This is a genomic window from Azospirillum isscasi (assembly GCF_030849505.1).
Classification (GTDB): Bacteria; Pseudomonadota; Alphaproteobacteria; order Azospirillales; family Azospirillaceae; genus Azospirillum; species Azospirillum isscasi.
Map to the genome: position 1 here is coordinate 1 of NZ_JAUJFI010000026.1, position 45,006 is coordinate 45,006.

General features: G+C 68.1%; 47 protein-coding genes and 4 tRNA genes. 26 read left to right on the forward strand and 25 right to left on the reverse strand.

From position 1 onward, the window contains the following. Nucleotides 1-330 precede the first annotated feature (330 nt). The 3 genes from QSG27_RS07775 to QSG27_RS07785 all read right to left on the reverse strand — a co-directional run bounded on the left by QSG27_RS07775 (nt 331) and on the right by QSG27_RS07785 (nt 2,806). Nucleotides 331-1,689, reverse strand: a complete 1,359-nt coding sequence (locus tag QSG27_RS07775) for a TolC family outer membrane protein (protein ID WP_306704846.1) — start codon at nt 1,687-1,689, stop codon at nt 331-333. Between the two features lie 35 nt (nt 1,690-1,724). Then, nucleotides 1,725-2,051, reverse strand: a complete 327-nt coding sequence (locus tag QSG27_RS07780; RefSeq protein WP_137138516.1) for a rhodanese-like domain-containing protein — start codon at nt 2,049-2,051, stop codon at nt 1,725-1,727. Nucleotides 2,052-2,149: 98 nt separating this feature from the next. Further along, on the reverse strand, nt 2,150-2,806 hold the full coding sequence (locus QSG27_RS07785) for a protein-L-isoaspartate O-methyltransferase family protein (RefSeq protein WP_306704849.1): 657 nt from the start codon (nt 2,804-2,806) through the stop codon (nt 2,150-2,152). 215 nt (nt 2,807-3,021) lie between these two features. Between QSG27_RS07785 and QSG27_RS07790 the strand changes: the two genes are divergently transcribed. The 3 genes from QSG27_RS07790 to QSG27_RS07800 all read left to right on the forward strand — a co-directional run bounded on the left by QSG27_RS07790 (nt 3,022) and on the right by QSG27_RS07800 (nt 3,815). Continuing rightward, nucleotides 3,022-3,095 (forward strand) — tRNA-Cys (locus tag QSG27_RS07790). 219 nt (nt 3,096-3,314) lie between these two features. After that, a tRNA-Asn gene (locus QSG27_RS07795) sits at nt 3,315-3,390 on the forward strand. 209 nt (nt 3,391-3,599) lie between these two features. Beyond that, nucleotides 3,600-3,815: a hypothetical protein gene (locus QSG27_RS07800; protein ID WP_306704851.1), complete on the forward strand. Its 216-nt coding sequence runs from the start codon at nt 3,600-3,602 to the stop codon at nt 3,813-3,815. A gap of 41 nt (nt 3,816-3,856) precedes the next feature. Here the strand turns inward: QSG27_RS07800 and QSG27_RS07805 are convergent, their stop codons facing one another. Next, nucleotides 3,857-4,096, reverse strand: coding sequence for a hypothetical protein (locus QSG27_RS07805; RefSeq protein WP_306704852.1), 240 nt, complete (start codon nt 4,094-4,096; stop codon nt 3,857-3,859). Nucleotides 4,097-4,244: 148 nt separating this feature from the next. Beyond that, nucleotides 4,245-4,421 carry a hypothetical protein gene (locus QSG27_RS07810; protein WP_306704854.1) on the reverse strand — a complete coding sequence of 59 codons (177 nt, stop codon included), beginning with the start codon at nt 4,419-4,421 and terminating at the stop codon, nt 4,245-4,247. 190 nt (nt 4,422-4,611) lie between these two features. Here QSG27_RS07810 and QSG27_RS07815 point away from each other — a divergent pair, with 190 nt between their 5' ends. The 8 genes from QSG27_RS07815 (at nt 4,612) to QSG27_RS07850 (ending at nt 11,047) form a co-directional block, all read left to right on the forward strand. Further along, complete coding sequence (locus QSG27_RS07815; RefSeq protein WP_306704856.1) at nt 4,612-5,610, forward strand: S1C family serine protease; 999 nt, start codon at nt 4,612-4,614, stop codon at nt 5,608-5,610. Nucleotides 5,611-5,660: 50 nt separating this feature from the next. Then, nucleotides 5,661-6,269, forward strand: a complete 609-nt coding sequence (locus tag QSG27_RS07820) for an NUDIX domain-containing protein (RefSeq protein WP_306704859.1) — start codon at nt 5,661-5,663, stop codon at nt 6,267-6,269. 111 nt (nt 6,270-6,380) lie between these two features. Continuing rightward, a complete protein-coding gene (locus QSG27_RS07825) occupies nt 6,381-7,385 on the forward strand; it encodes a cysteine synthase A (RefSeq protein WP_306704861.1) in 1,005 nt (334 codons plus the stop codon). Between the two features lie 16 nt (nt 7,386-7,401). After that, entirely contained in the window at nt 7,402-8,109 is a 708-nt protein-coding gene (locus QSG27_RS07830; RefSeq protein ID WP_306704863.1) for an alanyl-tRNA editing protein, read from the forward strand. Nucleotides 8,110-8,124: 15 nt separating this feature from the next. Beyond that, nucleotides 8,125-9,012, forward strand: coding sequence for a 3-mercaptopyruvate sulfurtransferase (gene sseA, locus QSG27_RS07835; RefSeq protein WP_306704864.1), 888 nt, complete (start codon nt 8,125-8,127; stop codon nt 9,010-9,012). After that, nucleotides 9,009-9,443 (forward strand): GNAT family acetyltransferase, encoded by a 435-nt coding sequence (locus QSG27_RS07840; RefSeq protein WP_306704866.1) that lies wholly within the window; start codon nt 9,009-9,011, stop codon nt 9,441-9,443. Before sseA ends, QSG27_RS07840 begins: the two co-directional genes overlap by 4 nt. Further along, nucleotides 9,419-10,060, forward strand: coding sequence for a GNAT family N-acetyltransferase (locus QSG27_RS07845; protein ID WP_306704868.1), 642 nt, complete (start codon nt 9,419-9,421; stop codon nt 10,058-10,060). The genes QSG27_RS07840 and QSG27_RS07845 overlap by 25 nt, the downstream gene beginning before the upstream one ends. Nucleotides 10,061-10,102: 42 nt before the next feature. Further along, on the forward strand, nt 10,103-11,047 hold the full coding sequence (locus QSG27_RS07850; protein WP_306704870.1) for a DMT family transporter: 945 nt from the start codon (nt 10,103-10,105) through the stop codon (nt 11,045-11,047). Here QSG27_RS07850 and QSG27_RS07855 read toward each other — a convergent pair. From QSG27_RS07855 to QSG27_RS07875, 5 genes are all read right to left on the reverse strand, one after another. After that, nucleotides 10,983-12,068: a pyridoxal phosphate-dependent aminotransferase gene (locus QSG27_RS07855; RefSeq protein ID WP_306704872.1), complete on the reverse strand. Its 1,086-nt coding sequence runs from the start codon at nt 12,066-12,068 to the stop codon at nt 10,983-10,985. The two genes, QSG27_RS07850 and QSG27_RS07855, sit on opposite strands and share 65 nt — an antisense overlap. Nucleotides 12,069-12,209: 141 nt before the next feature. Further along, nucleotides 12,210-12,986 carry an amino acid ABC transporter ATP-binding protein gene (locus QSG27_RS07860; RefSeq protein ID WP_407653186.1) on the reverse strand — a complete coding sequence of 259 codons (777 nt, stop codon included), beginning with the start codon at nt 12,984-12,986 and terminating at the stop codon, nt 12,210-12,212. Between the two features lie 22 nt (nt 12,987-13,008). Then, nucleotides 13,009-14,112: an amino acid ABC transporter permease gene (locus QSG27_RS07865; RefSeq protein ID WP_306704876.1), complete on the reverse strand. Its 1,104-nt coding sequence runs from the start codon at nt 14,110-14,112 to the stop codon at nt 13,009-13,011. A 5-nt stretch (nt 14,113-14,117) separates the two neighbouring features. Continuing rightward, complete coding sequence (locus QSG27_RS07870) at nt 14,118-15,317, reverse strand: amino acid ABC transporter permease (RefSeq protein ID WP_306704878.1); 1,200 nt, start codon at nt 15,315-15,317, stop codon at nt 14,118-14,120. A 201-nt stretch (nt 15,318-15,518) separates the two neighbouring features. Next, nucleotides 15,519-16,541, reverse strand: a complete 1,023-nt coding sequence (locus QSG27_RS07875; RefSeq protein ID WP_306704879.1) for an amino acid ABC transporter substrate-binding protein — start codon at nt 16,539-16,541, stop codon at nt 15,519-15,521. 240 nt (nt 16,542-16,781) lie between these two features. Between QSG27_RS07875 and metC the strand changes: the two genes are divergently transcribed. Both metC and hisI read left to right on the forward strand, forming a co-directional pair. After that, a complete protein-coding gene (gene metC / locus QSG27_RS07880; protein ID WP_306704881.1) occupies nt 16,782-17,960 on the forward strand; it encodes a cystathionine beta-lyase in 1,179 nt (392 codons plus the stop codon). Between the two features lie 25 nt (nt 17,961-17,985). Then, a complete protein-coding gene (gene hisI, locus QSG27_RS07885; RefSeq protein ID WP_306704883.1) occupies nt 17,986-18,396 on the forward strand; it encodes a phosphoribosyl-AMP cyclohydrolase in 411 nt (136 codons plus the stop codon). Nucleotides 18,397-18,729: 333 nt separating this feature from the next. Here the strand turns inward: hisI and QSG27_RS07890 are convergent, their stop codons facing one another. The 4 genes from QSG27_RS07890 to QSG27_RS07905 all read right to left on the reverse strand — a co-directional run bounded on the left by QSG27_RS07890 (nt 18,730) and on the right by QSG27_RS07905 (nt 19,973). Next, complete coding sequence (locus QSG27_RS07890) at nt 18,730-18,972, reverse strand: DUF6460 domain-containing protein (protein ID WP_306704886.1); 243 nt, start codon at nt 18,970-18,972, stop codon at nt 18,730-18,732. A gap of 490 nt (nt 18,973-19,462) precedes the next feature. Then, nucleotides 19,463-19,539 (reverse strand) — tRNA-Arg (locus QSG27_RS07895). 10 nt (nt 19,540-19,549) lie between these two features. Continuing rightward, nucleotides 19,550-19,846 (reverse strand): ETC complex I subunit, encoded by a 297-nt coding sequence (locus tag QSG27_RS07900; protein ID WP_306704888.1) that lies wholly within the window; start codon nt 19,844-19,846, stop codon nt 19,550-19,552. Nucleotides 19,847-19,895: 49 nt separating this feature from the next. Beyond that, nucleotides 19,896-19,973 (reverse strand) — tRNA-Pro (locus QSG27_RS07905). A gap of 79 nt (nt 19,974-20,052) precedes the next feature. On the opposite strand from QSG27_RS07905, the gene QSG27_RS07910 reads away from it, so the two are divergent. Then, the gene (locus QSG27_RS07910) at nt 20,053-20,601 is read left to right on the forward strand and encodes a hypothetical protein (RefSeq protein WP_306704889.1); all 549 of its coding nucleotides are present in this window, start codon (nt 20,053-20,055) and stop codon (nt 20,599-20,601) included. A gap of 13 nt (nt 20,602-20,614) precedes the next feature. Here the strand turns inward: QSG27_RS07910 and QSG27_RS07915 are convergent, their stop codons facing one another. The 4 genes from QSG27_RS07915 to QSG27_RS07930 form a co-directional block, all read right to left on the reverse strand. Then, on the reverse strand, nt 20,615-21,055 hold the full coding sequence (locus tag QSG27_RS07915; protein WP_306704891.1) for a DUF192 domain-containing protein: 441 nt from the start codon (nt 21,053-21,055) through the stop codon (nt 20,615-20,617). A gap of 112 nt (nt 21,056-21,167) precedes the next feature. Beyond that, the gene (locus QSG27_RS07920; RefSeq protein WP_306704893.1) at nt 21,168-21,722 is read right to left on the reverse strand and encodes a hypothetical protein; all 555 of its coding nucleotides are present in this window, start codon (nt 21,720-21,722) and stop codon (nt 21,168-21,170) included. Beyond that, nucleotides 21,719-22,276, reverse strand: coding sequence for a hypothetical protein (locus QSG27_RS07925; RefSeq protein ID WP_306704896.1), 558 nt, complete (start codon nt 22,274-22,276; stop codon nt 21,719-21,721). The genes QSG27_RS07920 and QSG27_RS07925 overlap by 4 nt, the downstream gene beginning before the upstream one ends. A gap of 161 nt (nt 22,277-22,437) precedes the next feature. After that, nucleotides 22,438-23,589, reverse strand: a complete 1,152-nt coding sequence (locus QSG27_RS07930) for an acetoin utilization protein AcuC (protein WP_306704897.1) — start codon at nt 23,587-23,589, stop codon at nt 22,438-22,440. A gap of 127 nt (nt 23,590-23,716) precedes the next feature. Between QSG27_RS07930 and QSG27_RS07935 the strand changes: the two genes are divergently transcribed. After that, nucleotides 23,717-24,475 carry a DUF1194 domain-containing protein gene (locus QSG27_RS07935; RefSeq protein WP_306704898.1) on the forward strand — a complete coding sequence of 253 codons (759 nt, stop codon included), beginning with the start codon at nt 23,717-23,719 and terminating at the stop codon, nt 24,473-24,475. Between the two features lie 105 nt (nt 24,476-24,580). Next, entirely contained in the window at nt 24,581-25,405 is an 825-nt protein-coding gene (locus tag QSG27_RS07940) for a universal stress protein (RefSeq protein ID WP_306704899.1), read from the forward strand. 43 nt (nt 25,406-25,448) lie between these two features. Here the strand turns inward: QSG27_RS07940 and QSG27_RS07945 are convergent, their stop codons facing one another. From QSG27_RS07945 to QSG27_RS07960, 4 genes are all read right to left on the reverse strand, one after another. After that, nucleotides 25,449-26,909, reverse strand: a complete 1,461-nt coding sequence (locus tag QSG27_RS07945; protein ID WP_306704900.1) for a sodium:proton antiporter — start codon at nt 26,907-26,909, stop codon at nt 25,449-25,451. A gap of 114 nt (nt 26,910-27,023) precedes the next feature. Beyond that, the gene (locus tag QSG27_RS07950) at nt 27,024-27,416 is read right to left on the reverse strand and encodes a DUF1850 domain-containing protein (protein WP_306704902.1); all 393 of its coding nucleotides are present in this window, start codon (nt 27,414-27,416) and stop codon (nt 27,024-27,026) included. Between the two features lie 10 nt (nt 27,417-27,426). After that, nucleotides 27,427-29,553: a TRAP transporter permease gene (locus QSG27_RS07955; RefSeq protein ID WP_306704904.1), complete on the reverse strand. Its 2,127-nt coding sequence runs from the start codon at nt 29,551-29,553 to the stop codon at nt 27,427-27,429. A 31-nt stretch (nt 29,554-29,584) separates the two neighbouring features. Further along, nucleotides 29,585-30,523, reverse strand: a complete 939-nt coding sequence (locus tag QSG27_RS07960; protein ID WP_306704906.1) for a TAXI family TRAP transporter solute-binding subunit — start codon at nt 30,521-30,523, stop codon at nt 29,585-29,587. Nucleotides 30,524-30,842: 319 nt separating this feature from the next. Between QSG27_RS07960 and QSG27_RS07965 the strand changes: the two genes are divergently transcribed. The 8 genes from QSG27_RS07965 to QSG27_RS08000 all read left to right on the forward strand — a co-directional run bounded on the left by QSG27_RS07965 (nt 30,843) and on the right by QSG27_RS08000 (nt 39,544). Continuing rightward, on the forward strand, nt 30,843-31,340 hold the full coding sequence (locus tag QSG27_RS07965) for a (2Fe-2S)-binding protein (RefSeq protein WP_306704908.1): 498 nt from the start codon (nt 30,843-30,845) through the stop codon (nt 31,338-31,340). Between the two features lie 51 nt (nt 31,341-31,391). Then, complete coding sequence (locus QSG27_RS07970) at nt 31,392-33,782, forward strand: xanthine dehydrogenase family protein molybdopterin-binding subunit (RefSeq protein WP_306704910.1); 2,391 nt, start codon at nt 31,392-31,394, stop codon at nt 33,780-33,782. A 13-nt stretch (nt 33,783-33,795) separates the two neighbouring features. After that, nucleotides 33,796-34,590 (forward strand): FAD binding domain-containing protein, encoded by a 795-nt coding sequence (locus tag QSG27_RS07975; RefSeq protein WP_306704913.1) that lies wholly within the window; start codon nt 33,796-33,798, stop codon nt 34,588-34,590. Nucleotides 34,591-34,762: 172 nt separating this feature from the next. Next, a complete protein-coding gene (locus QSG27_RS07980) occupies nt 34,763-35,686 on the forward strand; it encodes an AAA family ATPase (RefSeq protein WP_306704915.1) in 924 nt (307 codons plus the stop codon). Between the two features lie 2 nt (nt 35,687-35,688). After that, complete coding sequence (locus QSG27_RS07985) at nt 35,689-36,888, forward strand: vWA domain-containing protein (protein ID WP_306704917.1); 1,200 nt, start codon at nt 35,689-35,691, stop codon at nt 36,886-36,888. Continuing rightward, on the forward strand, nt 36,885-37,199 hold the full coding sequence (locus tag QSG27_RS07990; RefSeq protein ID WP_306704918.1) for an XdhC family protein: 315 nt from the start codon (nt 36,885-36,887) through the stop codon (nt 37,197-37,199). The genes QSG27_RS07985 and QSG27_RS07990 overlap by 4 nt, the downstream gene beginning before the upstream one ends. Beyond that, complete coding sequence (locus tag QSG27_RS07995; RefSeq protein ID WP_306704920.1) at nt 37,196-37,918, forward strand: XdhC family protein; 723 nt, start codon at nt 37,196-37,198, stop codon at nt 37,916-37,918. Before QSG27_RS07990 ends, QSG27_RS07995 begins: the two co-directional genes overlap by 4 nt. Nucleotides 37,919-37,933: 15 nt before the next feature. Continuing rightward, nucleotides 37,934-39,544: a molybdopterin-binding/glycosyltransferase family 2 protein gene (locus QSG27_RS08000; RefSeq protein ID WP_306704922.1), complete on the forward strand. Its 1,611-nt coding sequence runs from the start codon at nt 37,934-37,936 to the stop codon at nt 39,542-39,544. A gap of 4 nt (nt 39,545-39,548) precedes the next feature. Here QSG27_RS08000 and QSG27_RS08005 read toward each other — a convergent pair whose 3' ends face one another. Next, the gene (locus tag QSG27_RS08005) at nt 39,549-40,316 is read right to left on the reverse strand and encodes a type 1 glutamine amidotransferase (RefSeq protein ID WP_306704924.1); all 768 of its coding nucleotides are present in this window, start codon (nt 40,314-40,316) and stop codon (nt 39,549-39,551) included. A gap of 117 nt (nt 40,317-40,433) precedes the next feature. Here QSG27_RS08005 and QSG27_RS08010 point away from each other — a divergent pair, with 117 nt between their 5' ends. Next, nucleotides 40,434-41,972 carry a bifunctional metallophosphatase/5'-nucleotidase gene (locus QSG27_RS08010; protein WP_306704926.1) on the forward strand — a complete coding sequence of 513 codons (1,539 nt, stop codon included), beginning with the start codon at nt 40,434-40,436 and terminating at the stop codon, nt 41,970-41,972. Nucleotides 41,973-42,047: 75 nt separating this feature from the next. Here the strand turns inward: QSG27_RS08010 and QSG27_RS08015 are convergent, their stop codons facing one another. After that, on the reverse strand, nt 42,048-42,602 hold the full coding sequence (locus tag QSG27_RS08015) for a phasin family protein (RefSeq protein ID WP_306704928.1): 555 nt from the start codon (nt 42,600-42,602) through the stop codon (nt 42,048-42,050). Between the two features lie 366 nt (nt 42,603-42,968). Between QSG27_RS08015 and ald the strand changes: the two genes are divergently transcribed. Further along, on the forward strand, nt 42,969-44,087 hold the full coding sequence (gene ald / locus QSG27_RS08020) for an alanine dehydrogenase (RefSeq protein WP_306704930.1): 1,119 nt from the start codon (nt 42,969-42,971) through the stop codon (nt 44,085-44,087). 96 nt (nt 44,088-44,183) lie between these two features. Here ald and QSG27_RS08025 read toward each other — a convergent pair whose 3' ends face one another. Then, nucleotides 44,184-44,861 carry an L-2-amino-thiazoline-4-carboxylic acid hydrolase gene (locus QSG27_RS08025; protein WP_306704931.1) on the reverse strand — a complete coding sequence of 226 codons (678 nt, stop codon included), beginning with the start codon at nt 44,859-44,861 and terminating at the stop codon, nt 44,184-44,186. Nucleotides 44,862-45,006 lie beyond the last annotated feature (145 nt).

Consider the following 45,006-nt stretch of genomic DNA (forward strand, 5'->3'; position numbering starts at 1 on the left):
GCGTGGCGGTCATCGTGAAGCGCCGCCCGGCGGGGGGGGCGGAGGAGGTGGCGGCGGCGGTGGAGGTGGGGGTGGCGGCGGCGGGGGCGCCGCTTCCGCCTTCGCGGGTTCGCCGTCCTCCGAGATGATGCGGCGGATGGAGGCGAGGATCTCCTCCATCGACGGTTCTTGCTGGCCTTTATCGCTCATCGTGGCAAACCCGGGGACGTCATCCTGACGCGGACACTAGGGCAGGACTGGGTAAAAAGCCACCAGACAAAAACGGCCCGCCGAGGCGGGCCGTTTCGATCATCCGGGAACGATCACCCTGGAGGGATCACCCGAGACCGGTCACTCCGGCACGCCGGTTCCGATCCACTTGTTCCGCACCTGCTTGTAGTGCGTGTCCGCGTCGTAATACTGGACCGGCAGGTTGAGCTGCCGCGCGGTCAACTGGCCGATGGCGCCGAGGACGGTGAAGGCCTGGACCATCTCCGTCCGCTGCGCACGGACGAGGTTGACGCGGGCGTTGAGGAGTTCCTGCTCCTGGTTCAGCACGTCGAGCACGGTGCGCGACCCGACCTGGGCTTCCTGGCGCACGCCTTCCAGCGCGATCTCGGCGGCCCGGATCTGGGAGTTGTAGGACTCGATGCTGGCCCGCGCGGCCTGCAGGCCCTGCCACGCGCTGATCGCCGCCTCGACCGCCTGACGGCGGGTGTCGTCGATCTGCAGGCGGGCCTGATTCGCGGTGTGCTTCGCCTCGCGGGTCAGCGCTTCCGGCAGGCCGGCCTGATAGAGCGGGATGGTGAGCTGGGCGGTGAGCTGGGCTCCGTCCTGCCGCTTGATGTCGATGCCGGACGAACGGCCCGCGTCGATGGTGCGGGTGGCCTGGGCCGACAGGTTGGCCGACGGCAACAGACGGCCGAACTGCTGGTCCACCGCCTCGCGCTGCGCCGCTTCGGTGTAGGAGGCGGAGAGCACCGACGGGTTGTTGGACCGGGCCATCTCGACCACCTCGTCCAGAGTCGCCGGCAGCTTGAACTTCGGCTTGGGGGCCTTCAGCTTGCCGGGCATCGAGCCGACGACGCGCTCGTAGGTCGCGCGCGACGCCTGGAGCGTGCCTTCCGCCGAAATGCGGGCGGCGATGGAGGCGGCCAGGCGCGATTCGGACTGGCTGACGTCGGTGCGGGTGTACTCGCCGACGCGGAAGCGGTCGCGGGCGGCGTCGAGCTGGCGGCGCAGCACCTGCTCGTTGTTGGCCTGAAGTTCCAGCACCGCCTGGTTCTGCACAACGTCCAGATAGGCCGCCGCGGCGTTCAGCAGGATCTGCTGCTCGTTGGCGAGCACGGTGGCGCGCTGGGCTTCGACGGTGCGTTCGGCGCGGCGGACGGCCGGGCCGACGGTCGCGTCGTAGATCGGCTGGGTGGCGGAGAGGCCGACGCTCTTGGCGTTGTTCTCCGATCCCGTCTCACCGCCTTGAAAGGTGCTGTTGGTGGCGTTGCGGGTGATGCCCGCCGTCGCCCGCACCGTCGGACGGTAGCCGGACAGGGCCTGCGGAACGCCTTCGTCCACGGCGCGCTGGCGGGCGCGCTGGGCGGCGAGCGCCGGGTTGTTGGAATAGGCCTGCGCTAGCGCGTCTTCGAGGGATTGGGCCGACGCGGTGTCGATGCTCCCGACGAAGGCGACCCCCAGCGTGAGGGCGGTCGCCATCAAGTGGCGCGCGAAACGGCTTCGCACAGTCATGTTCAATAGACCTTCATGTTCGGGTCGATTCGGCGCGCCCAGGCATCCACCCCGCCATTCAGGTTGGTGGCGCGGGAAAATCCCTGAGAACGCAACCACATGGTCACCTGCGCGCTGCGCCCGCCATGGTGGCAGACGACCACGATGTCGCGGTCCCGCGGCAACTCCCCGACGCGGGCGGGCAGCGCCCCCATCGGAATGTGGAGGCTGTCGGGAAGGGCGCAGATGGCCACCTCCCCCGGTTCCCGTACGTCAAGCACCAGCGGATCGCCGCCGGATGTCCGGATGCGGTCCAGGTCCTCGACTTCCATTTCGAACGGTGCCGGCATGCCTTGATTCTCCGCTGCGGGCCGCAGAACCGCGGCCGGTGAAAGGCAAGGTGACAGGCTTGGGGGGCAGGTAAAACCGGGGCCGAGGCCCCGGTGCGTCAGAATACGAACTTCGGCTTCGCCTCGAAACCGGGCAGCGGGCGCGGGTGCGCCTCGAACAGGATGCGGCCGGAGGTGACGCCGCCGCTGCGCTGGTACAGCTTCACCTCGCCCACCCCGCGCTCGCCCAGGACGGCGGCGACCAGACGGCCGCCTTCGGCGAGCTGCCCGAGGATGCCCTCCGGCACGTCCGACACCAGCCCTTCGATCACGATCACGTCGTAGGGGGCCTGGGCCGGGTAGCCTTCGGTCAGCGGCGCGGTGATGACCACGGCGTTGTCCGCGCCGACCCCGGCCAGGGCCTCGGTCGCGCGCTGGGCCAGCTCGGCGTCGGATTCGATGCCGACGACGGTCGCCCCGAGGCGGGCCAGCACGGCGGTCGAGTAGCCGGAGCCGCTGCCGATGTCGAGCACGACGTCGGTCTCGCCGATGCCCGCCTCCTGGAGCATGCGGGCGAAGACCATCGGCTCCATCAGGTAGCGGCCTTTGCCGATGGCGAGATCCTCGTCCACATAGGCGATGCCGCGCGCCGCCTTCGGCACGAACTGTTCACGGGGAACGGCCAGCATGGCATCGACCAGGCGCTGGTCGGTCACCTTGTTCGGTCGGATCTGCCCTTCGACCATGTTGAGACGGGCGGCGGCGTATTCGGACATGGCGGTCGCTTAATCTGGTGGACGGAGCGCGGCGCCAAGCCGTGATACGCGGCCTCGCTGCCTTGTCGCGTATATATCTTCAAAGTCTCACGAACACAACGCCGCACCGGTTCGTTGAAATTCGTCACCAAGGCGCTTGACCACCCTATCGAAGCGCAGTATACGTCCGCTCCCACGCCGCGGCGCTCTCGTTAGGGGGTGCCGGACGCAAGGATGGCGCGGTGGCAGAGTGGTGATGCAGCGGACTGCAAATCCGTGTACGTGGGTTCGATTCCCGCCCGTGCCTCCATCCTTGATCCGGCTGGAAACCAGCCAGAACAGTGAGTTGCATCGCATCGTGCCAAGTCGGGGCGGTGCGTTTCGGCGTTTCCGGCCCATGAACCGCCTCGCCGCCCTGCCCCGCCGCACCGGTCGAATTTTTGTCATCAAAAGGCTTGGCAAGCGCCGGAACGTCGGCTATATAGCCGCCCACGCCGCACGTTGCACCTCGCAAGGTCGGCCAGACTGATCCCGGTTAGCTCAGTCGGTAGAGCAGCGGACTGTTAATCCGCGTGTCGCTGGTTCGAGTCCAGCACCGGGAGCCACTTCGAAGAAGGCCGAGTCCCCTTAGGGAGCTCGGCCTTTTTTCATATCGGGGTCCCGTACCGGGCGCCCGCTCCACCGCTTCCGGCATCACCCGAAGGATTGAGCCTTCCGACCGAAGGTCCGATGCCGCCGCCCCGCTCCCGGCGTTACAATTCCTACACATCTCTTGCGAGTCGGGATTGCGCCTGTTCAGCGGCGGAGGCGACCCATGACCACCCAGCCCATACCCGATCGAGACGAGCCGGCAGGGTCCGACGGGCCGCGATGGGACGGCGGCTGGATCGGCGCCGTGGCGGTCATCGCCCTTTCCATGGCGCTGGCCGTCGCCCTGCTCGGCATCGACTGGCACCGGATGCTGGTCCATGGGAGCGCGGTGCTGCCGGAAAACCAGCGCTCCATGGTGGTCGCACCGATGCCCCGCTGACCGCTGGCAGCGGACCGCGGACCCGCCTTCTCCGGTGTCCGCTATCGGGTTTCGGGGTCGTCGTAGATCAGGCGGTTGTCCGCCGCCTCGCCGGCAGGGTCGCCGATGTCGCGTTTCCATTCGCCGCACCAGTCGGTGGACAAGGTGATGGGAAAGCGCCCTTCCGTGTCGCGCGGGGTCACCTGCGGCGGATAGCGGCGGCAGACACCCTTCGGTCCCCTCTGTCGGATGCCCTGCCCTTCCCAGAACAGGCAGGTGTAGCAATTGTCGATTCGCTTCATCGTGGGGACGCACTCCTTCCGTCAACGGCGGCGTCCCGGGGCGGCGGACCGGCCCGGGAGCGGCGGCAGTGTCGGTCAGGCGCCCCCTCCGCGTCGATGAAGAAATGCGCGTCCGGCGTGGCATCCCGGGCGGACCGCCCGCGGCGAATCACTCGTGGCGCGGCTTGCCTTTGCGCAGGTCGTCGGCGTGCTGGACGTAGAAGGCCTTGATCTCCGCATCCAGTTCGAGCTTCCGCCGCTCGCCGGACGAGCCGGCGGGCGCGTCCGCAAGCCGCTGGAACTCCGCCACGGCCTGTTCGAGTTCGCGTTCGCTGTTGATGGGCATCGTTGCCGTCCCTCGTGGTGTCGCTGACGCGGGTAACGCTGCCCGGCGGGGAGAGGTTTCACGGCACGGACTCATCATCTCCTGCCGAATCGGGAAAGCACTTGATGGCGGGGCGCCGGCGCTCATGTTTAGTCAGGGGATCGAGCGATGCGGCATCCGGCCCGACTCGGCTCCGGCAAGGGAGGGAAGCATGACGGGTCGCTGGCGCCGCATCCCCTGGACCATGGCCTTCCTCGCCCTTCTCATCCCCGTTGCCGCGGCGCGTGCGGATCAGCTCGACGCCGCCAGGCTGGCGGGCGCCCTGGTCCGCATCTCCGCCACCGTCCTTCCCGACAGCCAGAGCGCCCGCTCGCTCGGCACGGAGCGCGAGGGCACCGGCGTCGTTATCGACGGGTCCGGCCTGATCCTCACCATCGGCTACACGATCCTGGAAGCGTCCCAGCTTCAGGTCACCGCCGGCGACGGGCGCGGCTATCCCGCGGAGTTCGTGGCCTACGACCAGGCCAGCGGATTCGGCCTGCTGCGCGCCGGCATGGGCTTCAGCGCCGCCCCCGTCCGGCTCGGCGATTCCGACGCGCTTCAGGAGGGCGAGCGCGCCATGGTGCTCACCCGGCACGGCACCGCCGGCGTGCAGCCGGTGCTGATCGCCGCGAAGCGCGAGTTCGCCGGCTATTGGGAGTATCTGCTGGACGAGGCGATCTTCACCACGCCGCCGGTCGCCGGCTTCAACGGCGCCGCCCTGATCGACCGCAAGGGTGAGCTGGTCGGCATCGGTTCCCTGATCGTGCGGGACGCGATGCCGGCCCATGGCGGGATTCCCGGCAACATGTTCGTCCCGGTCTCCGCCCTGAAGCCGATCCTGGCCGACCTGCTGGCCTTCGGGCGGCGGCAGGAGCCCGCCCGTCCCTGGCTGGGAGTCACCTTGCGGGAGGAGCAGGGGCGCCTGCTGGTCGAGCGGGTCACCCCGCAGGGCCCCGCCGCCACCGCGGGCATACGGCCGGGGGACATGATCGTCGGGGTCGGCGGGCAGCGGCTGAAGGGGCTGGCGGATTTCTACCGGAAGGTCTGGGACCTCGGCCCCGCCGGCGTCACCGTGCCGCTGGAACTGCTGCGCGGCCCGAAGCTGGAGCCGGTCACCGTCCCGTCCGTCGACCGTTACAGCACGCTGAAGCTGAACCCGACCTTCTGATGCGCTACATCCTTGGACCGTGCACGCCCCGCAAGCCAAGGAGTCCCGCCGTGGATCACCCGGATATCGAGGTCCAGGAGAAGAAGACCGCCTACGACGGCTATCTGAAGATCGACGTCTACCGTTTGCGCCACAAGAAGTTCGACGGCTCCTGGACCGGCGTGCTGCCGCCGCGGGAGGTCTGCGTGCGTGGGCAGGCCGTGGGCGTGCTGCTCTACGACCCGGACCGGGACAGCGTGGTTCTGATCGAGCAGTTCCGGGTGGGGGCGGCCTCCGCGGGCGGGCCGGCGTGGCTGACGGAGATCGTCGCCGGTTTGCTGGACGAGGGCGAGACGCCCGAGGACGTGGCGCGGCGCGAGGCCGTGGAAGAGGCCGGCTGCACGATCCGTGAGATCGAGACGATCTGCGACTACTACCCCAGCCCCGGCGCCTATGACGAGCATGTCACCGTCTTCTGCGGGCGCGTGGACAGCCAGGGGCTTGCCGCCACCGGCGGTCTGGAGGAAGAGCATGAGGACATCCGCATTTGCGTCGTGCCGTCCGACGAGGCAATCCGGATGCTGGACGAGAACCGGCTGAACAACTCCATCGCCATCATCGCGCTGGGCTGGCTCGCACGGAACCGCGAGCGGCTGCGGACCCAATGGAATGGGAAATAGAAACAACAGGATTCATTCGTTCAATGCTGCATTTCACAAGCCCGTCTTGAATTCCCTGGCCCCGAACCCGATAGTGTTGCCCGCTTCATCACTCGCTTCGGGAGACACTCCGTGGACATCCGCACCGGCTTCATCGGCTCCATCGGCAACACGCCGCTGATTCGGCTTGAAGGGCCGTCCAAGGCCACGGGATGCGAGATCCTGGGCAAGGCGGAGTTCCTCAACCCCGGCGGGTCGGTGAAGGACCGCGCGGCCCTGGCCATCGTCCGCGACGCCGAGCGACGGGGGCTGCTGCGCCCCGGCGGCACCATCGTGGAGGGCACGGCGGGCAACACCGGCATCGGGCTGGCGCTGGTCGGCAACGCGCTCGGCTACCGCACCGTGATCGTGATGCCGGAGACGCAGAGCCAGGAGAAGAAGGACATGCTGCGCCTGATCGGCGCCGACCTTCGTCTGGTGCCGGCGGTGCCCTATTCCAACCCCGACAATTACGTCCGCTACTCGGGCCGCCTCGCCGAGGAGCTGGCCAGGACCGAGCCGAACGGCGCCGTCTGGGCCAACCAGTTCGACAATGTGGCGAATCGCGAGGGCCACCGCCTGACCACCGGCCCGGAAATCTGGAACCAGACCGAGGGGCGGATCGACGCCTTCACCTGCTCGGTGGGCAGCGGCGGCACGCTGGCCGGCGTCGGGCTGGCGCTGAAGGAGCGCGACCCGAACGTCCGCATCGTGCTGGCCGACCCGATGGGTGCCGCGCTCTACCACCACTACGCCCATGGGGAACTGAAGGCCGAGGGCAGCTCGATCACCGAAGGCATCGGCCAGGGCCGGATCACCGCGAATCTGGAAGGCGCGCCGGTCGATCAGGCGTTGCAGATCACCGACGAGGAGGCCCTGCCGGTCATCTTCGACCTGATCAGGACGCAGGGGCTGGTGCTGGGCGGCTCGTCCGGCATCAACGTGGCGGCGGCCATGCGCATCGCCAGGGAGATGGGTCCCGGCCACACCATCGTGACGATTCTCTGCGACGGAGGGCAGCGCTACCAATCGAAACTCTTCAATCCGGAGTTCCTGCGTGAGAAGAATCTGCCTGTGCCCGACTGGCTGGATTCGTAAACGCACCCGAGGTTCCATGGAGCTGATCTTCCGCGAGGACGCCTACGCCGCCTCCTGCACCGCCACCGTGACCGCCGTGGACGAGCGGGGCATCCGGCTGGACCGGACGGTCTTCTACCCCAACGGCGGCGGCCAGCCCGGCGACACCGGCCTGCTGCGCGTCGCCGGCACCGTGCTGCGGATCGTGGACACGGTGAAGGGCGAGGGACCGGACGACGTGGTCCATGTGCCCGAACCCGGCGCACCCCTGCCCGCCCCCGGCACGCCGGTGGAGGCCGAGATCGACTGGGACCGCCGGCACCGCCACATGCGCATGCACACGGCGCTGCACCTCGTCTGCGCGGTCCTGCCCGGCGCGTCGATCACCGGCGCCCAGGTGGGGGCGGAGCGCAGCCGCGTGGACTTCAACGTCCCGACCGAAGGGCTGGACAAGGAAGCCATCGCGGCGGCGCTGAACCGGCTGGTCGCCGCGGACACGCCCGTCGGTTCCCTGTGGATCACCGACGCGGAGCTGGACGCCAACCCCGACCTGATCCGCACCCTGACGGTGAAGCCGCCGCGCGGCCATGGCCGCGTCCGGCTGGTGGACATCGCCGGGGTGGACCGCCAGCCTTGCGGCGGCACCCATGTGAAGCGGCTGGGCGAGATCGGCGGGCTGGACGTCGTGAAGATCGAAAACAAGGGCAAGCAGAACCGGCGCGTGATCGTCGCGCTCCGGGATTGAAGGGGAGGACAGTCCATGACCGAATCGCACACCACGCTCACCCTCCCCGGCCCGGTCGTTCCGACGGGGTGGCTGGCGGAGCGCCTGAACCAGCCGGGCCTGCGCGTCCTCGACGCCTCCTGGTTCATGCCCGGTTCCGGCCGCGACCCGCGCGCGGAGTTCCTGGAGACGCACATTCCCGGCGCCGTTCCCATCGACATCGACGACGTGGCGCAGCCCGACACCCACCCGCTGCCGCACATGGTGCCGGACGAGGCGACCTTCGCCGCCAAGGTGGGTGCGCTGGGCGTCGGCAACGGCGACACGGTGGTCGTCTACGACAGCGCCGGCATGGCCACCGCCGCGGCGCGCGTCTGGTGGATGTTCCGCCTGTTCGGGCACAACCGCGTCGCCGTGCTGGATGGCGGCCTGCCCAAGTGGATCGCGGAAGGGCTTCCCCTGGAGAGCGGCCCGGCCAATCCGGCCCCGGCAGCGTTCGCGGCGGCGCTGCGGCCCGGCCTGCTGCGCCGAGCCGACGAGGTGCTCGCCAACATCGAGTCGCGGGCGGATCAGGTGGTGGACGCCCGCGGCGCCAACCGCTACGAGGGCGCCGTCGCCGAGCCCTGGCCGGGCCGCCGCAGCGGGCGCATCCCCGGCAGCCTCAACCTGCCCTACACGGACCTGATCGACGCGGAGAGCAAGACCCTGCTGCCGCCCGAGGCCGTCGCGGAACGGGCGAAGGACGCCGGCCTCGACCTGGAGCGGCCCGTCGTCGCCTCCTGCGGCAGCGGCGTGACCGCCTGCGTTCTCGCGCTGGGGCTGGCCGCCGCCGGCAAGGAGGACGTGGCCGTCTATGACGGGTCCTGGGCGGAATGGGGGCTGCGCCCCGATCTGCCTCTGGAAACCGGGCCGGTGACGCGGTGAGCGTTCCCCTGGACATCCGTCCCTACGAGGCGGCGGACCGCGACGACGTGGTGGCGCTGTGGACGGCCTGCAACCTCGTGGTGCCGTGGAACGACCCGGTGTCCGACATCACGCTCGCCGTGTCGAAGCCGAACGCCACGATCCTGATCGGCAGCGAAGGGGGGCGGACCGTCGCGTCGGTCATGGTCGGGCATGACGGACACCGGGGCTGGTTCTATTATCTCGCGGTCGATCCCTCCTGCCGCGGGCGCGGCCATGGCCGGGCGATGATCGCCGCGGCGGAGGGGTGGCTGGTGGAGGCAGGTATGCCCAAGGCGCAACTCATGGTCCGCGCGACGAACCAAGCCGTGGTGGCGTTCTATGAGCGGCTGGGTTATGCCACGGGTCCCGTTACCGTGATGCAGAAATGGCTGAAGACCGATTCTCCCTGACACCACCCCTCCGGTCGTCCCTGCCGCCGTCCCAGATTGCGGCGCCGGTCCCGCCCGGCTGCCTGTCCGTCATCGTCACCTATCTGGAGATGACGGCCCCGCCGGCCCACACGCCCCTGCCCCGCCCGGCGGGTGACGTGGTGCTGGTGAGGGCCAACCCGCCGACCGCCTCCTACTACCGCTATCTGTACGACACGGTGGGCGAGCCCTGGCTGTGGCACGAGCGGCGGCGCATGCCGATGCCGGAACTGGGGCGGATCGTCACCGACCCGCGTGTGGAGATCTGGGTCCTTTACGTCAACGGCACGCCCGCCGGCTATGCCGAGATCGACCGCCGGGACGAGGACACCGATCTGGCCTATTTCGGGCTGATCCCCGATTTCATCGGTCTGGGGCTCGGCCCCTGGCTTCTCGACACGGCGATCCGGCTGGCCTGGCAGGGCGGGACGGCACGGCTGTTGGTCAACACCTGCACCTTCGACCATCCGAAGGCGCTGCCGCTCTATCAATCCATGGGATTCGTGCCCTACCGGCACGTGACCCGCGAGATCCGCGATCCGCGCATCCTCGGCTGGCTGCCGCGGACCTCGGCGCCGCACATTCCGATCATCGAGTGATCGCCGAGTGATCGCCCCAACGGCTGCCCGGAATCCAACGCCATGATGAAGGGCATCCTGTTCGCGTTCCTGGCCTTCGCCTTCTTCGCCTGGGGCGATGCGCTGGTGAAGGCCATCGGGCATGGGCTGGATCCGTTCGAAGTCACCTTCTTCGCCTACATCCTGCCGTTGCTGCTCTCGCCCGTCTTCATGACGAAGGGGGACCGGGTCGGCGACCTGCTGCGCTGGAACCGGCCCTGGCTGATGACGGTGCGGCTGATCTTCGTGGCGGCCTCCACCCCGCTCAGCGTCATGTCGTTCCGGAGCCTTCCCTTCGCGGAAGCCTTCGCGATGATCTTCCTGATGCCCAGCCTCGTGACACTGCTGTCCATCCTGGTGCTGAAGGAGCCGGTGCGCTGGCGCCGCCGGCTGGCCATCGGGGCGGCCTTCATCGGGGTGCTGATCGTTGCCCGCCCCGGCTTCCGCGAGTTGCTGCCCGGCCATTTCGCCGCGCTGGGCTGCGCCCTCAGTTCCGCCGTGGTGGTGGTCACCGGGCGGATGATCGGCCATACGGAGAAGCGCTTCACCCTGATCGGGACAGTCTTCCTGTCCACCGCCGTCGCGTCCGGCCTGCTGATGATCCCCGGCTTCGCATGGCCGACGCGGGATCAGTGGCTTCTGACGGTGGGCTTCGCGACGACGACCTTCGCCGCCCAGGCGCTGTTCACCCTGGCCGCCGCCTATGCCCCCGCCGACCGGGTGGGAGCGGCCCAGTACAGCCAGATCCTATGGGCGCTGGCCATCGGGGCGATCTTCTTCGATGAGTGGCCGGACCTGCTCTCGCTGTTCGGCATCGTCATCGTGGTTGGCTCCGGGCTGTTCATCTTCGCCCGCGAACACGCCCACCATCCCGACCCGATGCCTGACGCTCCGGAGGACGGGGTCAGCTCAGAATCTCTCCCAGAGCCGCAACCAGAGCCCGATTTTCCTCCTCCAGCCCAACGGTGATGCGCAGGCAGTCGGCCAGGCCGTAATCCAGGGTCGGCTTCACCAGGATGCCGCGGCGGGCCAGATGGTCGAGCACCGCCTGGACGCCGAGCGACGGGTCGGTGGGGATGCGCGCCAGGATGAAGTTGCAGACGCTCGGATAGACGCGCACGCCGAGCTGTTCGAGTTCGTGGCTCAGCCAGGGCAGCCACGCGCTGTTGTGGGCGAGGGTCGCCTCCTCATGGTCGGTGTCGCCGATGGCGGCCTCCGCCGCGGCCTGGGCGGCGATGCCGACGTTGAAGGGGCCGCGCGTCTGGTTGATCGCCTCGACCACCCCCGCCGGGCCATAGGCCCACCCCACCCGCAGCCCGGCCAGCCCGTGCAGCTTGGAGAAGGTGCGCACCATCAGCACGTTGTCGGAGGTTTCCACGATCTCCGTCCCGTCGCTGTAATTGTCGCGGCGGCAATAGTCGGCGTAGGCCGAATCCAGAACCAGCAGCGTGTGGGACGGCAGGCCGGAGCGCAGCCGGTGAACCAGATCGGACGGGATGTAGGTGCCGGTGGGGTTGTTCGGGTTGGCGAGGAAGCAGATCTTCGTCTTCTCGTTGGCCCGGTCGATCATGGCCTCGACATCCACGACCAGATCCCGCTCCGCCGCGATGACCGGAGCCGCCCCCGCGGCGCGGACCGCCTTCATGAAGCCGCGGTAGCCATGCTCGTGGCACAGCACCTCGTCGCCCGGCCCGGCGAACGCCTGGGTGACGAGGTGGATCATCTCGTCGGAGCCGCTGGAGCAGGTGATGTGGTCGGCGTCCAGGCCGTAGCGGCGCGCGATGGCGTGGCGCAGCCGGTCCTGCGACCAGTCCGGATAGCGGTGGATCTGCCCCGCCGCATGGCGGTAGGCGGTGAGCGCCTTGCGCCCCGGTCCCAACGGATTGACCGTCAGCGACAGATCGACCCAGGCGCCGCCGTCCTCGGGCGGACGGGCAGGCCGGTAGGGCTTGATCTGCCCGATACCGGGACGGGGGCTCAGCAGTTCCATAGGGCAAGCTCCGTTGTGCATCGCGGGAACAGCACGAACGGGCTGCATTGAACCTGAAACCGCCACGACCCGCCAGCGTTCCTTGCGGGTTGCGTTGGTTTACCGCGCCGGAACGTCCTGTTCCGGCGCGGTTGAATCCTCTCAGTGGTTCAGGATCTGGCTGAGGAACAGCCGCGTCCGGTCCGACTGTGGGTTGTTGAAGAACTCGTTGGGCGTGTTCTGTTCCACGATCTCGCCGCGGTCCATGAAGATCACCCGGTCGGCGACCGATTTGGCGAAGCCCATCTCGTGCGTCACGCACAGCATGGTCATGCCGTCCTCGGCCAGCCCGATCATGACGTCCAGCACCTCCTTCACCATCTCGGGGTCGAGGGCGGAGGTCGGCTCGTCGAACAGCATGACCTTCGGGCTCATGCACAGCGAGCGGGCGATGGCGACGCGCTGCTGCTGGCCGCCGGAGAGCTGGCCGGGATACTTGTGTGCCTGCTCGGCGATGCGCACCCGCCGCAGGTAGCGCATCGCCAGTTCCTCCGCCTCGGCCTTCGGCTTCTTGCGGACCCAGATGGGGGCGAGCGTGCAATTCTCCAGCACGGTCAGGTGCGGGAACAGGTTGAAGTGCTGGAACACCATCCCGACCTCGCGGCGGACCAGCTCGATGTTCTTCAGGTTGCCGGTCAGCTCGATGCCATCGACGACGATGGAGCCCTTCTGATGCTCCTCAAGCCGGTTCAGGCAACGGATCATGGTCGATTTGCCGGAGCCGGAGGGGCCGCAGATCACGATCCGCTCCCCCTTGGCGACCGACAGGTCGATGTTCTTCAGGACGTGGAACTCGCCGTACCACTTGTGCACGCCGCGGCACTGGATGATCTCCTCGCCCTTGGCGAAGCTGCGGGCGGTTCCGGCGGTCTGGGCCATGGTCATCTCTTTTCCCTTTCCCTCAGCGTCGGTGACCGCGACGCAGGTCGCGTTCGAGCTTCTGGCTGTATTTGGACATCGAGTAGCAGAACACCCAGTAGATCACCCCGATGAACAGGTACGCCTCGCGGTAGAAGCCGCGCCACGCCGGGTCGGACAGCGCCGCCTTGGCGGTGCCCAGCAGGTCGTAGAGGCCGATGATGATGACCAGCGAGGTGTCCTTGAAGAAGCTGATGAAGGTGTTCACCAGCGGCGGGATCGAGATGGCGAGCGCCTGCGGCAGGATGATCTTGCGCATCGCCTGCCAATAGTTGAGGCCCAGCGCGTCCGCCGCCTCGTACTGGCCCTTCGGGATGGCCTGGAGGCCGCCGCGGATCGCTTCCGCCATATAGGCGGCGGCGAACATGATGAAGGCGATCTGGGCGCGCAGCAGCTTGTCGAAGTTCACGCCGGTCGGCAGGAACAGCGGGAACATCACCGACGCCATGAACAGCAGGCTGATGAGCGGCACGCCGCGGATCAGCTCGATGTAGGTCACCGACATCACGCGGATCGCCGGAAGCTGCGACCGCCTTCCCAGCGCCAGCAGGATCGACGCCGGGAAGGCCACGGACAGGCCGATCACCGACAGCATCAGCGTCAGCGGCAGGCCGCCCCACAGCGTGTTCTCGACGTAGGTCAGGCCCAGCACGCCGCCCCACATCAGCACGCCGACCGCGGTCAGGCCGCCCACCCACATGAGTCCCAGCCAGGGCTTCCAGAAGCGCCGGTCGCAGCTCATCAGCACCAGCGCGATGATGATCACGATGGTGACCAGGGGCCGCCACTGCTCGTCGTACGGGAAGGTGCCGAACATGACGAAGCGCAGCTTCTCGCTGACGAAGGTCCAGCAGGCGCCGCCCTGCTGCCGGCACACCTGGGGCGGCGTGCCGAAGCTGTTGGCGCTGAAGATCAGCCAGTCGAGAAGCGGCGGGATCGCCTTGACCAGCAGCCAGGCGATCAGGATCGTCAGAAGCGCGTTGTACCAGGTGTTGAACAGGTTGTTGCGCAGCCACGCCACGGGACCGACGGTGTTGGCCGGCGGACGCTCGTCGGGAATGCTTCCGGTATGGACGTTGTCTGTCATGTCCGTCAGCGCTCCACCAGCGCGATGCGCTTGTTGTACCAGTTCATGAAGATCGAGATGCCCAGGCTGATGACCAGATAGGTGCCCATGATCATCGCCACGCCCTCGATCGCCTGACCGGTCTGGTTCAGCGTCGTGTTGGCGATCGACACCAGATCCGGGTAGCCGATGGCGAGCGCCAGGGAGCTGTTCTTGGTCAGGTTCAGGTACTGGCTGGTCAGCGGCGGCACGATCACGCGCAGCGCCTGCGGCAGCACGACCAGCCGCAGCGTCCTGCCGCTGTCGAGGCCGAGCGCCCGCGACGCCTCCGTCTGGCCCCAGTTGACCGCCAGGATGCCGCTGCGCACCACCTCCGCGATGAAGGCGGCGGTGTAGACGACCAGACCGACCAGGATCGCGAAGAACTCCGGGGTGACGACCACGCCGCCGACGAAGTTGAAGCCCTGCAGTTTCGGAACGTCCAGCGCCGTCGGCGCGCCGCCGGCGATGTAGGCGATCAGCGGCAGGCCGATCAGCAGCCCCAGGGTCGCCGAACCGATCGGGAAGGGCTGTCCCGTCCGTTCCTGCCGGGTCTTGGCCCAGCGCCGCAGGAAGATCACCACGATCACCGCGATTGCGAGCGCGAATCCCATCTGCCCCCACACCGGGTCGGCGGAGGGCACCGGCACGAACAGGCCGCGCTGCGACAGGAACACGCCAGGGATCGGGTTCAGCGCCTGCCGCACCGGCGGCATGCTTTCCGACACCAGCGCGTACCAGAAGAAGAGCTGGAGCAGCGGCGGTATGTTGCGGACGATCTCCACATAGCCGGAGGCCAGCTTGGCGATCAGCCAGTTGCTGGACAGGCGGGCGACGCCGATCAGCGTGCCCAGCACGGTCGCCAGGACGACGCCGATGATGGACACCTTCAGCGTGTTCAGCACGCCGACCAGGAAGGCCCGGCCGTAGCTGTCCCGCGGGTGGTAGTCGATCAGGCTCTCACCGATGCCGAAGGAGGCCTCACGCTCCAGGAAACCGAATCCCGTCGCGATGGACCGCTTCGACAGGTTGTCGAGCGTGTTGTGGATCAGGAACCAGCCGACCGCGACGACGATGCCGACCACCAGGATCTGGTAGAACACGGCACGGACCGTCGGGTCGCTGAGGGAAAATGAAACACCGCCAGGCGCGCTTGGGCGCGCGGTGTCCCGGGTCTCGCTGGCCACGGTTCTCTCCCCTCACCAGCATGGCATAAGGGCGCCGGCCGCCTCCCGAACGTCCGCCGCACACTCGCGCCACGTATATCGTCTCCCAAAACGGGCCTGCGGCACGGGCATTGTTTTTTGTCGCCCTGTGGCCGCCGCGCCCGCCGTCAAAAAAGGAAGGACCGCGGGCCTCCCTGTGGTCCGCGGTCCTCCTTTCCGTCCTCAGCGGATCGGCATCGCGTACTGCAGGCCGCCGTTGGTCCACAGCGCGTTCAGGCCGCGCTCCAGCTTCAGCGGGGTCTTCAGGCCGACGTTGCGCTCAAAGATCTCGCCGTAGTTGCCCACGGCCTTGATCACGTTGTAGGCCCACTTCTCATCCAGGCCCAGCGCCTTGCCCATGCCGGGCGAGGTGCCCAGGATGCGCTGGATCTCCGGGTTCTTGCTGTTCACGAACTCGTCGACGTTCTTGGAGGTGATGCCCATCTCCTCCGCCTGGATGGTGGCGTAGACGGTCCACTTCACGACGTCGAACCACTGGTCGTCACCGTGGCGGACGGCGGGGGCCAGCGGCTCCTTGGAGATGATCTCCGGCAGGATGACGTGGTCGTCCGGAACCGGGGCGACACCGGCGCGGGTGCCGGCCAGACCGGAGGCGTCCGTGGTCAGCACGTCGCAGCGGCCGGCGAAATAGGCGGCGTTCACCTCGTCGTTCGACTCGATGACGACCGGGTTGTAGGACATGTTGTTGCTGCGGAAATAATCCGCCAGGTTCAGTTCGGTCGTGGTGCCCGCCTGGACGCAGACGGTGGCGCCGTTCAGCTCCTTGGCGCTCTTCACGCCGAGCTTCTTGTTCACCATGAAGCCCTGGCCGTCATAATAGGTGACCGGGGCGAAGTTCAGGCCGACCGAGGTGTCGCGGGTCAGCGTCACGGTGGTGTTGCGCGACAGCAGATCGACCTCGCCCGACTGGATGGCGGGGAAGCGCTGCTGGGCCGACAGCGGCGTGAACTTGACCTTGGTCGGGTCGTTGAACAGCGCAACCGCGACCGCGCGGCAGTAATCGACGTCGAGACCGGTCCAGTTGCCCGAGCTGTCGGGGTTGCCGAAGCCCGGAAGGCCGGCGTTCACGCCGCACTGGACGAAGCCGCGCCCCTTGACGGCGTCCAGCGTCGGACCGGCCTGGGCGCCGGTGACGGCACCGAACACCACGGCCGCGGCAGCAGCGGCGAGGATTCCCGATTTCATCTTATGCTCCACCCTGTTCTTGCGTTTTTACGCTTAGGTTCATGCAATGCACGCTCCGCATGGCGGTCACGCGCATGTCACAAGAGTGCACCAACAGCATCCGGCTTGTCGAATCATCCTTAAGCCGTGCATTTGGATTGGTAATCCCTTACAGAGGCTTAGGTAAAAGATTCTCCGGTGGCCGGGCCGGTCACGAAATGTCAGGATGCCGCCACCGTCGCTGTTGTTGCGGAAAGACCCATGAAAGACGCACGAAAAGATACGGTCCTCGGTCATGCGGGGCGCAGCCCGCGCGACAATCACGGAATCGTGAATCCGCCGGTCTACCATTGTTCGACCGTGCTGTTCCCGACTCTGGCGGCGCTGGAGGCGAGCGACCGGACCCCCTTCGACACCATCAACTACGGCCGCATCGGAACACCCACCACGCTGGCCTTCGAACAGGCGGTGGCGGAGCTTGAGGGCGCCTATCGGGCGGTCAACACCGGGTCCGGGCTGAACGCCATCGCCACGGCGCTTCTGGCCTTCACCAAGGCCGGCGACCATGTGCTGATCACCGACAGCGCCTATGGACCGACCCGCCGATTCGCCAACGACACGCTGGTCCCCTACGGCGTGGAGGTGGAGTATTTCGACCCCACCATCGGCGCCGGGATCGCCGCCCTGCTGAAGCCGAACACCAGCGTCGTGTTCCTCGAATCGCCGGGCTCCCTGACCTTCGAGGTGCAGGACGTTCCGGCCATCGCCGCGGCGGCCAAGACGGTGGGCGCCACGGTGATGATCGACAACACCTGGGCCACGCCCCTCTTCTTCCAGCCGCTGCGCTTCGGGGCGGACGTCTCCATCCACGCGGCGACCAAGTACATAGTCGGCCACGCCGACGCGATGCTGGGCGTGATCGCCTGCGCCGACGAGGCGAGCTGGCTGGCCGTCAAGAAGGCCGCCACCCGCACCGGGACCTGCGCCGGGCCGGACGACATCTATCTTGGCCTGCGCGGGCTGCGCACCCTGTCCGTCCGCCTGAGGCAGCACGAGGAAAGCGCGCTCGCCCTGGCCGGCTGGCTGTCGAAGCGGCCGGAGGTGACGCGCATCCTGCACCCGGCCTTTGCCGACTGCCCGGGCCACGAAATCTGGAAACGCGACATCGGGCGCTCCTCCGGCCTGTTCTCGGTGGTCATGAAGGCGGTGCCGAAGCCCGCCCTGTCGGCGATGCTGGATTCCCTGGAGCTGTTCGGGCTGGGCTACAGCTGGGGCGGGTTCGAAAGCCTGATCCTGCCGGCCCGGCCGGCCACCATGCGCACCGCCACCCGCTGGACCGATCCGGGCACCGTGCTGCGCCTGCACGCCGGGCTGGAGGATGTGGACGACCTCATCCGGGACCTGGACGGCGCCTTCACCCGCCTGAACAACGCCCTGTGACGGGCTGAAAACGAAGGATCGGACCATGACGGACGCCACCGCGTTCGACGACGTGACCGCCGCCATCGCCTTCAACGCCGATGGGCTGGTTCCGGCCATCGCCCAGGCCGAGGGGACCGGCGAAATCCTGATGATGGCCTGGATGAACCGCGAAGCCGTCCTGGAGACGCTGCGCACGGGCCGCGTCTGCTACTGGTCGCGGTCCCGCAAGGGGCTGTGGCGCAAGGGCGAAACCTCCGGCCAGATGCAGCGGCTGAAGGATTTCCGGGTCGATTGCGACGGCGACACCCTGCTGCTGGTCGTGGAACAGGACGGCGTGGCCTGCCACACCGGGCGGCGGAGTTGCTTCTACCGTGCGGTGCGTGATGGAAAACTCGAAGTGATTCAGGAGGTTGAGACCGATCCCTCGATTCTTTACGGGCACACGCACAAGTAAGACGCTAAACTTTCGCTGCAATGCGAAAAGTGTTTGATCTATGTCAACGTCTCAGGGAGCGGAAGGCGGTAGAACGCTCTTGTCTCTAACCCTCCCTGTATTCGCCTATGCCGGGGGTTCCATTGGAACCCTCGGCTATTTTTTTGTGCGCAGACAAAATGGGCCGGTTGAAGCGACTCGACAAAATTAGCATAGATTGATGCAGATCAACGAAGCGAATATGCCGAACGGATAAACAGTTCTTGTCTCTAACCCTCCCTGTATTCACTTAGCCGGAGATTCAATCGAATCTCCGGTTTTTTCTTGCCTGGGCCGTGAGCATTGACGCGGGTGTCAGGGGCGATGCCGGGTGCGCGTCCAGCGCATCACCGCGGCCAGGACGGACAGCGGCACAACGATCACCGCGCCGATCAGGATGTAGGGCAGCGCCCAATAGAAGAGGTCCGCGGACAACCGCGCGATGTCCCGGATCGTGCCCCAACTATTAGTCAGGATGCTGGCCGGATCGATGTCCAGGAAGGACAGGACCAGTCCGACCACGAAGCACAGCACGACCGTTCTGACGACCCAACCCACCAAGACATCACCTCGCACTGGCGGCAAACGGCACCAGATTGCCGGAACATCCTTGAAACGCCGCTGGCGATGGGGCGGTTCCTTGCGGAGCCATCGCCGGGGCGAGGCGGCAAGGATAGCGCCTTTAGATTGTCTCCTGCTGACGCATCGGGGTTATCCCCAATTTTTGTGGATAACTTTGTGGATGAGTCCGCAAGCCTGTTGGGGAGACGTGGACTTGCGCCAATGCTCTCAATTTGAGCATGGACAAGTTCGCCGGAAACCGTTGGATAATCCGCAAGTCTTCGGTGTGGCTCTGCAACCTTACGCTCCACGATTCCTGTCATACGACAAAAGGAATATGGGGATAACTGTGTTGACCGTTTGGGAATCACGACGCCTTCCGAAGGGAAAAACCATCGGAAGGCAATTATTCGGAAGCATGATGCGCAACGAAAGCGTGCAGCGGAACGCCGCACGCGGGCCGCAAGGAGACGGAACGGCGGGAAGATGGCGACCCCAGCAGGATTCGAACCTGCGACCTATCGCTTAGAAGGCGATTGCTCTATCCAACTGAGCTATGGGGCCCCGGTCCGGATCAGAAGCGCGGACGGTCGGTGCGGAAGTTGTCGGCGTAGTTGCGCGGGCGGACGCGGCGCACCGGCGCATCCTGGACCGTGTAGTCCCACCCCTTGCGCTGGGCGAAGGCGACGGCCTCGTCCGAGGTCTCGAAGCCGATGCGCACCTGATTGAGGGTGTCGCCGGAGCTGATCCAGCCCATCAGCGGCTCCGGACGGCGCGGGGTTTCGATTTCGTATTCGAGCAGCCAACGATGCGTCTTCGCACGCCCGGACTGAGTGGCCGCTTTGCTCGGCTGGTAGATCCGGACCTTCATGACGCGGCATCTCCTCTGATACGTGCGTGTTGCATCGTTCGAATTTCGTTGGTCGGGGCGCCCGGATTCGAACCGGGGGCCTCCAGTACCCAAAACTGGCGCGCTGACCAGACTGCGCTACGCCCCGACGTCGCGGAGTGGAATACACGAACCCCGCGCGGACGGCAAGGAGCAGGCGCATCTATCCCGCAGGGTGGACCTTCCGTATGATGCCGCCCCTTTCGACCGTGCCGGACGCCCCCGCCGTGAACGCCTCTGCCCCGCCGGAATCCCGCATCGCCGTCTTCGTCTCCGGCCTCGACGACACCCCCTCCGGACGTGCCGCCGTCGCCCTGGCGAACGCCCTGCACCGGCGGACGCAGGCGCTCGACGTGGTGGCGCCGATGGGGGGCGGTCCGCTGCGGGCGGCGCTGCATCCCGGCATCGGGCAGATCGACCTCGCCAAGCGCCACACCGCCACCTCCATCCTGGCGCTCGCCCGGATCGTCGCGGAGCGGCGGCCCGCCGGGCTGGTTGGGGCGGGGTCGGACGCCGGTCTGGCGGCCCTTGCCGCCGCGCGGCTGGCCGGTCGGGACACGCCCGTGGCGGTGCCCGTGGCGGTGCTGGACGACTCGCCGCCACCGCAAGGGGGGCTGCGGCGCGCCTTGCGGGGCTGGCTGCACCCGCGCGCCTCGGCGATATCGGACGGCGCCACCACCCCGGAGGAAGCCGCCCGGCTCTTTCTGGCCGCCTTCGGCTTCCCGGAGCCGGCCTGACGCCGCGTCGCCGTTACTTCGCGGTGCCGAAGGCGGAATGCACCACCCGGTCGCCCGGGCGGATGCCCAGACGCGCGCTCATCCCGCCGTTGATCTCCAGGATGCCCTTCACCGGCCCGGCGGAGTTCACCGCGTCCAGCGACTGCGGAACGGCGTTGGCGTGGATGTTCACGATGCGGCCGTCCGCCCCGACGAAGATCATGTCCAGCGGGATCAGCGTGTTCTTCATCCAGAAGCTGGCCGGCTGCGGGCGGTCGTAGGTGAACAGCATCCCGGCGTCGGCGGCCATCCTCTCGCGGAACATCAGCCCCTGGGCCTGCTGGGCCGGCGTCTCCGCCAGTTCGACGTCGAAGCGGTACTTGCCGCCGCCCGCCGTCTCGACGGTCAGGGAGGACCGCGCGAAGCTCTCCAGCGCCGCCGCCGGTAGGGCGGACAGCAGAATCGCAACACCCATCAGAAACCCGCCCAAGAGGCCACGCACCGCCCGTCCGATCATCGCGCCCAACCCATCCCGTGAAGTTCAGGGATTGGACGATGCCGCCGCGGCGCGCCCCTGTCCAGCGGCGTTACGCCGCCGTGCGGTCGGTGGAGGTGCTGTAGATGTCCTTGCTCAACGGCTTCACCTGCCTGACTTGATAGCCGGGGCGGGTGCTGAAGCGGCGGGTGGCGCGCTCTTCGGCCTCGCGCTCGCTCTCGGCCCAGACCAGATAGTCGCGCCCGCGCGCCCATTCGACGGCCAGCGGGTGCAGCGCGTCGATCTCGCCGATCTGGGTGTTGACGACGGTCACCAGCCATTCCTTGTCGTTCGGATTCCGCCGGTCGGTGAGGATCAGGAGCTGGGGGCGCTGCCTGGTCTGCGCCTCGGACAGGCGGCGCTGGATTTCCGGCTGCTTGCGCCGCGCCTCGGCCGTGTCGGCGAGGCACTCCTCGATCTCCTTGACGACGTTCTCCTCCTCGTGCTGGAGCCTGCGGATCGTCGCCTCCAGCTTGCCGATGGTGTCCTTGGCGGCGCGCATCCGGCTGCGGCTCTGCGCCATCTGCGAATCGACCGCCAGCAGCACGTTGCCGAGCCACGCCCCGATGGCGATGATGCCCAGGATGATGAGGAAATTGATCATCATGGCGTGGCCGCCTTGATTCTGGCGGGGTTGGGGCGCCCTTGCGTCTTCTGGAAACTCTTGGTGAAGCCCATCTTGAAGGGGAACGCCACCTCGACGAGCTGCCTGGCCTCCTCCGTGCTGGACGCCCAGACCTCCGCGACGTTGGCGCAGCGCCAGATCGGGTTGACCTGGGACTTGTCGCCGCCGGAAGCGGCCTTCTCCTGGGCGATGTTCACCAGGAACTTCGAGAGGCCCGCCTGGGGATCGCCCACCTCATGCACGAACATGGGCGGCTGAAGGGCGATTTCCGCGATCGCCCGCTCCATCTTCCGGTTCTCGGTTTCGGCGCGGTGCTTCTCGGAGGCCACCTGATTGCGCCGCTGCACCTTGCCGTTCACCCGGTCCTGAAGTTCGTGAATCTCCGAATGCAGGACGTAGATGCGGTTCTCAAGCTGGCCGATGCCGGCGGAGCGGTGAAGGAAGTCGGGCAGGAACCGCTTCAGCATCATGGCGACCGGAACGGCGGCGAGCATCATCGCGGCGATGGTCAGCAGGAGCAAGGTGGTGTTGGACATCGGCGGCCTGCTCCTTTTTCCTCTCTCCGGCTCCCTGTCTCCGGCGCGGCGTGGTTTCGCGGAACGGTTTGCAGACGGCGCGAGTCGCGCGAATCAGGCTCACCGATTCGGTCCAATACGTCAACAGCGTGACATACGTGAATGAAAAAACTTTCCAAAGATTATCCAGCTTGGACCATCTTCGTCATTGCCGCAGCGGCAACACGACGCACCTCGTCGCGCACGGGGCCGGGCCGCGGCGCGTCGGCCAGGGTGGTGAACCAGTGCTCGGGCGGGTTGCGCCCGGCGGCCCGCGACCAGGACAGCGCCCGCAGCACGCCCTCCGCCTCCGGCGTGGGCGGAACCGCGGGGTCGATGCCGTTCAGCACCGCCCAGATTCCGGCCCAGCAGCGCCCGACGGACCAAGGGTTGTAGCCCCCGCCCCCGACGACCAGCAGGCGCGGCGCCAGCCCCGTCAGGGCAGGCACGGCCCGCCACAGCGCGCCGTTGGACAGTTCCAGCCGGCTGAGCGGATCTTCGGCCAGCGCGTCGGCCCCGGTCTGGATGACCAGCGCCTGGGGACGGAACGCCCGGCCCAGCGGCAGGATCACCGTCTCCAGCAGATGGTCCATCTCCGTGTCGTTGAATCCCGGAGGCACCGGCAGGTTGCAGGCCAGGGCGCCGGGCCGGTCCTCCGCCTTGCCGGTGAAAGGCCAGCGCCCGTCCTCGTGGACCGACAGGGTCAGGACGCGGTCGTCCTCAGCGAAGGCGTCCTCCACCCCGTCGCCGTGGTGGGCGTCCAGATCGACGTAGAGCACCCGCTCGAGTCCGGCGTCGAGCAGCGCCAGAATGCCCAGGACCGGCGCGTTGAGATAGCAGAAGCCGCTGGCCCGCTCCGGACGGGCGTGGTGCGTGCCGCTGGCCGGGCTGTAGACGATGCCGGCGGGGACCTCCGCCAGCAGGCGCCCGGCCAGGATGGCCGCGCCCGTGCTGATGGCGGGGCGGCGGTACATCTCCGGAAAGACGGGATTCTCCAGCCGGCCCAGGTTGTAGCGCTCCCCGGTCCCGGCATCCACGCGCTGCTCCGCCTCCGCGCGGTGCAGCGCGGCGATGTAGTCCGGCGCATGGAAGCGGGCCAGTTCCTGCGGCGTCGCCATGGGGCTGTCGCGATAGGCCGCGTCGGGAAGCCAGCCCATGGCGCGGCTGAGGTCGAAGGCGGTGGACACCCGCGGGATGGCCAGCGGGTGTTTCGCGCCATAGCTGGAGCCCCGGTAGATCTCGCTGCCCAGGAACAGCGGGCGGGAGGGAAATGCGGTCGGAACATCGGTCGGCATGGGGTGGAGAGGTGGCGCGGCGACGCCCTTCCGTCAACGCCTTCCGCAAAAAGCCCCCTTGTCGCGGCGAGGCTGCGATCTCTTTTTTAGGATGGTCTGGGGAGGACATCCGCGGGGGAGGCACGGCATGGACGGGGCGTGGCGTCTGGCGGGGGTGGCCGTTGCGGTTCTGGTGGCCGGCTGGGGCGACGAGGCGGCCCTTGCCGACACGCCGGTCGATCTGGAACTGGTGCTGGCCGTGGACGTGTCCGGCAGCGTGGACGCGGAGGAAGGCCGGCTTCAGCGGGAAGGCTATGTCGCCGCCCTCACCGACCCGAAGATCCAGGCCGCCATCCGCGGCGGTCCCTATGGGCGCATCGCCATGACCTATGTGGAATGGGCCGGCGACGGCTTCCAGCGCGTCACGGTGCCCTGGACGCTGCTGGGCGACCGCAACAGCGTCGAGAGTTTCGCCTCGTCCATCGCCGAGTCGCCCTATCTCACCGCGCAATGGACCTCGATCAGCGCGGCCATCGACTTCAGCGCGCGCCTGTTCGACGACAACGGGTTCGAGGGGACGCGGCGGGTGATCGACGTGTCCGGCGACGGCGTGAACAACCGCGGGCGCCCGGTGCAATGGGCGCGCGACGAGGCGGTGGCCGCCGGGATCACCATCAACGGCCTGCCAATCCTGAACGACCGCCCGAACCCCTGGGGCGGGGCGGCGCCGGTCGACCTGGACGGCTATTACCAGGACCATGTGATCGGCGGCCCCGGCGCCTTCCTGGTGCCGGCCATCAGCTTCGACGCCTTCGCCGACGCGATCCTCAGCAAACTGCTTCTGGAGATCTCCGGCCTTCCCTCCGCCCCCGGCACGGGCGGGCGCACCGGCCTCGCCAGCCGCTAAGGCGCACCGCCGGCCAAGGCGGCAGCCATGCGGTTGCCAGAACGGCTTTTCAAACGTTACCTATGGGCGTCCCGGTCATCCGGTGCGAAACCTGCGAGCGAGACCATGCCGATCAAGACGATCCTGCTTCACATGTCGAACGACGACCGTCATTCCCAGCGGCTGGAGGTCGCCGTCGGTCTCGCCAAGCGCTTTTCGGCCTTCGTCGAGGTGCTGTTCGTCGCGACGCCGGTGTCCATGCCCGCCGCCGTGACCGGGCGCGCCGCCTCCTATGCCTACATCGCGGAGGCCACGGCCGTCGCGCACGAGAAGGCCGAGCGGATCGAGCAGGAGGTGCGGCAGGCGCTGAAGGACTGCTCCTACTCCTGGACAGTCGAGGAGGGCGACCATGTGGAGCTGCTGGCCGCACGCGCGGTCTACGCCGACCTTGCCCTGGTGACGCAGAGCCATGACGACGAGCGCGGCGACCGGGTGACGCTCCAGGTGCCGGACCGGTTGCCGCTGACCAGCCCCTGCCCCACCCTGGTCCTGCCCTACGCGGCATCGCCTCCCGCGGCCATCGGGCGCCATGCGGTGGTGGCCTGGAAGAACACGCGCGAGGCCGGGCGCGCGGTGCGCAACGCCATGCCCTTCCTGAAGACGGCGGAGAAGGTCACCGTGGTCACCATCGACCCGCCGGGCCACGCGCTGGACAGCGGGCGCGACCTGATGGTCTGGCTGGAGCGCCACGGCGTGCGCAGCCAGCATCAGGCGAACATCTTCCAGGGCGGCGACGTGGGCGACGTCCTGCTCGACTCCTGCCGCGATCTCGGGGGCGATCTGCTGGTGATGGGCTCCTACGGCCACTCCCGCCTGCGGGAAATGATCCTCGGCGGAGCGACCCGCACGGTTCTGGCGAAGCTGGAAGTGCCGGTGCTGATGTCGCACTGACGAAGCCGGGCGCCGGGCGGCACGGCGCCGCCCGGCTGGCCGGTCAAAGGAAGAACACCCAGGTCACGAGGCCGAACAGCGGCACCAGGATGCCGAAGGACCAGAGCATGTAGCCGAAGAAGCTCGGCATCGCCACGCCGCGCTCCTCCGCGATGGCCTTGACCATGAAGTTCGGCGCGTTGCCGATGTAGGTGTTGGCGCCCATGAACACGGCACCCGCCGAGATGGCCGCCAGCGTCACCGCCAGATCGCCCATCAGCACCTGCGCGTCGCCGCCCGCGGTGTTGAAGAAGATCAGGTAGGTCGGCGCGTTGTCGAGGAAGCTGGACAGGATGCCCGCCGCCCAGAAATAGGCCGCCGGAACCGGCTGGCCGTCCTGGTTGACCGCCGCGATGATCGCACCCAGCGCCCCGTCGGTGCCCGCCCGCAGGATGGCGATGGCCGGGATGATGGTCAGGAAGATCGCCGCGAACAGCTTCGCCACCTCCAGGATCGGTCCCCAGGTGAAGGCGTTCAGGCGGCGGCTGCGCGCGCTGGTCAGCTTCAGCGACAGGCCGGTGATGGCCAGGAGCAGCAGGTTGCTGACGATGGTCTCCAGCGGCACGTGGATGTGGTGGATCTCCACCCCCACCCCCGGATGCCAGACGCCGCTCAGCAGCACCGCCCCGACGATGGCGGCCAGCAGGAGGAGGTTCACCGCCCCTTCGACCCGCACCGGTTCCCGCTCGTGCACGCCTTCGATCAGCGGGTGCTTGCCGGGGTCTTTGGTGTGCAGATAGAGGTCAACCGCGAAGTAGATCGCCAGCAGGCAGCCGGACACCAGGACCATCGGCCAGAACAGGTGCACGGTCGGCCAGAAGAAGCTGACCCCCTTCAGGAAGCCCAGGAACAGCGGCGGATCGCCGAGCGGCGTCAGGGAGCCGCCGACGTTCGACACCAGGAAGATGAAGAAGACGACGGTGTGCACCTTGTGCCGCCGGTGCTCGTTGGCGCGGATCAGCGGGCGGATCAGCAGCATCGAGGCGCCGGTCGTCCCCATCACGCTCGCCAGGACGGTGCCGATCCCCAGCCCCACCGTGTTCGCCAGCGGCGTCCCCACCAGCGTGCCCGCGATGCGCACGCCGCCCGCCACCGTGAACAGGGCGGTCAGCAGCACGATGAAGGGAATGTATTCGAGAAGCAGGGTGTGCAGCAGCTCGTAGGTGGCGAGGCCCGCCCCGAAGGTCAGCGCGAAGGGCAGCAGGAAGGCGATGGCCCAGCCGGCGGCGACCTTGCCGAAATGATGGTGCCAGAAGGACGGCGCCAGCAGCGGCATCAGCGCGATGGACAGCAGGATGCCGACGAAGGGAATCACCCAGACGACGCCCAGTTCGCGCCCGTCCAGATGCGGGGCGCCCACCGCCTCCGCCGCCAGGGCCAGCCCCGGCAGTCCGGCGGCGGCAAGGCCCGCGAGGGCGGCCAGGGAACGGGAGAGGCGATGTCGGGGCGGGCGGGCGTCGGTCATCTCAGGCATTCATCTGTCATATCAGTTGCCGGAGTATGCGTCTCCGAACGGGTTAAGCCAAGCCGGATCGGCCCTTCCGAAATCCCTTGACCGCCGTGCGTGAATAACACGGCTTCAGCGGCATGGCTTCAGTTCCAGGGGACTCGGGACCGGGCCACCGATCCGGTTGCCGATCCAGCCGTGGAGCGGGCGGCACTCCCCTCCCGCGCACAGCTTGTGATCCGGCGTGAAGGACGATGCGGCGAGGATCACCCGTTCCTGTGGCGGCACCGACGGCACCCAGACCCACCAGCCGTCGGCCAGCCAGGCGCCTTCGGGCGGTTCCATCCCGGCGCCGCTTCCCTTCACGCGGGCTTCGGTCAGGACAAGACGTCCGCCATCGATGCGCCACTCCTCCCGCCATTCGGTCTTCTCCACCGAATGGGTCCAGGACAGGGTGAAGGCGGGGCCCGGCAGGGCGGCCAGAACCGCCCCACCGAGCGCCGACAGACACAAGGCCGCGCTCATGCCGCCATGCTCATGCTGGGGCGCTGGTCCGTCCCAGGCTGCGCAGGCGGTGGCGCTGCCACAGCAGGAAGGCCGCCGTCATGGCGAAGCCGATCTCGTCCGTCACCGGCAGGGCCAGGACGAACAGGAAGGCCCCCGCCGCGGCGAACACCCGCTCCGCCCAGTTCAGCGGCGTCCAGAAGAAGCCGATGGTCGCCGCCCCCCACAGGCCGATGGCAATCAACGCCTTGAACAGGACGTAGGCCACCGCCAGAGGGTCGGTGGTCTGGAGCATCAGCGCCGGGTCGTACACCGCCATGAAGGGCACGACATAGCCCGCCATGGCCACGCGCGTGGCGATCCAGCCGATCTCCATGTGTCCCGCCCGGCAGATGGACGAGGCGGCCAGCGCCGCCAGCGCCACCGGCGGGGTCAGGTCCGCCATGATGCCGAAGTAGAAGACGAACATGTGCGACACGATCAGCGGAACGCCCATCTGCAACAGGGCCGGCGCCGCGATGGCCGCGGTGATGATGTAGTTCGCCGTCGTCGGCAGGCCGGTCCCCAGGACGATGCAGGCCAGCATGGTCAAAAGCAGCGCGACCAGCAGATTGCCGCCCGACAGGTCCATGATCGTCGAGGCGAAGCTGGAGGCCAGACCGGTCAGGGTCAGGATGCCGATCAGCACGCCCACCAGCGCGCAGGCCACACCCACGCCCACGGCGTTCTTGGCGCCGTCGGCGAGGCTCTGCACCAGCAGGGCCAGGGTTTCCCGCCCGCCCCGCAGGATCAGGCAGGGCAGAACCAGCAGCCCGACGATGGCGAAGGCCAGATGCTCCGTCCGCAGCCCCATCCGCCACAGCGCCGCGGCGATCAGGCCGAGGATGATCCAGAAACCGACGCGCAGGACGGTCGGGCCGATGTACCCGACGATCCGCGTGCCGAGGATCAGCGCGATGGTCAGGGCGATGCCGATCACCCCGGCGAACAGCGGCGTGAAGCCCGAGAACAGCAGATAGACCAGCGCCGCCAGCGGCAGGATCAGGTACCAGCTTTCCTTCAGCGCACGGACGACGCTGGGGCACTGGTCCTTCGGCAGGCCGACGAGGTTGTGCTTGCCGGCCTCCAGATGGACCATCCAGAAGGCGCTGCCGAAATAGAGGATGGCTGGAATCGCGGCGGCGATGGCGACGTCGCTGAAGGGGACGCCGATGGTCTCCGCCATGATGAAGGCGGCCGCACCCATGACCGGCGGCATCAACTGCCCGCCCATGCTGGCGGTGGCCTCGACCGCCCCGGCGAAGGCCGGGCGGTAGCCGAAGCGCATCATCAGGGGAATGGTGAACTGGCCGGTGGTCAGCACGTTCGCCACGCCCGACCCGTTGATCGTCCCCATGAAGCCGGAGGAGATGACCGCCACCTTCGCCGGCCCGCCCTTGGCGTGCCCGACGAGGCCCAGCGACACGTCGTTGAACAGCTTGATCATGCCGGCGCGCTCCAGGAAGGCGCCGAACAGGATGAACAGGAAGATGAAGGTCGCCGACACGAAGGTCGGCGTGCCGTAGATCCCCTCGGTCGAGAGGTACAGGTTGTCGATGACCTGATCAATGTCGTAGCCGCGGTGGGCCAGCCCGAAGGGCAGATGGCGCCCGAACAGCGCGTAGGGGATGAACACGCCGCACATGATCGGCAGCGCCCACCCCATGATGCGCCGGGCGCCCTCGAACACCAGCGCGATGGTGAGGGCGCCGACGATCAGGTCCGTCCCGTTCGGGTCGCCCGCCCGCTGGATCAGATCGACCTCGAACACATAGTGGTACAGGCCCAGCGCGAAGGCGCCCAGGCCCAGCAGCCAGTCGTACCAGGGCACGCTGCGCCGTTCCGCCTCTTGCCGGAAGCCGAACAGGGTGAAGGTCATCAGCAGCAGGAAGCCGACATGGACGGAGCGGACGACCATGCTGGACAGCGGGTTGAAGGCCGCCGTCCAGACCTGGAACAGCGAGAAGGCCACGGCGATGGCGAAGACGGCCTTGCCCGCCACGCCTTCGAAGGCCACGACCGTGGACGGGTTCTCGCGGTCGATGGCCTGACGGATTTTGTCGTCTGCCGGCTGAGAGGGCGCCGGTTGGGAGGGCGCCGGTTGGGAGGATGCGCTCATCGCTTCGGGTTCCCGGAAGGACGCGGCGCGCTTACATCAGACCCTTTTCCTTGTAGAACTTCTCCGCCCCCGGATGCAGCGGCACCGGCGACTGGATGGCGGTCGCGTCCAGCTTGATCTGCTTGGCGGCGGCGTGGGCGGCGCTCATCGCCTCCAGATTCTCGAACATCGCCTTGGTCATGGCGTAGACCGCGTCGTCCGACACGCCGGAATGGGTGACCAGCAGGTTGCGCACCGCCGCGGTCGGCACCGGCTCGCTCTGGCCGCTGTAGCTGTTGGCCGGAATGGTCTCCGCAATGTAGGCGGGATCGCCCACCTTCTGGATCACGTCCGCCGGGATCGACACGATGGTGATCTCCTGCGAGGTCGCCAGATCCTTGATCGCCGCCACGCCCAGGCCGGCGGAGATCAGCGTCGCGTCAAGCTGCCGGTTCTTGATCAGGTCCACCGACTCGGCGAAGGGCAGATACTCGGTCTTGGAGAAGTCCTTGTAGCCCAGCCCGGCGGCGGCGAAGATGGCGCGGGCGTTCAGCTCCGTCCCCGACTTCGGCGCGCCCACCGACACGCGCTTGCCCTTCAGGTCGGCCAGCGTCTTCACGCCCGAATCCTTGCTGGCGACGATCTGGATGTAGTTGGGGTAGATGGCGGCGACGGTGCGCAGCTTGGTCAGCTTGGTCTTGAAGCCGGCCTCCTCGTCGCCCTTCCAGGCGCCGCTCAGCGAGTCGCCGAGCGAGAAGGCGATCTCGCCGCGCTCCGATTGCAGAAGGTTCAGGTTCTCCACCGACGCCTTGGTCGCCTGGACCGTGACCTTCGCCCCCGGAATGGCCTTGCCGTAGATGCCGGACAGCGCGACGCCCAGCGGGTAATAGACGCCGCTGGTGCCGCCGGTCAGGACGGTGACGAACTGCTCGGCCTGGGCCGGCAGCGCGGTGAGCATGCAGACGCCGACCGCGGCCAGGAAACGCTTCATTCTTCTGTCCTCCCGAAAGACTGTCCGTTGCGGATCGTTCGTAAGACGCTTTGGTTTGCGTCGGATTGTTGGCTATCCTAACTTGTGGACATGAGGTTCGCCAGTCCGTAGGAACCGAAAGAAACGCGGCGGTTCGGCACAAGCACACTCCCTTCGGAGGAGGCCGAACGGCGTCTTGACCGGAAAGGACGACACCCCCCTATCCTTGTTCAGGCTGGCCTCGAGCCACATTTTACCCCGCAGAGTCGTAGGAACCGTCGAAAGAACCGTCGCGAAGGTCCGGGGCAACAGAACGTCACCAACAATGGGAGGACAGCGGATGCCGTGTACCGTTTCCATGACCGTCAACGGAAAGGCGGTTTCGCGCGAGGTCGAGGAGCGCACTCTTCTGGTCACCTTCCTGCGCGACCAGATCGGGCTGACCGGCACGCATGTCGGCTGCGACACCAGCCAGTGCGGCGCCTGCGTCGTCCATGTGGACGGGCGTTCGGTGAAATCCTGCACCATGCTGGCGGTCCAGGCGGACGGCGCCGCGGTCACCACCATCGAAGGTCTGGCGGCGGCGGACGGCACGCTGCACCCGATGCAGGCGGCCTTCCGTGAGCATCATGGCCTGCAATGCGGCTTCTGCACGCCGGGCATGGTGATGAGCGCCGTCGATCTGGTGACGAACCACCCCTCCCCCACGGAGCAGGAGGTGCGCGAGGGGCTGGAGGGCAACATCTGCCGCTGCACCGGCTACCACAACATCGTCAAGGCGGTGATGGCCGGGGCGGAGGCGATGCAGGGCGGCACGATGAAGGCCGCAGCCGAATAAGCGGAAGAAAAAGGCTCACATGGCCAAGGATAACGTGGGAGGAACACGAAGATGGCGAACCCCAACGGCATCGGCGCCCCCGTGCGCCGGCGCGAGGACGCGCGCTTTCTGACCGGGCGCGGCACCTACACCGACGACATCAACCGGCCCGGCCAGACCCACGCGGTCTTCGTCCGGTCCCCCTATGCCCACGCCACCATCCGCGGCATCGATGCGGCGGAGGCCATGCAGGCCCCCGGCGTGATCGCCGTGCTGACCGGTGCCGACATGGCGGCGGACAAGGTCGGCAGCCTGCCCTGCGGCTGGCAGATCCATTCCAAGGACGGTTCCCCGATGAAGGAGCCGCCGCACTTCCCCATCGCCCGCGACCGGGCGCGCTATGTCGGCGACGCCGTTGCGGTGGTGATCGCCGAGACTCGCGAACAGGCGAAGGACGCCGCCGAGCTGGTCATGGTCGATTACGAGGAACTGCCGGCAGCGGTGACCTCGCTGAAGGCGCTGGAGGGCGGCGCGCCGCAGGTGCACGACGACGTGGGCGGCAACCTCTGCTTCGACTGGCATCTCGGCGACGCGGCGGCGGTGGACGCGGCCTTCGCGCAGGCGGCCCACGTGGCGAAGCTCGACCTGATCAACCAGCGGCTCGTCCCCAAAGCCATGGAGCCGCGGGCGGCGCTCGGCGAGTATGACCGGGCGACCGGCGAGCACACGCTGACCACCACCAGCCAGAACCCGCACGTCATCCGCCTGCTGATGGGCGCCTTCGTCCTGGGCATCCCGGAGCACAAGCTGCGCGTCGTCGCCCCGGACGTCGGCGGCGGCTTCGGCTCCAAGATCTTCCACTATGGCGAGGAGGCCGTCGTCACCTGGGCGGCGAAGAAGGTCGGGCGCCCGGTGAAATGGACCGCCGAGCGTTCCGAGAGCTTCCTGACCGACGCCCATGGCCGCGACCATGTCAGCCACGCCGAATTGGCGCTGGACAAGGACGGCAACTTTCTGGCGCTGCGCGTCGCCACCGTCGCCAACATGGGCGCCTATCTGTCCACCTTCGCGCCGTCGATCCCGACCTACCTCTACGCCACGCTGCTGGCCGGACAGTACAAGACCCCGGCGATCTACGCGGAGGTGAAGGCGGTCTTCACCAACACGGTGCCGGTGGACGCCTACCGCGGCGCCGGGCGTCCGGAAGCCTGCTACCTGATCGAACGGCTGGTCGAGGTCGCCGCCGCCGAGACGGGCATCGACAAGGCGGAGCTTCGCCGCCGCAACTTTGTTCCCGCCGCCGCCATGCCCTACCAGACCCCGGTGGCGCTCCAGTACGACACGGGCGATTTCGCCAAGAATCTGGACATCGCCCTGCCGCTGGTGGACTACGACGGCTTCGCGGCGCGCAAGGCGGACTCGGTGCGGCGCGGCAAGTTGCGCGGCATCGGCTTCGCCACCTACATCGAAGCCTGCGGCATCGCCCCCAGCAACATCGCGGGCGCGCTCGGCGCACGGGCCGGGTTGTATGAATCGGCGGAGGTGCGCTTCCACCCCACCGGCTCGGTGACGGTCTTCACCGGTTCGCACAGCCACGGCCAGGGGCACGAGACGACCTTCGCGCAGCTCGTCTCCGAACGCTTCGGCGTGCCGATCGAGAATGTCGAGATCGTCCACGGCGACACCAGCAAGATTCCCTTCGGCATGGGCACCTACGGCTCCCGTTCCCTGGCGGTCGGCGGGTCGGCCATCGTCAAGGCGATGGACAAGGTGGAGCGCAAGGCCAAGAAGATCGCCGCCCATATGCTGGAGGCCGCCGAGGCCGACATCGAGGCGAAGGACGGGCGCTTCGTCGTGGCCGGCACGGACAAGTCCCTGACCATCGGCGACATCGCCCTGCAAGCCTACGTCCCGCACAACTTCCCGCTCGACGAGCTGGAGCCGGGGCTGGACGAGCAGGCTTTCTACGACCCGAAGAACTTCACCTACCCCAACGGCTGCCACGTCTGCGAGGTGGAGATCGACCCCGACACCGGGGTGGTGCAGGTGGTGAACTTCGCCGCCGTGGACGATTTCGGGCGCGTCATCAACCCGCTGATCGTCGAAGGGCAGGTGCATGGCGGGCTGGTCCAGGGGATCGGGCAGGCGCTGCTTGAGAATTGCGTCTACGACCCGGAATCGGGGCAGCTCCTCACCGGCTCCTACATGGACTACTGCATGCCGCGGGCGGACGACGTGCCGTCCTTCACCGTGCGCTACCACGAGGACCAGCCCTGCACCCACAACCCGCTGGGCGTGAAGGGCTGCGGCGAGGCCGGGACCATCGGCGCCTCCGCCGCCGTGATGAACGCGGTGGTGCACGCCCTGTCGGAGTACGGCATCACGCATCTGGACATGCCGGCGACGCCGGAACGGGTCTGGCAGGCGATCCGGCACCACACCCCCGCCCAGGCGGCCGAATAAGGGAGGAGTTCGCATGTACGCCTTCACCTATCACCGCCCCAAGACCGTCGCCGACGCCACGGCCCTGCTCGGGCAATTCGAGGACCCGAAGCTGCTGGGCGGCGGGCAGACGCTGCTGCCGACGCTCAAGCAGCGCCTCGCCCGTCCGAGCGACCTGATCGACCTCGGCCAGATTCCGGAGCTTCAGGGCATCGGGGAGGAGGCCGGGGGGCTGACCGTCGGCGCCTTCACCCGCCACGCCCAGGTCGCGCATTCCGACACCGTGCAGCGCGTCATCCCCGCGTTGGCCAGCCTCGCGGAGGGCATCGGCGACCGGCAGGTGCGCAACATGGGCACGCTCGGCGGGTCGATCTGCAACGCCGACCCCTCCGCCGACTACCCCGCCGCGGTCGTCGCGCTGAAGGCCACGGTGCGGACCGACCGGCGGGAGATCGCAGGGGACGACTTCTTTACCGGCATGTTCGAAACGGCGCTGGAGCCCGGCGAGATCGTCACCGCCGTGCATTTCCAAAAGCCGGACAAGGCCGCCTACGCCAAGTTCCGCAACCCGGCCAGCCGCTACGCCATCGTCGGCGTCTTCGTGGCCGTGTTCGGAAGCGAGGTGCGGGTGGCGGTGACCGGCGCCGGCCCGTCCGTCTTCCGGGCGGACGACATGGAGGCGGCGCTGGCCCAGGACTTCCGCGCCGACGCCCTCAACGGCGCCTCCGTCTCCGCGGACGGGCTGAACGCCGACATCCACGCCAGCGCCGAGTACCGCGCCCATCTGGTGCGGGTGATGGCCCGGCGCGCGGTGGAGGCGTGTGGATAACCGTCTTCCCTCTCCCGCCCCGGGAGAGGGTGGCGCGAAGCGCCGGGTGAGGGTACCGTCGAGGATCGGTGCCGCATTCTTGCCGGCACCCTCACCCTTCCCGCGCTTTGCGCGGGCCCCTTCCCTCTCCCGGGGCGGGAGAGGGAGTTTCTCCGCCGGACGACGTATTGTCATGCCCAACACCATCCCCGCCTCCGTCGATGCCACGCTGGACCTGCTGCGGCGGGGGAACTACGTCGCCGACCGGTCGCTGGCGACGGCGCTCTACCTCGCGCTGAAGCTGAAGCGCCCGCTGTTCCTGGAGGGCGAGGCCGGCGTCGGCAAGACCGAGATCGCCAAGGTGCTGTCCGCCACGCTGGGCCGGCGGCTGCTGCGGCTGCAATGCTACGAGGGGCTGGACGTCGCCGCGGCGGTCTACGAGTGGAACTACGCCCGGCAGATGATGGAAATCCGGCTGGCCGAGGCGTCGGGCGACCGCGACCGGGAGGCGCTTGGCGCCGACCTCTTTTCCGAGCGCTTCCTCATCAAGCGCCCGCTGCTCCAGGCGCTCGAACCCGATCCGGCCGGAGCGCCCGTCCTGCTGATCGACGAGTTGGACCGCACCGACGAGCCGTTCGAAGCCTATCTTCTGGAAATCCTGTCCGACTTCCAGGTCTCGATCCCGGAGTTCGGAACGGTCAAGGCCCCGGAGCCGCCCATCGTCATCCTGACCTCCAACCGCACCCGCGAGATTCACGACGCGCTGAAGCGGCGCTGTTTCTACCATTGGGTCGATTACCCCAACGCGGAACGGGAGCGCGCCATCCTGGCCGTGAAGGCGCCGGAGGCCGACGCGCGGCTGGCCGCGCAGGTGGTCGGCTTCGTGCAGAGCCTGCGCGGGATGGACCTCTACAAGGCGCCGGGCGTGGCGGAGACGCTGGACTGGGCGCAGGCTTTGGTGGAGTTGAACCAACTGGAGCTGGAACCCTCGGTCATCAACGACACGCTGGGCACGCTGCTGAAGTACCAGGACGACATCGCCCGCATCCAGGGCAGCGAGGCCGCGCGCATCCTGGCGCAGGTCAAGACGGAACTCGCCGCCACCACGGCGCGCTAGAAATGAACGGCGGCCTCGCCATCAACCTGATGCATTTCGCCCGCGCGCTGCGGGCGGCGGGGCTGCCGGTCGGGCCGGGGAAGCTGCTCCAGGCGGTGGAAGCCGTGGAGGCGGTGGGGATCGCCAACCGGACGGACTTCTACTGGGCGCTGCACGCCGTCTTCGTGAACCGGCGCGACCAGCGTGAGGTCTTCGACCAGGCGTTCCACGTCTTCTGGCGCAACCCGGACATCCTGAAGCGGATGATCGGCATGATGCTGCCGACCATCCGCACGGAGTCGCCGGACACGCAGGACCCGCTGTCCCGCCGCGTCGCCGACGCGCTGCGCGGAACCGCGCCGGAGGCCGAGGGGCCGGAAAAGTCGGAGATCGAGGTGGACGCCGCCTTCACCGTCTCCGCCCAGGAGCGGTTGCAGGAGAAGGACTTCGAGAAGATGTCGGCGGCGGAGATGGCAGAGGCCAAGCGGATGCTCGCCCGCATCGCCCTGCCGGTGGCCGAGGTGACGACCCGCCGCCACCGCCCCGACCCGCAGGGGCCGCGGGTGGACCCGCGGGCGACGCTGCGGCGGATGCTGCGCTCCGGCGGGGATCTGGCCGATCTGGCGCGGCGCAGCCGCCGCACGCGCCCGCCGCCGCTGGTGGTGTTGTGCGACATTTCCGGCTCCATGACGCGCTACTCGCGGATGCTGCTGCACTTCATGCACGCGGTCAGCAACGACCGGGACCGGGTGCACAGCTTCGTCTTCGGCACCCGCCTGACCAACATCACCCGCCATCTGCGGCACAAGGACGTGGACGTGGCGCTGGACGCCGTGTCGGCGGCGGTGGCCGATTGGTCCGGCGGGACGCGCATCGGCACGGCGCTGCACGCCTTCAACCGGACCTGGGCGCGCCGGGTGCTGGGCCAGGGGGCGGTCGTGCTGCTGATCACCGACGGGCTGGACCGGGATGCGGGCGAAGGGCTTGCGGCGGAGGCCGAACGCCTGCACAAGAGCTGCCGCCGCCTGGTCTGGCTGAACCCGCTCTTGCGGTGGGAGAGATTCGCACCAAGATCCAGCGGCATCCGGGCCTTGTTGCCGCATGTGGACGACTTCCGCCCGGTCCACAACCTGAACAGTCTGGCCGGGCTCGCCGACGCGCTGAACCGCGACGGGCCGCGGCGGGCCGAAAGCCTGCGCAAGTGGCTGAAGGAGGCCGCATGAGGGACGATATTCTGGAGCAGGCCGCGGGCTGGCGCGCGGAAGGACGCAGGGTAGCCCTGGCGACGGTGGTCGCCACCTGGGGGTCCTCCCCCCGCCCGGTGGGCAGCCAGATGGCGGTGGACGACGGCGGGGCGATGATCGGCTCCGTCTCCGGCGGCTGCATTGAGGGCGCCGTGGTCCACGAGGCCCGCAAGACCATGGAAGATGGCGAACCCCGGCTGATCTCGTTCGGAGTCAGCAACGAAATGGCCTGGGAGGTCGGTCTGGCCTGCGGCGGGCGCGTGCAGGTCTATGTCGAGGCGATGGAATGAAGCGCGATATCGTCGAACGGCTGCTGGCCGCCCGTGAAACCTCCCGTCCCGTGGCCCTGGTCACCGACCTGAACACGGGCCTTCAGACCCTGGTTTACGAGGACGCCGTGCACGGCGGCTTCGGCCTGGAGGATGATCTGCTGGCAGAGGTGCGGGAACGGCTCCGCCAGGATCGTTCCGGCCTCATAACGGATGCGGACGGCGATGACGACGAGGATGGGCTGCGGCTGTTCGTGCAGACCCACAACCCGCCGCTGCGGCTGCTGGTGGTCGGGGCCGTGCACATCGCCCAGGCGCTGGCGCCCCTCGCGGCGCTGACCGGCTACGCGGTGACGGTGATCGACCCGCGCGGGGCCTTCGCCACCGAATCGCGTTTCCCCGGCGTCTCCCTGCACGACGGCTGGCCGGACGAGGCGCTGGCGGCTCTGACCATCGACAGCCGCACCGCCGTGGTGACGCTGACCCACGACCCCAAGCTGGACGACCCGGCCCTGCTGGTGGCTCTGCGGTCCCCGGCCTTCTACGTCGGCTCGCTCGGCAGCCGGCGCACCCACGCCAAGCGGCTGGAGCGGCTGAAGGAGCAGGGCGTGACCGACGCGGAGCTGGCGCGCATCCACGCCCCGGTCGGGCTGGCCATCGGCGCCGTGACCCCGGCGGAGATCGCCCTGTCGGTCATGGCCCAGATCACCGCCGTGCGGCGCAAGGCCGACGCGGCCTGACAGGAGTTCATTGCCATGTTTTTCGGCCCGCTGCCCCTGCGGGAGCTTGAGGGCGCCATCCTGGCGCATTCGGTCCGGCGCGGCTCCGTCAGCTTCAAGAAGGGCCGCATCCTCAGCGCCGAGGATGTCACGGCGCTGCGCGACGCCGGCTTTACCACGGTGACCGCCGCCAAGCCCGGCGATGACGACGTGGGCGAGGACGCCGCCGCGGCCCGCATCGCCGCGGCTCTGAAGGGGCAGGAGATCGCCGTGGGCGCGGCCTTCACGGGCCGCGTGAACCTGTTCGCGGAGTCGCGCGGCCTGTTCGTTCCGGATGTCGAACGGATCAACGCGCTGAACCTCATCGACGAAAGCGTAACGGTCGCCACCCTGCCCGCCTTCGCCCCGGTCGAGCCCGGCCAGATGGTCGCCACGGTGAAGATCATCCCCTTCGCCGCCCCCCGCGCCGCGGTGGAGGGGGCGGAGGTGGAGGCGTCCGCCGGCATGCCGGCGCTGCGCGTTGCCCCCTTCCGGCCCCTGACCGCCGCGCTGATCCAGACGCGCCTGCCCGGCGTGAAGGACAGCGTTCTCGACAAGACCGTGGCCGTGACGCGGGAGCGGCTGGAGGCGATGGGCGGGCGTCTGGTCCGCGACTCCCGCTGCTACCATGGGGAGGCGGCTCTGGCCGACGCCATCGCGGCGGCGGGGCGCGCCGATCTGCTGCTGATCGCCGGGGCCTCGGCCATCACCGACCGGCGCGACGTGCTGCCCGCCGGCATCGAGCGGGCGGGCGGGGTGATCGAGCATTTCGGGATGCCGGTCGATCCGGGCAACCTGCTGCTGATCGCCCGCATCGGGGAAACTCCGGTGCTCGGCCTGCCCGGCTGCGCGCGGTCGCCCAAGCTGAACGGCTTCGATTGGGTGCTTCAGCGCATCGCCGCGGGCATTCCGGTGGCGCGGGCCGACGTGATGCGCATGGGGGTGGGCGGCCTGCTGGCCGAGATCCCCAGCCGCCCCCTGCCCCGCTCCGGCGCTGTCGCCGTGGAGCCGTCGCGGGCGCCGCGCATCGCCGCGCTGGTGCTCGCCGCCGGACGATCGAGCCGGATGGGCGGCAGCAACAAGCTGCTGGCCGATGTCGGCGGGGAGCCGCTGGTCGTCCGCACCGTCGAGTCGGTCCTGGCCTCGCAGGCCAGGCCGGTGGTGGTGGTGACCGGCCATATGGCGGAATCGGTGTCCGCCCCGCTGGCCGGGCGCCCGCTGACCATCGTCCACAACCCGTCCTTCGCCGACGGGCTCAGCGCCTCGCTGCGCGCCGGGCTGGCCGCCCTGCCGGCGGATGTCGACGGGGTGGTGGTGTGCCTGGGCGACATGCCGCGCGTCACGCCGCAGGCCATCGACCGGCTGATCGCCGCCTACAACCCGCTGGAAGGCCGGACCGTCTGTGTTCCGACCGTCCACGGCAAGCGCGGCAACCCCGTCCTGTGGGACCGCGGCTTCTTCGCGGAGATGGCGAAGCTGACCGGCGATTCCGGGGCGAAGACCCTGTTGGCCACCCACGCCGATCAGGTGGTGGAGGTGCCGGTGGAGGACGGCGGCATCCTCTACGACGTGGACACGCCGGACCTGCTGGCGGAACTCCGCGGGTAAAGCGTCAGGCCGCCCGTTCGATCACCAGATCCAGCCAGCGGCGGGAGATCGTCCGGGCGGCCGTGCCGGCGGCGGGCAGGTGCCGTTCCAGCGCCGCGTCCAGCCCGTCGAGGACCCCGCGGTCGCGCTCCCGCGACTCCACCCCGAATTTCTCCGCCCAGCCGCGGACGATGGCGGCATTGGCCTCCGGGTGGAACTGGAAGGCGTAAAGGTTGCGGCCCAGCCGGAAGGCCTGCCGCTCGCACGCCTCGCTCCGGGCCAGCGGCACCGCGCCTTCGGGAAATTCGAAGGTGTCGTAGTGCCACTGCACCATGTGCAGTTCCGGCGCCAGCCCGCCCAGCAGCGGGTCGTCCGCCGCGGCGTCGGACAGCCGGACCGCGCCCACGCCGATCTCCGCCACCGAATGGCGGTAGACGCGGGCGCCGAAGGCGCGGGCCGCCAACTGCGCGCCCAGGCAGATGCCCATCACCGGGTGCTCCTGCGCCGCGAAGGCGCGGATCAGATCCATGACCTGCGGGAAATGCGGCCCCTGGGCGTCGTTCCAGGCGTCCTGCGGGCCGCCCAGCACCAGCAGCCCGTGATAGCCCTCGGGCGCGGCGGGCAGTGCTTCCCCTTCGTCCGCGGCGACGGTGACAAGGGCCGCGCCGAAATCGGCCAAAGCCTCCCCCACGATGCCGGCGGGAGCGTTTCGGTTGTTCTGAACGACCAGGATGCGCATGGGGCGGCCACGTCCGATGGAGCGGTGAAGGGAAAAGGGCGTCCCACCGTTCATGATCGGCGGCTCCGGCGAAATCAAGCGGTGCAAGGCGGCTATGCGCTGCACCCTGGGACGGCGTAGAGTGCCCTGACGCGAAGGAAGCCATTCAACTTCCCCAGGGAGACGAGACCAATGCTGACCCGGATTCGCACGCTGGCTGGGGCTGCGGCCCTTGCCGGAACCCTGCTTTTCCCCGCAACCCTTCTTTTCCCGATGCCGGCCGCGGCGCAGAACGGCACGCTGACCTTCCTGCACTTCAACGACATCTACGAGATTTCCCCGGTGAAGGGCCGCGGCGGCTTCGCTCCCCTGACGACGGTGCTGAAGGCTGAGCGGGAGCGCAGCGCGGGGGCGGTGACGACGGTCGGCGGCGACTTTCTCTCGCCCTCCCTGCTGTCCGGCACGACGCGGGGGGAGCAGATGACCGCCCTGTTCAACGCCATGGGCGTGGACGTGGTGACCTTCGGCAACCATGAATTCGACTTCGGCACCGAGGTTCTGAAGGCCCGCATCGCCGAATCGAAGTTCCCCTGGGTCGGCACCAACGTCACCGGGCCGGACGGCAAGCCGCTGCCCGGTTCGGTCGTCACCTGGACGAAGACGGTCGGCGACATCAAGGTCGGCTTCCTGGGCGTCGTGACACCGGAAACCGCGCATCTGTCCAGCGGCGGGGTGGAGGCGACCTTCACCAACGTGCAGGCCGCCGCGGCCCTGGCGGTCAAGGCCCTGCGCGACGAGGGGGCGAACGTCGTCGTGGCGCTGACCCACCAGACCATCGCGGAGGATCGGGATCTGGCCGTCAAGGTGAAGGGCATCGACCTCATGCTCGGCGGTCACGACCACGATCCCATCAGTTTCTACGAGGGCTCGACCCTGATCCTGAAGTCCGGGGCGGACGGCCATTACCTCGGCGTCATCGATCTGGCGGTCAGCACCAAGGCAACCGACAAGGGACCGGCGACCACCGTCCTTCCCGCCGGCTGGCGCTTCGTCACCACCGCCGGGGCGGCGCCCGATCCGGAGATCGCCGCCCTGGTCAAGCGCTACACCGACCAGCTCGACACCACGCTGGCGGGCGTGATCGGGCGGACGGAAACCGACCTGGACAGCCGCAAGGACGTCGTCCGCTCCCAGGAGACGACCATGGGCAACCTGATCGCCGACGCGCTGCGCGAGGGGCTGAAGGCCGACGTCGCCATCACCAACGGCGGCGGCATCCGCGCCGACACCCTGCACCCGGCGGGAAGCCCGCTGACCCGCAAGGACATCTTCGCGGAGATGCCCTTCGGCAACGTCGCCGTGCTGACCGTTCTGTCCGGCGGCGACCTGCTGGCCGCGCTGGAGCACGGCGTGTCGAAAGTGGAGGAGAAGGCCGGGCGCTTCCCGCAGGTGTCGGGCCTGACCTTCACCTACGACCCGAAGCTGCCGTCCGGCACCCGTGTGACGGCGGCGACGGTGGGCGGCCAGCCGCTCGACCCCGGAAAAGCCTATCGGGTGGCGACCAATGACTACATGCTGAAGGGCGGTGACGGTTACGCCGCGCTGACCCGCGGACGGACGGTGGTGGACGCCTCCGGCGCGGTGCTGATGGCGACCATGGTCATGGACTATGTCGAGGCCAGGAAGACGGTCGCCCCGAAGGTCGAAGGCCGAATCGTCACGAAACCGTGACGGGCCGCCCAAAAAAGACGCCCCCGGACCCATCGGTCCAGGGGCGCAAGGCCAGGATGGATCGTTGGTGAAGCGTCAGGCGCTGCGGCGGCCATGACGCGCGGCACCCTCGGCCCGCGCGTTCAGGCGCCGCACCGCGTCGTTCGCGGTTTTCGCCGACAGCTCCGATACCTTGACGCTGCGGTTCAGCAGAAGTTCCACTTCGTCTTTGACCATGCTGCTCTGCGCTGCGTAGAAGTCCTGGACGGACCGGCTGCGCATCATCGCGTTGACGCCTTCCGCGTTGCGGGCCATGGCTTCCTGCGCGAAGCCCAGCCACTCGCGCATGATGGACTGCATTCCTTCCATCAGCACGGACCCGCACTGCGCCATCACGTCCATGTTCTCGCGGGTCTGCTGGGCGACCTCGCCCTGGGCCTCCGCGGACAGGCCCATCATGCGGTTGATCTGGTCGGAGGTCTGGCCGGCGATCTGGGTCGCCTTGCCCATCATGTCGCTGGCCGTGTCGGCGCCCCGCTGGGTCGCCTCCGCGGCGGTTTCCGCCATGCGCCGGGTGGTGTCCTCGGCGGTACCCCGGGCCTTGGCGGCGGTGTCGCGCGCGATGGTCTGCGCGTCCTTTTCTGATGCCATCTGCCTTGCTCCTGATTTCGTTCCGTCCGAATTGGACGCTCCCCCCGTTCTTCTTTGGTGCCGCGAATTTTGTGCACTGCGACACAAGCAACCGTATATCATGGTGGCGAAGAATCATTCCACAACTCTAAAAACTACCCTTCCCTACTTTTTTGCGGATACACAAAAAATCACCTCAGAGATTTATTGAGGAGGATTTCATCTAGAATTTTCATAGTGTTTCGATTGATATGAAGAAATCCGCTCGACACCCCCCGCAGGAGAGGTGCAGGACGCTTCAGCACTCCCCAAATTCTGGAGTAAGCAACCAAGGCCGGTGTGCTGCGCGTCCCGGCCCGGCACCGGCCCCACCCGCGGAGGATGCCCATGCTCATCGGTGTGCCGACGGAGATCAAAAACCACGAATACCGCGTCGGGCTGACTCCGGCCTCGGTCCGCGAACTGGTTCATCACGGCCACACAGTGCTGGTGCAGACGGGGGCCGGTGCCGCCATCGGACTGGAGGACGAGCAATACGAGGCCGCCGGGGCGGACATCGCACCGGACGCCGCCACCGTCTTTGCCCGCGCCGAGATGGTGGTGAAGGTGAAGGAACCCCAGCCCAAGGAATGCGCGATGCTGCGCCGGGGGCAGATTCTGTTCACCTACCTGCACCTCGCCCCCGATCCGGAGCAGACGCGGCGGTTGCTGGAGTCCGGCGCCGTCGCCATCGCCTACGAGACGGTGACCGACGCCCGCGGCGGCCTGCCGCTGCTGGCGCCGATGAGCGAGGTCGCGGGGCGTATGGCGGTGCAGGCCGGCGCCCATTGCCTGGAGAAATCGCAGGGCGGGCGCGGCGTCCTGCTGGGCGGTGTGCCCGGCGTTCCGGCGGCCAAGGTGGTGGTTCTGGGCGGCGGCGTGGTCGGGACCAACGCCGCCCGCATGGCCATGGGGCTGGAGGCGAAAGTCGTCGTCATCGACAAATCGCTGCCCCGCCTGAAGGAGTTGGATCTGCAATTCGGTGCGAAGCTCCAGACGCTTTATTCGACCGTGGACACGATCGAGGAGCATGTGCTCGACGCCGATCTCGTGATCGGGGCGGTTCTGGTGCCGGGAGCGGAGGCGCCGAAGCTGGTGACCAGGGCCATGGTGTCGCGCATGAAGCGGGGCGCCGTGGTGGTGGACGTCGCCATCGACCAGGGCGGCTGCTTCGAGACCTCGCACCCCACCACGCACGCGGAGCCCACCTATCTGGTGGACGGGGTGGTCCACTATTGCGTCGCCAACATGCCGGGAGGGGTCGCGCGGACCTCGACCTTCGCGCTGAACAACGCCACCCTGCCCTTCACGCTGGCTCTGGCCGACCAGGGTTACCGTGCCGCGCTGGGGCGCGACCCGCATCTGCGCGCCGGGCTGAACATCCATGCCGGCGCCGTCACTTGCAAGGCGGTGGCCGACGCCCAGGGGCTGCCCCACCAGCCGGCGGAGGAAGCGCTGCGGCTGTAGGGGCTTTCCTCAACCTCAGCCCCCATCGCGAGGTGGGCGGCAGCGAGAGTCCGCGCGGGTGGAGCCTGGCCGATGGCGCAGACATGGGACCAGGTTTCAGTCCGGCGGGAGCCGCGAGAACCGGAAATCGCAGTGGCTCGCTCCCCCAGCCAAGGTTTGTGTCCTCTCCAGGTGAATGCCACGTGTTGCATAGGCGTCGAAATCGAGCCCGCAGATGTTCGGCAAAATGTCCTTATCCCCATGGCGAGCCGCGAATTTGCAGAAGCCACAGGCCTTGTAATTGATGCCGAATTCAAAACTGTCGCCCGGACCCGGTTCGATGAAGTCGTAGACGAAATCGTCCGGAAACTGTTCCTGATGGCTTCGTTCCGCCTGTTCACGCAGAAAAGCCTGATTCTCCGACGACATGAATTGACGCCCCGCGGCGAGGCGTTCGGCTTCGGGCACGGTGAGCAGTTGGGCCTTGTAGGTTTCCCGCTCGACATCGCCGATCACGGACGGCGGCACGCCGTGCCGCCGGAGGACCCGGCTGATGGCCATGAAGCCTATGAGACGCATGAAGAAGTCGCTCATGCGACTTGCCACGCCCCCGACATAGGGCATCTGGGCGAGCACGATGCCAAACTCGTCCATCACCTCCCGCTTGATCCCGCCGACATCGGATGGACGCAAGATCTTGCACAGCATCGTCTCGGCAATATCGAGGCGGTGGCGCATGGCGGCTTCCATTGCACCGCGATGCGACTCGTAAAAGGGATGGATGGTTTCAGCCATTGGATACCTTCTTAAAGTCATTCCCGGCTCACGGGCGCTTTCCACCGAACCGGGCGGCGATTTCCCCGACGATGCCGCGGCGGAAGACCAGCACGCAGACCACGAAGATCGCGCCGATCACCACCGGGACCGGCATGCTGGTGGC

Bases quoted from the DNA above. Each gene is read 5' to 3' on its own strand.
- QSG27_RS07775 (WP_306704846.1), bottom strand. From the start codon at position 1,689: ATGGCGACCGCCCTCACGCTGGGGGTCGCCTTCGTCGGGAGCATCGAC.
- QSG27_RS07780 (WP_137138516.1), bottom strand. From the start codon at position 2,051: ATGCCGGCACCGTTCGAAATGGAAGTCGAGGACCTGGACCGCATCCGG.
- QSG27_RS07785 (WP_306704849.1), bottom strand. From the start codon at position 2,806: ATGTCCGAATACGCCGCCGCCCGTCTCAACATGGTCGAAGGGCAGATC.
- QSG27_RS07800 (WP_306704851.1), top strand. From the start codon at position 3,600: ATGACCACCCAGCCCATACCCGATCGAGACGAGCCGGCAGGGTCCGAC.
- QSG27_RS07805 (WP_306704852.1), bottom strand. From the start codon at position 4,096: ATGAAGCGAATCGACAATTGCTACACCTGCCTGTTCTGGGAAGGGCAG.
- QSG27_RS07810 (WP_306704854.1), bottom strand. From the start codon at position 4,421: ATGCCCATCAACAGCGAACGCGAACTCGAACAGGCCGTGGCGGAGTTC.
- QSG27_RS07815 (WP_306704856.1), top strand. From the start codon at position 4,612: ATGACGGGTCGCTGGCGCCGCATCCCCTGGACCATGGCCTTCCTCGCC.
- QSG27_RS07830 (WP_306704863.1), top strand. From the start codon at position 7,402: ATGGAGCTGATCTTCCGCGAGGACGCCTACGCCGCCTCCTGCACCGCC.
- sseA (WP_306704864.1), top strand. From the start codon at position 8,125: ATGACCGAATCGCACACCACGCTCACCCTCCCCGGCCCGGTCGTTCCG.
- QSG27_RS07845 (WP_306704868.1), top strand. From the start codon at position 9,419: ATGGCTGAAGACCGATTCTCCCTGACACCACCCCTCCGGTCGTCCCTG.
- QSG27_RS07850 (WP_306704870.1), top strand. From the start codon at position 10,103: ATGATGAAGGGCATCCTGTTCGCGTTCCTGGCCTTCGCCTTCTTCGCC.
- QSG27_RS07855 (WP_306704872.1), bottom strand. From the start codon at position 12,068: ATGGAACTGCTGAGCCCCCGTCCCGGTATCGGGCAGATCAAGCCCTAC.
- QSG27_RS07860 (WP_407653186.1), bottom strand. From the start codon at position 12,986: ATGGCCCAGACCGCCGGAACCGCCCGCAGCTTCGCCAAGGGCGAGGAG.
- QSG27_RS07865 (WP_306704876.1), bottom strand. From the start codon at position 14,112: ATGACAGACAACGTCCATACCGGAAGCATTCCCGACGAGCGTCCGCCG.
- QSG27_RS07875 (WP_306704879.1), bottom strand. From the start codon at position 16,541: ATGAAATCGGGAATCCTCGCCGCTGCTGCCGCGGCCGTGGTGTTCGGT.
- metC (WP_306704881.1), top strand. From the start codon at position 16,782: ATGAAAGACGCACGAAAAGATACGGTCCTCGGTCATGCGGGGCGCAGC.
- hisI (WP_306704883.1), top strand. From the start codon at position 17,986: ATGACGGACGCCACCGCGTTCGACGACGTGACCGCCGCCATCGCCTTC.
- QSG27_RS07900 (WP_306704888.1), bottom strand. From the start codon at position 19,846: ATGAAGGTCCGGATCTACCAGCCGAGCAAAGCGGCCACTCAGTCCGGG.
- QSG27_RS07910 (WP_306704889.1), top strand. From the start codon at position 20,053: ATGATGCCGCCCCTTTCGACCGTGCCGGACGCCCCCGCCGTGAACGCC.
- QSG27_RS07915 (WP_306704891.1), bottom strand. From the start codon at position 21,055: ATGGGTGTTGCGATTCTGCTGTCCGCCCTACCGGCGGCGGCGCTGGAG.
- QSG27_RS07920 (WP_306704893.1), bottom strand. From the start codon at position 21,722: ATGATGATCAATTTCCTCATCATCCTGGGCATCATCGCCATCGGGGCG.
- QSG27_RS07925 (WP_306704896.1), bottom strand. From the start codon at position 22,276: ATGTCCAACACCACCTTGCTCCTGCTGACCATCGCCGCGATGATGCTC.
- QSG27_RS07930 (WP_306704897.1), bottom strand. From the start codon at position 23,589: ATGCCGACCGATGTTCCGACCGCATTTCCCTCCCGCCCGCTGTTCCTG.
- QSG27_RS07935 (WP_306704898.1), top strand. From the start codon at position 23,717: ATGGACGGGGCGTGGCGTCTGGCGGGGGTGGCCGTTGCGGTTCTGGTG.
- QSG27_RS07940 (WP_306704899.1), top strand. From the start codon at position 24,581: ATGCCGATCAAGACGATCCTGCTTCACATGTCGAACGACGACCGTCAT.
- QSG27_RS07945 (WP_306704900.1), bottom strand. From the start codon at position 26,909: ATGACCGACGCCCGCCCGCCCCGACATCGCCTCTCCCGTTCCCTGGCC.
- QSG27_RS07950 (WP_306704902.1), bottom strand. From the start codon at position 27,416: ATGAGCGCGGCCTTGTGTCTGTCGGCGCTCGGTGGGGCGGTTCTGGCC.
- QSG27_RS07955 (WP_306704904.1), bottom strand. From the start codon at position 29,553: ATGAGCGCATCCTCCCAACCGGCGCCCTCCCAACCGGCGCCCTCTCAG.
- QSG27_RS07960 (WP_306704906.1), bottom strand. From the start codon at position 30,523: ATGAAGCGTTTCCTGGCCGCGGTCGGCGTCTGCATGCTCACCGCGCTG.
- QSG27_RS07965 (WP_306704908.1), top strand. From the start codon at position 30,843: ATGCCGTGTACCGTTTCCATGACCGTCAACGGAAAGGCGGTTTCGCGC.
- QSG27_RS07970 (WP_306704910.1), top strand. From the start codon at position 31,392: ATGGCGAACCCCAACGGCATCGGCGCCCCCGTGCGCCGGCGCGAGGAC.
- QSG27_RS07975 (WP_306704913.1), top strand. From the start codon at position 33,796: ATGTACGCCTTCACCTATCACCGCCCCAAGACCGTCGCCGACGCCACG.
- QSG27_RS07980 (WP_306704915.1), top strand. From the start codon at position 34,763: ATGCCCAACACCATCCCCGCCTCCGTCGATGCCACGCTGGACCTGCTG.
- QSG27_RS07985 (WP_306704917.1), top strand. From the start codon at position 35,689: ATGAACGGCGGCCTCGCCATCAACCTGATGCATTTCGCCCGCGCGCTG.
- QSG27_RS07990 (WP_306704918.1), top strand. From the start codon at position 36,885: ATGAGGGACGATATTCTGGAGCAGGCCGCGGGCTGGCGCGCGGAAGGA.
- QSG27_RS07995 (WP_306704920.1), top strand. From the start codon at position 37,196: ATGAAGCGCGATATCGTCGAACGGCTGCTGGCCGCCCGTGAAACCTCC.
- QSG27_RS08000 (WP_306704922.1), top strand. From the start codon at position 37,934: ATGTTTTTCGGCCCGCTGCCCCTGCGGGAGCTTGAGGGCGCCATCCTG.
- QSG27_RS08005 (WP_306704924.1), bottom strand. From the start codon at position 40,316: ATGAACGGTGGGACGCCCTTTTCCCTTCACCGCTCCATCGGACGTGGC.
- QSG27_RS08010 (WP_306704926.1), top strand. From the start codon at position 40,434: ATGCTGACCCGGATTCGCACGCTGGCTGGGGCTGCGGCCCTTGCCGGA.
- QSG27_RS08015 (WP_306704928.1), bottom strand. From the start codon at position 42,602: ATGGCATCAGAAAAGGACGCGCAGACCATCGCGCGCGACACCGCCGCC.
- ald (WP_306704930.1), top strand. From the start codon at position 42,969: ATGCTCATCGGTGTGCCGACGGAGATCAAAAACCACGAATACCGCGTC.
- QSG27_RS08025 (WP_306704931.1), bottom strand. From the start codon at position 44,861: ATGGCTGAAACCATCCATCCCTTTTACGAGTCGCATCGCGGTGCAATG.